We start from the raw sequence: 57,671 nt of genomic DNA, 5'->3' as shown, positions 1-57,671 counted from the left end.
GTCATGCCGAGCCAACCCATCCATGCATAATCCTTGGTACAGGCTTTGACATCGGGTTTCGACCAGGCCCAAATGCCGGGCACCAATTCTTTCATGCGTTTGACCGGCGCTTCTCCGCCATAAAAGCCATCGCCTTCTTTCAGGGGATCGCGGCCAGCGGACTTGAGGATCGCGTAGAGCTGGTCAGCTTCATCGGGGTTCTTACTTTTGAAGTTAAACAAAAATGGTCTGTAGGTCTCTGAGGCTAGCGCCTCTTCTACCGTTGGTATTTTCCCAACCCCTTTGCCGCGCAGAGGAAAGGTTTTTCCGCCATCGGATGAATAGCCATAGCCCACGTCCAGCGCCTGCAATTCAGCCAGCGTCAGGTCCCGCGTATTGCCTGTACCCTCGGTGCGACAATCAACGGTCCAGTCATGAAACAGCACCATTTTGCCGTCTTTGGTCGGGGCAACATCAACCTCCACCATATCCGCCTGCATCCCGACAGCTGCGCGGATCGAGTGGATTGTATTCTCGAAAATCTCCAGCTCTTCCTGCCCGGGGAGCATGCGAACCGCTGTGCAATCATCCCGGCCAATTCCCGTTGGGTCGTAGATATGATGCACACCGCGATGGGCGATCATTTTGAAGCGGCCATCGGGGTCCGGGGCCCATCGGGAACTGTTGAGCAAAAATATGATGAGGAACAACATCCAGAGGCCACCAAATCCCCACAATAGTGTCTTCTTCATCCAAGCAGGTCCTTGGCCCTGTCACAATCTTTTGCCATTTGCGCCATGAGCCCGTCAAGATCGTCAAATTTTTCCTCACCGCGCAGGAAATGGTGCAGCTCAACCTCGATGACCTGGCCGTAGAGATCTTCAGCAAAATCAAAGAAATAGGGTTCCAGCAACTCTTTCGGTGGATCGAAGGTCGGGCGGATGCCCAGATTGGCAGCACCCTTAACAACGCGGCCATCGGGCAAGCGGCCCTTTACAGCATATATGCCATATTTGGGGCGCAGATAGTGATCGATATCGATATTGGCGGTGGGATAGCCAAGCTTACGGCCATTTTTGTCGCCGTGGATGACCGGACCTTCAATCGCGAAGGGCCGGGTGAGCAGCGCGGCCGCCGTTTCACAATCACCGGCTTTCAAGGCATCGCGGATGCGACTGGAGGAGATAACTTGCGCCTCACCATTTTGGCCATCGCTAACCGCGCCAACTGCCTTGGTGGACAGGCCGAGTGGCGCGCCCAACTGTTTCATGACTTCGACATTGCCTACGCGGCCTTTGCCAAAGGTGAAATCTTCACCGGTGACAATGCCTGCTGCGCCAAAGCGTTCGACCAGCAGTTTTTCGACAAAATCCTCGGCGGTCGTGCCTGCCAATTCTGCACCAAATTCGAATATCAGCATCGCATCAGCGCCGGCGGCGGTGAACAGACGTTCGCGCTGGTCCAAGGTCGTTAGGCGAAAAGGCGGTGCGTCGGGCTGAAAATGGCGGACGGGATGCGGATCAAAGGTTGCGATGATCGCCGGACGGCCCTCTGCCGCGGCCCAGTCGATCGCTGTTTGCGCGACAACCTGATGGCCCTTGTGAAAGCCATCAAAATTGCCCAGCGCAATAATCGCACCGCGCAATTCTTTCGCTATTCTGTTTTGCCCGCTTAGCCGCATGATATTTCGGCTATTGGCCAGTTTCGCTGGTTTGTTCAACCGCTTGTTTCGGTAAATCTTTTAGTGGGATCAGACCTTGCTGCAAAACCCGCAGGGCATTTTCGCCCATCACCGCACGAATCTCTGTTTCGGTAAAGCCCGCTTCCATCAACGCTTGTGTGATATGGACGATGCCGCTGGTGTCGAAACGGGTGGTTACTGCCCCGTCAAAATCCCCGCCCAGCGCGATATGCTGGATGCCGACCAGATCGCGGATATGTTTGGCCGCCTTTGCGACACTTTTCGGGTCGGTGTCGCACATGGCGCCGTCCCAATAGCCAAGACCAATCAAGCCGCCGGTCGCCGCAACGCCCTTAATCTCTTCGTCCGTCAGATTGCGATTCACACCACAAACGGCTTGCACTCCGCCATGGCTGGACACGACCGGGCGACGCGCTATTTTCAGGATATCGGCCACAGTCTCGTGACTGCTGTGCGCGATATCGACGATCATGCCCTTGTCTTCCATGTCGCGGACAATCTGCCTCCCAAAATCGGTGAGACCGCCTTTTTCTTCTCCATGCATCGACCCGGCCAGTTCGTTATCGAAAAAATGCACAAGGCCAGCCATGCGCATGCCGGAATCATAAAGCGTGTCGAGATTTTCACGCTTGCCTTCCAGCGTTTGCAAGCCTTCGGCGGAGAACATCACGCCAATCGGTTTTTCAGGTCTGGTACGCGCCATGGCCAATCCATCCACATGGGACGGTGTGCTGATTGCAACCATCGCGCCATCGGAAGCAGCGACGGCCCGGTCCAATTTGGTCGCATGCCATAATTGACGTTCCAATAGAGAATTCCATGTCCGGATGGGCTGTAGCTGAGCGATAGCGAGCATTGTGATATTATCGGTTTCGGCGCTATTGCTGTCGTAATTCTGGTTTTTGGGCGTTTTGGTGACGCTGGAGAAAATTTGTAATCCGACATTGCCTTGCTGCATGCGCTGCAGGTCGACATGCCCATAATCGACACTATCCGTAATTTTGCGTTTCCACAGCAACGTATCACTATGGAGGTCAACGATCATCAGGCTGTCATGCAGCGTTTGGGCCTCGGCGGTAATTTCCGGCAATGGCTTGCCATCAATCATGTTGGTCTGCTTTTCGAATATGCTGGGTGCAAAAATGAAGAAACCGATGGCCAGGACCATTACCAATAAGAATGTGGCCGCCAGGAATTTCTTCATCCCTCTTTCCTTTTCAGGGTAACAAAAGAGAAAGCGGGCCGTCCTTGCGCGGCATCATGATGCTCTCTTTCACTTTCCTGCCAAATATCAGGATCAAAGCTTTCCATAACTGTATCGCCATCCACATCCATATGCACTTCGGTGAGTGCAATGCGATCGGCCTTTGGAAGAAAGAGCCGATAAATCTCCGCGCCGCCGATAATCGCGATATGTGGCGCATTGGCGATTTTCAAAGCCTCTTCGACATTACCCGCAGCTTCGGCGCCTTCGGCTTCCCATTCTTTGTCGCGGGTCAGCACGATATGACGACGACCCGGCAATAGTCCCGGCAAACTGTCAAAGGTTTTACGCCCCATGATCATCGGTTTACCCTGTGTCACGGATTTGAAGTGGCGCAAGTCGGCTGGCAAATGCCACGGCAAAGCGCCGTCTTTGCCGATTACGCCATTGTCGGCGCGCGCGAGGATCAGGATGATTTCAGGATGATTCATGCTATGCGCCTAGCTCAGATCAAACCATGTGCAAATCAGAAAAACAATTTCGTGACATGGCCCATTTTTCGGCCCGGGCGGCTCTCGCCTTTTCCGTAAAGATGAAGCTGGTTGGCGGAGTCTGTTAGCAGCGCCTGCCATTCACCAGCACTACCACCAATAAGATTTGTCATTTCGACTCTGTCCGCGACCAATCCGGTATCGCCCAGCGGTAATCCGCAAATCGCTCTTATGTGATTTTCAAACTGGCTGGTGATCGCGCCCTCGATGGTCCAGTGCCCGCTATTATGAACACGTGGGGCCATCTCGTTAAACACCGGTCCGTTATCCGTAGCGAAAAATTCGCAGGTCAGCACACCGACATAATCCATTGCATCTGCCATTTTGGCCGCCAGCGCCCGTGCGGCTTCTTCTTGCCTGGCAATTTCAGCGGGAGCAGGAACCAGAGACTGTGCCAAGATGCCGTCTTCATGAATATTATGCGGCGTATCCCAATAGCGGATGGCACCATCTTGTCCGCGCACAAGGATTACCGAAAATTCATGGGAGAAGGTCACAAAGCCCTCTGCAACACACGGTTGATGGGCCACGCTATCCCAATGTTTGCCCAAATCATCCCCCGGTTTTATGCGGGCTTGCCCCTTGCCATCATAGCCCATCCGGATGGTTTTCAGAATGGCGGGGGCGCCTATGTCCGCTATCGCCTTGTCCAGAGACGCGGCGTCCGTGACTTCAGCAAACGGAGCGGTCTTGCCGCCATGAGTGCGCGCATAATTTTTCTCGGCGATCCGGTTTTGCGCAATATCGAGTGCAGCTACCGGCGGATAGAGCGGGGCGCGGTCTGCTATCGCGGTAAGCGGCGCGACGGGAACATTTTCAAATTCAAAGGTGATGACGTCACAGGCATCGGCAAATTTTTCCAGCGCCGGAATATCGTCGTCCTGTGCGCAGGTAAATTCCGCCGCGACATCAGCCGCGACACTGGCTTCATCTGGCGCATAGATATGACAGCGATAGCCAAGCTGCGCAGCTGCAACCCCAAGCATCCGGCCCAATTGACCGCCGCCCAAAATGCCAATGGTCGAACCGGGAGGAAGCGGGGTCATCGCAGCCGACTATTCCGGTTGCTCGGCAACGGCGTCGCTTTGCGCGGCGCGCCATGCATCCAACCGGTCCGCCAGCGCATCGTCTTCGTTGGCGATGATTGCTGCGGCCAGTAAGGCGGCATTTTTCGCGCCAGCATCACCAATTGCCAATGTTCCTACCGGAATACCGGCGGGCATCTGCGCGATGGACAGCAAGCTATCGACGCCGTTTAAGCTACGCGACTGGATCGGCACGCCCAATACCGGTATCCGTGTCATCGCGGCGGCCATACCAGGCAAATGTGCGGCACCGCCGGCACCGGCTATGATCACTTTCAATTTTCGCGATGCGGCGGATTTGGCATAATCATATAAGCGGTCGGGTGTACGGTGCGCCGAAACAATTTTGACTTCATGCGCAATATCAAGCTGTTCCAGAATATCGGCGGCAAGACGCATGGTGGCCCAGTCGGACTGACTGCCCATGATGATTCCAATTTTCGGTCCAATTTTCTGATTGGCTTCGGTCATGCTTGCACCTGAATAGTGTCGCGGAAGCAAAACCGTTTAGCCATGAAATGGTGGTCACGCAATGCGCCAATGACGTTCTGCCATCTTTTATCACGGTACATTTGCGATAAGGCAGTTTTGTTGGTCCCGTTGGATCAATCCTATTGACTAAACAGCATTCCGTAAATTAAGAGACAGTAAAAAAACAGTAATAGTGATAAATAATATAACATCCGGGATAAGAACTTGGTTGCTGAACTTGTTGGTGAAGGGGAAATTGAAGAAAAATGCCCGCATTGTATTGTTTTTCAACTGGAAAATGCCCGATTGAAAGAAGCATTGTCTGAAATGGAACAGCGCGCCAATCATGATCCCCTGACCGAGCTTCCCAATCGCCGCTATTTTATAGAAAGTCTGGAAAAACGTATCCGGCGGTGCCAGCGCTATGGCGATAATACGGCGCTGTTGTTTCTTGATGTCGATGACTTGAAGTCGATCAACGACACCCATGGCCATGCGGCCGGGGATGCATTGCTGATCCATCTTGCCAAAATATTGAAAGACAATATCCGGGCCTGTGACATGGTCGCGCGGATCGGCGGCGATGAATTTGCGTTGCTGCTCGACAATCTGGATGCTGATCAAGTGGAGCACAAGATCCTGTCTTTGATCGATCGAATCAAGACAGCCAATCTGGTTCACGACGATCGGGTTTTAAAATTTGGGGCGGCTATTGGTTATAGCTTTGTCGGACCTGCAGACACCGTATCCGCGCTGATGTCACGGGCCGATGAAGCCATGTATCAATCGAAAAATGATAATGTCTGAGCGTGCGGCTTTTTAACGCTCCGACAAATAATAGCGTTCTTTTTCATTCAGATCATCATCCAGATCATAGATAATCGGCTGGCCCGTCGGGATTTCCAGACCGGTTATCTCATCATCCGAAATACCGGACAAATGCTTGACCAGCGCACGCAGGCTGTTGCCATGGGCAGAGATCAGAACGCGCTTGCCAGATTGCAATTCGGGCGCGATGCGGGTTTTCCAATAAGGCAATACGCGGGCAATCGTGTCTTTCAAACTCTCGGTCGCGGGGACTTCGATTCCGGCATAGCGGGGATCGGATGTCATCTGATACTCGCTATCGGCGGCCATGGGCGGCGGCGGGGTATCAAAGCTGCGGCGCCAGATATGCACCTGCTCGTCGCCATGCTTGTCGCGGGTTTCCTGTTTGTTGAGACCGGTGAGCCCGCCATAATGACGCTCGTTCAGACGGTAGTTTTTCTCCACCGGTAGCCAGAGCCGGTCCATTTCTTCCAGTGCCAGATTGAGCGTCTTGATGGCCCGGCTTTGCAGGCTGGTGAAGCACAGGTCCGACTCAATGCCTTTCGCTTTCATCAGGCGCCCAGCCTCGCGTGCTTCTTCAATGCCTTTTTCGGTGACATCCACATCCCACCAGCCGGTGAAGCGGTTTTCGAGATTCCATTGTGACTGGCCGTGACGAAGAAGGATGAGCTGAGGCATAGAATGTCCTTAATTTTGCTGTTGAGGCCTCTGTAGCGGTGAAGGCAGGGTCCGCCAAGCCAGATATTCATTCATATTGGGGCAGAAAAAGCTGAACTATTTATACAATTTCTACGCAAAATGGGGGTCAAATTGCGACGAACCGAGTGGAAAATTAGCAGCTGCGCGATCCGTCTGGCGGCGATTGCGAACGGGTGCAAATGGTCAGGTTGAGATGATGGAATCATGACCCGTAAAGCCTATGAAAAATCGGCCGTGTAGGAAAGCCTGTTTCACCAATATGGCGGCCTGGCGATCACAAGATTCGGCTAAGCGTATAGAAGGCGCCAAGCCCGCCGACCAGATAGGCAGCTGGTATCTCTGCCCACTTACGCTGATCAACTGGGGATCTGCCGATCAGCCAGAGCATCGCCAATATGAGCGCTACGAAAAGGATCTGACCGATCTCGACACCGAGATTGAACAAGAGCAGCGCCCATATTTCTTGTCCTTTAGGCAGACCGATATCAGCCAGCGCGCCAGCAAAGCCGAGACCGTGAAGCAACCCAAAGCCGAGCGCGATCAGCCAGGGCCTTCGGATGGTCAGGCTGGTCTTGCCATTCCATTTCCGCACCACTTCAACAGCGAGGAAAAATATCGAGAGCGCGATCAGCAATTCCACCGGCTCGCTCGGCAAGGTGAACAGGCCGAGCGCGGTGATCGCCAGCGTGACACTATGGCCCAGTGTGAAGGCCGAGATTACCCAGAGCAATTGGCGTGTCGGCGTCAACAGCACCAAGCCAAGCACGAACAGAAGGTGATCCCAGCCGAAAAGCATATGCTCCGCGCCGATTTGCAGATAAGCGCTGGCCGGGGATCCGCCGGGGTCGCCCAAGGCAAAAGACGCGCTGGCCGGGCGCAGGATATGAGTGGTTTCAGCGCCGTCGGCGGTGCGCAGGCGGACAAACACATCGGTGAGGGTGCGGTCTAGGCCTTCGATCGCAACGCGGCCCGAGTTGAGCTGACATGAAACCTGCCAGCTCTCGACAATCGCGTCGCCGGAAATGACTTGCCGGGTGGTTTCTGGTTGTGGGCATTGCTCGGGTAGAACGGGGCGCATCTTGAGCTTGCGGCCAGACAGGATCGGCTGTTTCCAGACCACCGTGACAATGCCATCCGATTGTGCGGTCAGTTCGAGAGCGGCTGGCCGAATTTCATGAGCGCTGGCAGGGGAGGCGAGGAGAAAGGTGCAAAGGAAGACGATGCAAAAGAAAAAGCGCTCAGGCTGAGCTTGTCGAAGCCGGTCTATAGATTTGCAGACAGCGCTCACCAGATCCTTCGACAGGCTCAGGATGAGCGCGGTGCTTGTTTTTGAAGCAGGGCCGGTCTGGATCACCGTTCGGAGTCCTCAATCACCACATCATAACCGCGCATCAGATCTTGCAGCGCCGCCTGCTTGGCCTTGCTGCTCTGGTCTTCTTTCCACGCGGCGGCGACCTCTGCCTTGATCGGTTCAAAACTGGCTTCGGCAGCGCCATCGATGGTTTCGATCCGCACCAGATGCAGCCCGAAAGCCGAACCAATGGGCTGGCTCCATTGTCCGGTTTTCAGCTTAAAGATTGCGCTGGCGAAATCCGGTCCGAACAATCGGGTGACTTCGCTTTGCGGTATCGCGGCATAGCTGCGTTTCTGGATGAAAGGATCGCCGAGGCTTCTCCATGCCGTTCCCGATTGCGCGCGCTTCAGGGTGCTGACCGCTACGCCATTAATCGCATCGCCATGTTTCTCCGGGCTGAGATATATATGCACAAATGTGCGCCGTTCTGGTGCGGCAAATTGATCGCGGTTCTGGTCAAACCATGACTCTAACTCGGCATCAGAAGGAGTGTCGGCCGTGCTTTCGCCGCTGACCAGAAAATCCATCTTCTGGGCCAGTCGGCGCTTGATAATGGTGTCGTCATCGCCGAGACCAAGCCGCTCGGCTTCGCGCACCAGCACTTCCTGTTGCACATATTGGTCGATAATCTGCTGCTTGTCCTCACCGGTCGGCAAGCGGCCAGCCGTATTGGCCCATAGCACGCTCAGCCGGTCTATCTCGGCAGCGCTAACCGTGATCGTCCGGCCCTGCTCGCCCTGATAGCTGCTCCAGACATGATTTATCGCGACCAGCGCTAGCCCGATCAGAACAAAATGCGTGATCGGATCTCGGAGGGCTTTTTTCAATATGCTCATGGCTTTGCTATGATCTCAAACTGCGCTCTCCCTGAGCTTGTCGAAGGGCCTTGAGACCGGCTTCGACAGGCTCAGCCTGAGCGCCAATGGATATTTAGGGCTGCGATCAGGCCTTGGTCGGCACATACCAGATGGGTGATGACCAGGCGCGTTCCTGAATGGTTTTCTGCAACGCCGGGTTAGGCGGTACGCCTGCGCGTATGGCATCCCATGTCGACCAGCGGCAAACCGGATTTTCGAGCACGCGGACATAATAGGAAGCGCGTTGCCCCGCCTTATGGTCCGGGTCACGCCAGAAGGTCTTCAATTCCGGTGCGCCTTTGTCGGTGGAGATGGAGCAATCCATCAGATTGACCGTTGCGCCGTTATCGGGACAGCGGGCCGTGGCCGGATCAACCGTGCCGCCGTCGGAACAGGCCACATCGAACACTTTCTCATTGGTCTTACCGCCGTCCGTCCAGACTTTGACAATCTGTAATCTTTGCAACGGCGCGCTCATCGCATCACGCATGGCCCAGACGATAAAGCCGGGGGCCTGTCCCTGACCAACCAGGTCTCCGCCCATGGTCACGCCATTTTTATAGGCTTTGGACACCATGTCGGGATCATCCAGCATCGCGGCATCAAAACCAAAACCGCCGAAGAAGCGCAATTTGATGCGTGTGCCGGTGGTGGCATAAGTTTCCTTGCGGCGCATGGCGTCAAATATAGCCTCGCGGGTATTTTCTTCCGCCCAGACCGCCGCATAGCCAGACGCGCCCCAGCGGGAGAACCAGTTCGCGGCGCGGGGATCAACCGTCACGCCCTCCCAGCTTTTCTTGCCCCCCGGGGGAACCGAGCCGCGTGCTTCCGGCGTGCCGTCAACGACGCCAACTTTTGACCAGAAATTTTTCTCGTCAAACGAACCGCCAGCAACATGGGTATCAGTGGACCCGATCAGGCCGAATTGGAAAGGATTGCCGCCAATTTTGTCCTCCAGCATCAGGCCATTGGCATAAGCCTGCCGGACGTAATCGCCGCTGCTTGTCTTGGACTTGATCTGTGAGGACAGCAGATATTCGTAGATACCGAAATCGGCCCATTCATCATTGGGGGAAAGCGACGGATGGGTTTCCGATGTGCCTTTAACCTGGGTGATCTCGACAATCGGCTCGTTGCGCATGCGCTGATCAGCATAGGCTTTGGTCAGCGGCTGGCCATTATAGGTTTCCAGCTTGAACATCTCGCCGTCAGACACATTGCTGTTATGCGGGATCGAAAGCCCGTCATTCCCGGCGGCGCGCTGCTCGTCCATCCAGTTCCACAAATCTTCGGGATTGGTCGAATCCAGCGTTCCGAAAGGCATGTCGGGGGCCGATCCGCGGAACACGACATTGCGGTGGAGATTGCCGCCTGCAAAACCACCGCCTTCACCCTGTGTCACTCTGGTGGCCGTATATTCATAGGCGGAAAAGGTCGTGAACTTGCCCGGCTGATAATATTTGTCTGCTGCGTCGACAGTGGCTTTCCAAACGTCGCCGACAATTTTCGGATCATAGACACCGTCCATCTTGCGGCCATCGCGCACGGCGCCGCCGATCAATTGAAACGCGGCGATGATCTTGTCCGGGTCGGCGCTGAACATATCCTTCGCCATCTCAAGCTTGGAAATTTCAGTGCCTTCGTTATCCATCGCGGGCAGGTGGCCCAGATAGGCCGCGTGATCGGTCACCGCCATGAAATCCAGCGCCGGGCCTTCAAGTTTCAGGTCATAGCCGGACGGATGCGTAATGCCTTCGCCCATGCCGAATTTATACGCGTCTTCCGGTGTCGTGCGGACATTGAAAATATAGGCGTCAAAGCTGTTGCGCGTATGGATATGCAAGTCGCCGAAATAGACATTGCGGTCGGGATTGGGTTGCTCGGCCGTTTCGCCCGGTGCCAAAGCCACATCGCCTTGCGCGATAGAATCACTATCACTGGCATCACTATTGGTGGAACAGCCAACCATCAGCGCGCCAATCGCGGTTAAGCTCAAAAGATTGCGTGTCATATCTTTCCCCTCCGGTGCGTCTCATTGATCGGACACATCCTTCTCATACCCCTTTTTACACCATTCTACCATATGGCTTTACAGTGACGAGAAACCCCTGTTTCTCTAATACCACAGCGCTCTTTAATCTACGCGAGATTGCACTTCAGCGGTTGATTTAATGGCCCAGTTAAATGACTGATGCAAGCGTAGCCGCGGCAAATAAGACCATTCCCCACCCATCCCCACGAAAATGGCATGCTGTGGTTACGTTCAACTGGAGAGAATGATTATGAAGAGTATGAATCGCGTCCTCATGGCTGCCCTTTGCAGCACGGCCCCCATCGCATCAATCACCCCCGCCTATGCACAAGATCAACAAGATCAAAGCGCGGAAGAAACGGTGGATGATAATATCATCATCGTGACCGCTACCCGTCGCGCCCAGGATGTGCAGGATATTCCCGTGGCAGTGACGGCGGTCAGCCCGGTGCAACTGGAACGGCAGGGCGTGGTCAATGTTCAGGATATCACGCAGGTCTCACCCAGCTTCTCAACCTCCAATGCGCAAGCCGCCTCAGGCACGGTGGTGCTGCAAATCAGAGGCATTGGCACAACCTCCAATAATATCGGTTTTGAAAGCGCCGTCGGGATATTTGTTGACGGTGTTTATCAGTCCCGTCCCGGCATTGCCCTTTCCGAATTTGTTGACGTGGAACGGGTCGAAGTTCTGCGCGGACCCCAGGGCACGCTATTTGGACGCAATACCTCAGCCGGGGCGTTGACGATCACCAACGTGCGGCCGGATGTCAGTGAATTTGGCGGTTTTGTTAATGCGACCTATGGCAATCATGATCTGATAAATGTGCAAGGCGCCATCAATGTTCCGATCGTGCAGGACACACTGGCGCTGCGTTTGACGGGTGCCTATCGGGAGCGCGACGGCTTTATCGATGTGGTCGATGAAACCGGCAAAATCGGGGAGTCCAACGAACAAGACCAGTATCTTATTCGTGGCCAGCTTGGCTATGAAGGCGATAGCGGCCTGACGGTCCGTGTAATCGGGGATTTTCAGAAAAGCACAGCCAATTGCTGTTCTGCGGTAGAATTGCTGGCATCGCCTCTGGAAACATCAGGCTTGTTTGAGGCGGTGGGTCTTGGCCCGCGCGGCGGACAGTTTCAACCCAATACCGGGCAAGAGGCAGCGGATGACCGGATTGCTTCCGCCAATTTCGCGCCGCGCGGCAATCTGGAACAATGGGGTGTGACCGGAGAGATTGAGTTCCCGATTAGCGACAATGCCGACATTATCTATATTGGCTCCTATCGCGAATTTGACAGCCGGGAATCTTACGACTCTGATTTTACGGCCCTGGATATATTCGATGTTGATCTGGCGCGGGCCAACATCAACACCATGACCCACGAACTCAGGGTGCAGGGCGAGGCCTTTGACGGCAAGCTGAACTGGCTGGTTGGCGGTTATTATTCGGATGAAGATATCGAGCAGGATGTCAGCTTTTCTTTGGGCGATGATTATGACGCATTGGTCGGCGCGCTTTTTCAGGGCGCCTTGGGTGCCAATCCGCTTGAACAATTATCCGGCGGGATCGATCCCACGGTCGTGACAGCGACCAACAGCTATGCCCAGAGCAGCAAAAGCTGGTCCTTGTTTACGCATAATACATTGGAAATTGTCGACGGTTTGGAACTGACGGTGGGCCTGCGCTATTCTGACGAGAGCAAGGATGGCAGTTTTGAGCAAACAGCCATTAATAACCCGCTTTGCACCAATATTCGGGCGGCTTTTCAAGCTAATCCTACTGCCGTTCCTCGAGACGCGGTAGCATTGGGGTGTTTTGCCTTTCTTGCTCCGGCAGTAGGGTCCGATACGACCGATACGGAAATTCCCTTTGCATTTTTGCCGCGACCCTTTGCCGGTGAGTTTAATGACAGCGAACTCATCTATACCGGTAAAATTGCTTATGAATTTGCAGCGCCGATCAATATCTATGCCAGCTTTACGCATGGTTATAAGTCCGGCGGGTTCAACCTCGATTCAACTGCTGCGGCGGGCGGCGGCGATCCGCGCTTTGATTCCGAAGAAGTCGATGCCTATGAAGTCGGTTTGAAGGCCAAGTTTCTCGACAACCGAGTGACTTTGAATGTTGCCGGCTTCCATGAAGAATTTACGAATTTTCAAATTCTCGAATTTACCGGCACTCAGTTCCAGACATTCAATGTACCGAAAGCGAAAACCACGGGCGTTGAAATTGAAACGGTCATTCGTCCTGATGATAATTTCACGATGAATGCTGGCCTTACCTATACGGACGCGAGATATCCCAATGACTGTGCCGGTGATTTGACCGATCTTCAGGTTCAGAATCTATGCGGTGCTTCTCTCACCAATGCTCCGGACATTGTCGCCATCGCAGGAGCCACTTATGAACGGGATATTGGAAGCAATCTCGACTTTTTCCTCAACGGTCAAATTCGCATGGAAAGCGATCGGCGGACATCTACCCAGCCGTCTAATCCTGGGAATCTAGACGACCAGACGCCACTCGCTTTCGATATTCAGGATGGCAATACCAAGATTAACCTGCGCGCCGGTATCGGCAGCCAGGATGATCTGTGGGGGATCGAAGCGTGGGTCAACAATCTGACCAATGAAGTGACACGCGGTGTGACCTTCAACACCGTCCTGCGCTCGGGATCGCGCTCGGCCTATATTCAGGAACCACGCACATTTGGTGTCACGTTGCGCGGAAAATTCTAATAGTTTAGCCGTTTAGGGGGCATTTCGTCAGCATGATTGGGGCCGGTATTCCGGCCCCTTTTTTGCGTGCTCAGCCTGTTCGTAACCGCCAGATGGTATGATAATAGCATCATATATACCACAGATTGTGTGTTGATGGGCTTGTCGCGCCGGAAATCCTGCTATTTCGCATTGTATCATTTTTACCACGGCCCGCCATTTTCTGCACAATAATGTGCATATCGTCTTGATTTAATAGCCCGACTAAACGACCTATGCTCGTGAAACCAATGCAATGAGATCATGCTCCTTCCCCAAAATACAGGGACAAATGGCAAGCGGCGGTGAGTTTAACGGGAGAGAATAGTTATGAAAAGTTTGAATCGCGTCCTCATGGCAGCATTGTGCACAAGCGCTATGACAGCGCCAGCTTACGCACAAGATCAAGGCGCTGAAGAAACAGTTGATGATAATGTCATCATCGTGACCGCGACCCGCCGTGCAGAAGATGTGCAGGACATTCCTATTGCTGTGACCGCGGTTAGCCCCGTCCAGCTGGAACAGCAGGGCGTTGTCAACGTTCAAAATATCGGCAGCGTATCTCCAAGCTTCTCAACCTCCAATGCGCAGATCGCATCTGGTTCGGTGGTTTTGCGCATCAGAGGCGTTGGTACCACCTCCAACAATATTGGCTTTGAATCCGCCGTCGGTATTTTTGTCGATGGTGTATATCAGTCGCGCCCCGGTGTCGCACTTTCCGAATTTGTCGACGTGGAACGGGTGGAAGTTCTGCGCGGACCGCAAGGCACGTTGTTCGGACGTAATACTTCGGCTGGTGCACTGAATATCACCAACAAACGCCCCGATGTTTCGGAATTTGGCGGTTTTGTGAACGCTAGCTACGGCAATTATGATCTGGTCAGTGTGCAAGGCGCTGTTAACGTACCGGTTGTTGAAGACACATTGGCCGTTCGTTTGACTGGCGCTTATCGTCAGCGCGATGGCTATATCGATGTGGTCGATGGCGCGGGCAATGACATTGGCGATACCAATGATATCGATCAATATCTGATCCGCGGCCAAATCGGCTATGAAGGCGATAGCGGTCTGACCGTTCGTTTGATCGGTGACTATTCCAAGAGTACATCCAGCTGCTGTGGTGCGGTAGAGCTTTTGGCATCGCCGCTGGCCATTGGCGGCATGGCTGCTCCTAATGTTGCGACGACACCATTTGATCAGACAGCTGCTGAACAGGCGTTGGATGACCGGGTTGCAACGATGAGCTTTCTGCCGCAAGCGGACGTTGATCAATGGGGCGTGAGTGCAGAAGTCGAATTCCCACTCGGCGACAATGCAGATGTGATCTATATTGGTTCCTATCGTGATTTTGAATCGGTTGAATCCTATGACTCCGACTTTTCCGGTTTGAGTGTATTCGACATTGACCGGCTGAACACCGAAATCACCACAATGACCCACGAGCTGCGCTTTCAGGGTGAATTGTTTGATGGCCGGTTAAGCTGGTTGGTTGGTGCTTATTATTCTGACGAAGAAATTCGCCAGCAGACCGATTTCTCGCTGGGCGCAGAATATGACGCGCTTGTTGGCGCGATCTTCGGCGGTGCGGCAGGACCAGCACCGTTGACGCTATTCTCTGGGGTTAGCCCAGCGACGGTGACAGCGACCAATGCTTATGCGCAGGATAGTGAGAGCTTCTCTTTCTTTACGCATAACACGCTTGAAATTACCGACAGTTTGGATCTCACCGTCGGCCTGCGTTATTCGGATGAAAGCAAGACCGGCAGTTTCAGCCAGCCTGCTTCCAATAATGGCGTTTGCCCGGCAATCGTCAGCAACCTTGGCGGCGTAACACCTCCAGGTGCGGCACCAATTCCGCCATCCTCTCCAGCAACGGACGGATTGCGTAACGGTTTGTTCGGCCTGGGTTGTTTTGCCTTTGTTGCTCCTGCCGATTTGCCAGGATCTGCAACGGCACCCGGCAACGGGCTTCCCTTGCCACGGACCTATTCGGATGAGTTTAACGACAGCGAGTTGATCTACACGGTCAAGGCTTCTTACCAATTTGCTGATCCGATCAACATTTATGCCAGCTTCACCCATGGTTATAAATCGGGTGGTTTCAACCTGGACTCAACGGCAGCGGTTAACGGAGCCGATCCGAGCTTCCTTTCCGAAGAAGTCGATGCCTATGAAATCGGGCTGAAAGGCAAATTCCTTGATAATGCTGTGACGTTAAACGTCGCGGCTTTCTATCAGGAATTCTCGAACTTCCAGGTTCTGGAATTCACCGGTGCTCAGTTCCAGACGTTCAACGTGCCAAAAGCGGAAACGCAAGGCGTTGAAATCGAAGCGGTTATCCGGCCTGACGATAATTTCACCGTCAACGCTGGTGTCACTTATACCGACGCCAACTATCCTAATGACTGTGCGGGAACGCAAACGTCAAACAATGTGCTTTCGCTATGCGGAAACTCATTGACCAACGCGCCTCAGATTGTTGCCATCACCGGCGCAACCTATGAGCGTGATCTTGGCGACAGTCTCGATTTCTTCCTGAACGGCCAGGTCCGTTTTGAAAGCGATCGCCGGACATCGACGCAAGCGTTTGATCCATCCGATCTGACAACGCGGACTCCGGTTCCATTTGATGTTCAGGACGGTAACGTCAAAATCAACTTGCGCGCCGGTATCGGTAGCCAGGATGATAGCTGGGGCATCGAAGCCTGGGTACAGAACCTGACCAACGAAACCACACGCGGTGTTACGTTCAACACCGTGCTGCGCGGCGGTTCACGCTCTGCATTCCCGCAAGAGCCACGGACATTTGGTGTGACCCTTCGCGGCGCATTCTAAGGTTTTAAACAATTCGGGGGCATTTCGTCACCACAAGGAGGGGCCGGTTTTTCCGGCCCCTTTTTATTGTTGCTATGGTCAATGCCGGTTGCGTGAGATGATCATCGGTGCAAAAGTCATCCCGATGAGCAGCTATAGTTTTCAAACCGTGCCGGTCCTGCATTTTGGCGAGGGCTGTCTTTCGCTTTTGGCCAATCAGATTGCGGCACTTGGGGCTAACCGCCCGCTGATCGTGACTGACAAAGGCATTATTGGTGCCGGCCTGATCACGCCGGTGGAAAAGGCACTGAGTGACGCTGGATTGACCGCGCAAATATTTGACGCTGTGATTGCTGATCCGCCGGAAGCCATAGTCGAGCAAGCCATTGATATGGCGAAGACCGCAGAGGCCGACATTGTCATCGGTCTGGGCGGCGGCAGTTCGCTGGATACGGCTAAGGTGGTTGCTGCGCTGGCCGTTGAGGGCGCGCAAAGTCTTTCCGAAATCTATGGTGTTGCCCAATTGGCGCGCAAGGGGCTCCCCACCATATTGATCCCAACAACATCGGGCACCGGTTCTGAAGTGACTGCTATCTCTATCCTGACCACTGGCGAAACGACCAAGGCGGGTATCGTCTCACCGCATCTGTTTGCCGATGCTGCAATCCTGGACCCTTCGCTGACACTTGACCTTCCTGCTGACGTCACCGCAGCGACCGGCATTGATGCCATGGTCCATGCGATTGAAGCCTTTACGGGCCGGCACGCAAAAAACCCGGTCTCCGATATGCTGGCGATTGAGGCGCTTAAGCTTCTTACCGCCCACATAGAATCCGCCTGTTCGGACGGGTCTAATATGGTTGCCCGTGAAGCGATGCTGCGCGGGTCCATGCTGGCGGGACAGGCTTTTGCAAACTCGCCGGTCGGCGCGATCCATGCGCTCGCTTATCCGCTCGGCGGGATTTATCATATCCCGCACGGGCTCTCCAACGCGCTCGTCATGCCGCATATCATGCAGTTCAATCTGGAGGCTGCGGCCCCGCTCTACGCGGAATTGGCCGATGCGCTGGACGTGCCGAAAGCGGGTCCGAACAGTGCGGAAGCCCGGGCGCAGGAATTGATCGATTATCTCGAAGGCTTGGCCGTAAAGGTGAACGCGCCCCGTCGCTTGCGTGAAGTCGGCATCACTCAAGACGCGGTGGACGAGCTGGCAGAGGCCGCCATGTTGCAGACAAGGCTACTCGTCAACAATCCCAAAGAATTGGATCTCGCCGATGCCAAGCGGATCTACGCCGATGCCTGGTAAAGAGCGCACCCCACCGCCCGTGTGGGATGATTATCGCGATGGCTCATCCATCACCACCCGCTGGAATGACAATGATCCCTATGGTCATGTCAACAATGCGGTCTATTATTTCTGGTTTGATAGCGCGGTGAATCGCTATCTTATCGAGCAAAGCGCGCTCGACATTGAAAAGAGCGATGTCATCGGGTTGGTCGTGCAGACCTCGTGCGAATATTTTGCACCTATCGCCTTTCCCGATCTGGTCGAGGCACGCATCCGCGTCGAGAAGCTTGGCCGGACCAGCGTGACCTATGGGGTCGGCTTGTTTCGCGGCGATGAGAAGACCGCATCGGCGGCAGGCAGCTTCACCCATGTCTATGTGGACCGGGAGAACAGGCGGCCAACGCCGCTGTCCGCACCCTTGCGTTCTGCGCTGGAATTGATAACCCTTTAACTGAGCAGTTAAAGGACCAGGATCATGCGCCACGCCGCCGATACCGAAGAACGCCAGCAATTTCGGGAAATGACCCGGCGTTTTATCGAAACCGAGTTGCAGCCTCATGCCAATGCGTGGGACGAAGCGGGAGAAATCCCGTGGGAGGTCCATCAAAAGGTGGGCGCACTGGGCACCTGGGGTTTCGGCGTGGCCGAGCAATATGGCGGGCTTGGCTTTGACGATATGTATATGCGCTGCATCTGGGGCGAAGAGGCGGCCCGGGCCCACAATGGCGGCACGTTGGCGGCGCTGGGCGGGCGCAGTATCTCCATCGGCCCGATTGAGAAACTGGCCTCTCAGGAGATTAAGGACCGCATATTAAAAGATATCGTCCAAGGGCGCGTCGGCTCCAGTCTTGGCGTGACAGAACCGGGCGGCGGTTCTGATGTCGCCAATATGAAAACGACCGCGCGGCAGGACGGCAATCACTGGATCATTAACGGGTCAAAGACGTTCATAACCGGTGGGATGACATCCGATTATTTCGTGGTCGGCGCGCGGACAGGCGGTGAGGGGCTCAACGGCATTTCCCTCTTTCTGGTCGAGAAAGATATGGAGGGTTTTTCCCGTACCGCGCTCGACAAGAAAATGGGCTGGTGGGCGTCGGATCAGGCGACGCTCTATTTCGATGATGTCCGCGTTCCGGCAGGCAATATGTTGGGTGATGAAGGGCGCGGCTTCATTCAGATCATGCATAATTTTAACTATGAACGGTTGGGTATGGTCGCGCAGTGCCTTGGCATGATGCGGGTCTTACTGGAGGAATCCATCGCCTATGCACAGCAGCGTGAGACCTTTGGCAAACCGCTCAGCCAGCATCAGGTGATCCGTCACAAGATCGCGGAAATGTCGGCCCGCGTCGATGCGACCGAAGCGTGGGTGAACCAGATATGCTTTCTGGCCGAAAATGATAAAATGCCGGTGGATCAAATCTGCAAAGCGAAGTTTTTCAGCACCAAAAGTCTTGAATATTGTGCAAGTGAAGCCATGCAAATCTGGGGCGGAGCCGGCTATCTTCGAGGGAATGTTGTCGAGCGTTTTTACCGCGAGGTCAAAGTTATGGCGATTGGCGGCGGGTCAGAAGAAATCATGCGCGACTTGGCGGTGAAGCAGATGGGGCTTTAACTATCTCTGCAATCAGTTTAACCCCATCCCGTTAACCCTGAGCTTGTCGAAGGGTGTTGCAAGATCGATAGACGTCCTTCGACAGGCTCAGGACTAACGGGAATTGGCTATGACCTCACCGGGTTCTAACCCAAATAGTGCCAATCCAGACGGTGATACTGCGGGCTCAGCTATATTCCCAATCGGGTCGGTGATGACCGGCCTGGCCTTTTTCTGCCTGATGGACGTGACGATGAAAAGCCTCAGCATATCGCTGGGTGCATATAATGCGATATTCTGGCGGGTGCTGCTGGCGCTATGTCTGGTAAGCTTATTATATTTCGCGCGCCGTCCCAAAATGCCCGCTGGTTCGACGCTGAAAATCCATTTGCAGCGCGGAATCATAACAGTTTTCATGGCCTTCCTGTTTTTCTGGGCACTGGTCCGCGTGCCGATTGCCGAAGCCGTTGCGCTGTCATTCATTGCACCGATTATCGCTCTCTATCTGGCAGCAGTATTTCTGGGAGAGACCATCCACCGCAACGCGATTTTTGCGTCGGTTCTTGGCATAGCCGGGGTCGTAGTAATTGGTTGGGGCAAGATGAGCGGAGAATATACCAATGACGAATTGCTGGGTTTCGGAGCGGTTCTGTTATCCGCTCTGCTCTACGCCGCCAATCTGGTGATCCAGCGCAGTCAGGCTTTGGTCGCGGACCCCATTGAGATCAGCTTTTTCCAGAACCTGATTGTCGGGGTCAGCTATGCATTGGTCGCGCCGTTTTTGGCCGTTGTTCCGGATACGCAATATGCACCGGAATTTCTGGCAGCGGCTTTATTGTCTATAATCTCAGCGCTGTTCATCGCGTGGGGCTATGCCCGGGCACAGGCGCAGGTGCTGATCAATTTGGAATATAGCGCCTTTGTCTGGGCCGCGATTTTCGGTTGGATATTCTTTTCAGAACCCGTCACGCTGCCGACGATATTCGGTACCGTGCTGATCGTCGCGGGTTGCATATTGGCGTCACGCCGCGGCCGCCGTCCGGTCGCGCATATCGAAACCACCGCCATTTGATATGGTGCTCAGGATTAAAAACCGGGATGCACGCCGCTTGTGGCTGGATCGCACCGGTCTGGCAGACACGCCAACCGGCTCGCACGATCTATTGCAGATCATCAAAGATTTAGGATTTGTCCAGCTCGACACCATTCGCAACGTTACGCGCGCCCATCATCATATTTTGTGGAGCCGCAACCAGAATTATCGTGAGCCGATGCTGAACAAATTATTGGCCAACGACCGGTCGGTATTTGAGCATTTTACCCATGACGCATCGGTTTTGCCGATGGATTTCTATCCGCTCTGGCAACGTCAGTTTCGACGTCTGGGTGCACGAGCGGCTAAACACAAGGCCATGGATGCAGCTGACATAGCAGCAATCAAGGCGCGCATTTCAAGGGAAGGGCCGCTGTCGACCCATGCATTCGACACGAAAATTGTCGGTAAGAAAGAAATGTGGGCCCGGCCGCCGCATAAGCGGGCTTTGGATCAGCTATGGTATGCTGGCGAACTGGCGACGTCGCACCGCGAGAAATTTGTCAAATATTATGACCTCGCCGAGCGGGTGATACCCGCTGGCCACCGGGAAGTGGATCATAGCGACGACCATCAGGTGGACTGGCTGTGCAGGGCTGCGCTCGATCGGTTGGGATTTGGGACTTTGGGAGATATTCAAAGATTTTGGGCGGCGATGGACGCGCCAGAAGTTAAGACTTGGGCGGGCAAAGCATCGGATCATCTGGTACCGATTGAGCTGGAAACTGTCGATGGTGACTGGGTCAGCATGGTCGCCCCCGCCAATATTGGATCGCTGCTTGTCAATATGCGGTCCCCGACATCACGGCTGCGGATATTAAGCCCCTTTGATCCCGCCATCAGGGATCGCACGCGGCTGTCGCGCCTCTTCGGCTTTGATTATCGCATTGAGATTTTTGTGCCCGCTGCCAAGCGGCGCTGGGGCTATTATGTCTATCCGCTGCTAGAGCGCGACCGCTTTGTTGGCCGTATCGAGCTGAAAGCAGACCGTAAGGCGGGGATCGTAAAGGTGGTTCAGATATGGCCTGAATCGGGTGTTAAATGGACGGCTGATCGGGCGGAAAAGCTTGATGCCGAACTCAGTCGCCTGGCGCGTTTTATTGGTGCAGATACGGTTGAATGGCAGTGCGGCCGCATTGGCCGCTAAATCCAAATTCTATTTTGCCCAATTTTATTTTACCCAATATTATTTTACGATGCCGCTAAAACGCAGTTCACCAGAACCGCTTGCTTCAATCGCTTTGTCAAACATCCAGCGGATATGCGTGACGTCGCGCGGCTGTGCTGCGCGGGTAATATTCACGCTTTCTGTTTCTGCATTTGCCTCTGTAATATCAGAGACCGTAAGCTCGGTCAGACGGGCAAAATGCTTGCCGCCATCAACGGATACGGTTGCCCAATCCTCTCTGACGCCTGCAAAAGCAACGGCAGAATGAACGGGATTATTGACGACAAAACCGGTTACGGCTGTGCTGCCTGTATTGTTGTAGCTGTTAATGAATATAAGCTTGTCGCCAGGGATAACTTTCACGTCGCTTGGGGGATATAATTTGGTGACGGCTTGGCCCGCTGCGTCCTCTTCGGTGCGTTCCACCAGGATTTTGCTTTCGATTTTTACATTGGCACGCGGGTCACCTGCCTGAATGGCGGCTTGCAGCGGAGCAGTATGAGCGGCCTGCGCTGTCGCAATTCCAGCAGTCAATATACCAGCAATCAATGCCGCCTCGATCAATTTGGCCCATTTACCAGACATTTTTACATTCCCACATTGTTTTCAGGCCCGATAAGCAAGGCCGTTCACACGATCAGACAAATATGAGCGATTTTGGTTAACAATAAGTTAAAATAGTCGCGAGAGGCCTGTCTCAAGCGTCACCGCCAACGCGTCTGAGATTGTGATTTTCGGCAGATAGTCGGGTTAATTGAGACATCCACCCGAAACCCCGCCTATTTCATTGGCTTCCGCCAATGGGACGGTCTAAAGAACCGGAATGGGCCTGATCGCGTATCGTTACCGCCTGTTGATGTTGCGGTTTGTAATAGTCTTTGCGGCTTTCTCGCTAAATACAGCGCAGCCGCTTCTCGCCCGGAATATCGCCCAGAATATCGACAGTGAAAGTGCCGCTGATCAGTTGGATCAAGCCATATCCGGCGATATGGACACTGTTCAGGAACCGCTGGACCCCGATCAACCGCTGACTGATTTTCCTGACTTCGGCGTCGATTGGCCGGATCTCAATGCGCCTTCACCCGACAATAAGGAACCGCAAGACCCCGCCGAAGCAACCGAGCGCGACTTGGAAATGGATCGCCGCCTCGCTGAGGATGATAGCACTCAAAGCGAGGATGGCGCGCTGCGAAGAGAGCCCGGTCAGCAAGAAGTTGGTCAAAGACAGGTTGGAACACGATTGCAGGACGGTGGTTTTGTTAATTTTCAGCCACTCGATGCAATGGCGGAACGCGCCTATGAAATAAGTTTTTCCGGACTGCCTGACAATCTCGGCAGCCAGTTCAGCGAGCGCTTTCAATCTCTATCAGCACTGGAAGAATATAAGGACGCCGAAGCCAATTTCGCACAGATTAAACGGCGGGCCGAGACAGACCGTGAACTGGTCGAACGGTTGCTAAGGATTGAAGGCTATTATGATGCGATTGTGCGCAATCGGTTTGCAGCGGGGCAGGGCACCGACATTGCGGTGACGATAGCGGTGACGGCCGGACCGCAATACCGTCTGGATACCATTGTCCTGGACGGCATAGACCAGGCGCAGGAAGATGATCCGCAGCAATTCAGAGAGCAATTTGGCCTACAATCGGGGGACGTCGTTAACAGCGACGCGATCGCCGATGCGCGGACCAGGTTGGATCAGGCTATGGCCGAAAATGGTTATCCCTTTGCGGCAACAGACCAGCCTGCATTGGTCATTGATCATGCCGAGCGGCAAGGGGATCTGGATATTGTCGTGACGCCTGGCGAGAAATATGTCTTTGGCTCCATCCTGATGACGAATACCGAATTGTTCGGGCCAGAGCATGCCGAGCTCATTGCCCGTTTTGACGAGGGCGATCTTTACAAACAGTCCGACATTGAAGATCTTCGACGCGCGCTTGTTGCAACAGGTCTGGTATCAACGGCGGCGTTGCAACCAGTAGCGTCCGAGGAAAAGCCAGGCGTTGTTGATATTTCGGCCACCGTCACGCCTGCGCCGCTGCGCACCATATCGGGGGCGTTGGGCTATGGCACCGGTGAAGGGTTGCGATCCGAGATCAACTGGGAACACCGGAATTTTTTTCCGCCGGAAGGGCTCATCAGACTGACCGGTGTTCTGGCGACGCAGGAACAGTCAGGCAGTATCACCTACCGCCGCAATAATTTCCGCCGCCGTGACAATGTCTTGAACGGGCAAGTCGCGCTCAGCAATATCGACAATTCTGCTTTTGAAGCACGGACGTTTTCGGTTTCCGGCAGTCTCGAACGTCAAAGCAATCTTATCTTCCAAAAGAAGTGGAACTGGTCAGCCGGCTTCGAACTTCTCGCGTCCCAAGAACGTGATATCGATGGTGACAACCAAACCACTTCGCGCGACACATTTTTCATCGGTGCTTTGCCTGCTACGCTTTCCTATGACGCGAGTGATGATCTGCTTGACCCGACAACAGGATTTCGTCTGAGTGCGCGCTTGTCCCCCGAGGCTTCTTTGCAGTCGGGCAGCTTCTTTTATGTTCGCAGTCAGCTCGATGGCAGTGCCTATTTCCCCGTGTCAGAAAAAATTGTGCTGGCCGGGCGCGCGCGTTTTGGTTCCATCGTCGGGGCGGGCAGCAACCGGATAGCGCCATCACGCCGCCTCTACTCCGGCGGCGGTGGTTCGGTTCGCGGCTACGGTTTTCAGCGAATTGGGCCCCGCGATGTAAATAATGATCCCGCAGGCGGACGTTCGCTGGTGGAGTTTTCGTTAGAGGCGCGGGTGCGGCTCGATATTTTTGGCGGAAATTTTGGCGTCGTGCCGTTTATCGATGCCGGTAATGTCTATACTGAATCGCTGCCTGATTTTTCCGGGATACGGTACGGAACCGGGCTGGGTATCCGCTATTATAGCGCCTTTGGCCCCATTCGCGTGGATGTTGGCACACCGATTAATCCGCAACCGGGCGACTCTCGGATCGCGGTCTATGTCTCGCTCGGGCAGGCCTTTTGATGAGCGGCGCTGAACCAGACGTTGATGATGGTCAATCGATAAAAACGCGTCGCCGTGTGCGCCGGACAATCGTCGTCTTTCTCGGAAGCGTGCTGTTGCTGGCCGTTGTTGTTTTGACGGGCGGTGCTTATTGGCTGGACAGTGAAGGCGGCCATAAATTTATCATCAGCGAAATCGAAGCACTGGAACCCGGTGATGGCCTGCGTATCCGGATAGGCGATATCGAGGGATCAATTTACGACCAAATGGAGATTGTCGACCTTAGGCTGGCCGACCCTGAAGGACAATTTTTCGAAGCCGGCCGCGTCGCATTGGATTGGAACCCGTTGGCTTGGATTTTCAACGAACTGAGCGTTGCAAACGCTGTTGTGTCGCAAGCACGGCTGGAGCGATTGCCCGCGCTTGTCGATACGCAGGAAGACAAACCCCTGCTCCCTGATTTTGATATCTATCTCGGTGCTTTTCGGGCTGAAAATCTGTTGCTGGGGGAGGCGGTCATCGGCGAGGAACAGCGCGCTGATTTGGCGGGTGCGGCAGATATTCGATCCGGCCGTGTCATGATCAATCTTGACGCCGCAACAACGCGCAGTGGCGACAAGATCATCCTGAGCCTCAATGCCGAACCGGAGCGCGAAAAACTCGACCTTAATGCCGAAATCATAGCGCCAGCACAGGGCGTGATAGCGCGCCAACTTGGCTTTAAGCGCGATTATGCGATCACCATTGCAGGTGAAGGCGACTGGACCAAATGGGACGGCAACCTGTCGATGGAAAGCGCGGACCAGCAGCTTGCGGAGTTAACGCTGGAGGCACGTGAAGGCCTATTTGGTTATGATGGAAATATTGAATCGGATCTTCTGCCCAAAGGGTTGGCCGCGAAAATTGCCGCTCCGCGCTTGGTTATCAATGGCAATGCGTCTGTCGAAGACAGGTTAGTCGGGCTGGATCTGGCGGCGCGTTCCCCTGCCGTCAGACTAACCGCGACAGGCGGGATTGACCTTGCCCGCAACAGTGTTGATGCGCTGCGGATTGAATTTGATGTACGCGATCCATCGGCTTTAGCGAGAAATCTCAAAGCACAGGATCTGGAATTCAAAGCGCTGCTCAATGGAAAATTTTCACAGTTACGCTATCAATATCTGCTGACAGCGCCGCAATTGGCCATTGGTAAGACGTTGCTGACGGGCGTTAGGGCATCGGGTGAGGGCCGGCGTGACTCCGCAGGTTTTGATATTCCCGTGGAGCTTGCTGTTGAGTCTTTGATTGGCAACGGAGAGCTACTCAAACAACTCTTGTCCGGTTTCAACGGCAAAGCCTTTTTGCGGTTAGAGCAGGGCCGCCTATTTGCTGAAAACGCCGTGGTCAGAACAGATAATGTCAGGGGCACTGCTGATATTGAGGCGCGGCTTGCGACTGGCGAATTTCGAATTGACCTTGATGCACAAGCGCCGGGTTTTGCTTTGCGGCGCGTTGGTATTGCCGACATCATAGCGGGTCTGGAAATCGGACCAGGCGCTGCGGGTCTGGCCATTGACGGAGCGGTCACGGCGAAGTTTCGGCGGTTTGACAATGTGTTCCTGCGCGAACTGGGTGGCGGTCTTCCTGTGGTTAAAACCGGGCTTGTCCTGGGGGCTGACCGGAAGCTGCGCTTCCCTGGGCTGAATGTAGAAGCACCGAAGCTCAGCTTTAACGGCAACGGCGTGCAACAGAGCGCCACCATATTCGAATTTACCGGACGCGGTGAGCATGATCAATATGGCCCCTTCGATCTTGATCTTAACGGTCCATTGGCTCGCCCCAAAATTGCCGTTTTGCTCGACAACCCTTTGCCCGCGGCCGGTCTTTCCGCCGTGCAGCTTGATCTCGACCCGGCGGAAAATGGCTTTGCCTTTACAGCGGCGGGCGGCTCAACCCTTGGGCCGTTTACTGGCAATGGCGCAATCATCACCATTGCTGGACAAGAGGCCCGGGTGCGCGTCGACCGGTTGAAACTGTCGGACACGCTGGCCACTGGGGTCATTCGCCCCACTGCTCTCGGGCTGGCGGGCAATCTTGCGATTAGCGGCGGGGGTGTCAGCGGCAATGTTTTGTTTGAGCCCAGCCAGAACCGCCAGTTAATCCGCGCCGATCTCACCGCCCGAAATGCCCGCTTTGATGGCGCGCCGCCGACGCTTATTCGGACCGGGAAGCTGGATGCGGATATTGTGCTTGTCGAAGGCCAATCCGACATTGATGTCACCGTGCGCGCGCAGGGGATCAGCCGCGGCGACCTGATGGTTGGCCGGATCGCCGGGAATGCCAAGCTGGTAAACGGCACCGGAGATGCCAATTTCTCGATTGCAGGGACCAGAGGCAGCACTTTTAATTTTCAGGCAAAGGCGGAGATCACGCCGGACCGCTATGTGATGACAGGCAATGGCCTGTTCGAAGGCCAAACCTTGCGGTTCGTGCGGCCGCTCGAACTGCGCCGCGTCAGTGGCGGTTGGGCGGCCTCACCGACAACTTTACGCTATGGCAACGGCAGCACACGCTTTTCCGGCCAATGGGGTAGCGGGACGTCACGGCTGAACATGACCTTGTCAAAAATGCCACTAACCCTTGTTGACATTGTGGCCGATGACTTGGGACTTGGCGGAGAAGCGGATGGCACCGTTAATTTGACCCAGACAGGCTCACAAATGCCGACCGGTGAAGCGAAGCTCAACATCAAAGGCCTGACCAGATCCGGACTGATCCTCACATCAACCCCGATTGACCTCGGCCTGAACATTGCTATTTCCGGTCGTAACGCGGCGGCGCGTGGGATCATCCAGTCGCAAGCAAAGACTATCGGTCGTTTTCAGGGCCGGATTACCGGCTTTGGTAACGGTAACTGGCGGGATGAATTGCAGCGCAGCCCGCTGTTTGCCCAAGCACGGTTTAATGGCGCGGCCGATGCGTTGTGGCGGCTCACCGGCGTGGAAACATTTGATCTTACCGGCCCGTTAAACCTCAGTGCAGATGTTCGGGGCACACTTGCCAACCCGCAAATAAACGGACAATTGCGTACCACCAACGCGCGACTGGAAAGCGGTCTTACCGGGACCGTGATTTCTGGAATCAAGGCGCAGGGCCAGTTCGATGGATCACGTCTGGTACTGCCGAATATTACCGGTTCAACCCGGGGTGGCGGCTCTGTCAGCGGCAGCGGCAGTTTTAACTTTGCGGTGGCGCCCGGTGAGGGTATCGGCATCATGCTGGATATGAAGGCGCAACAGGCGCGTTTGATAGCGCGAGATGATTTCGCTGCAACGGTTACCGGACCGATTCAGATTCGCAGTTCCGCCGACGGTGGTTTGATATCCGGTGATCTGACATTGAACCGCAGCTTTTTCCAATTTGGCAAGGCGAGCGAATCTGTCGCACTGCCGCAGATAAAAGTGACGGAAATTAACCGCCGGGCCGATGAACGCGCACCCGTCATTCGCAGCCGCCCCTGGCGTTTTGCGCTTGACGCCAAGGCGCCCAATCGCCTGCAGGTCAAAGGATTGGGACTCGATAGTGAATGGCGTGCCAGCCTGAAAGTCTCTGGTCCTGTCGACGATTTCGCAATGACGGGCAGTGCCGATCTGATCCGCGGCAACTATACTTTTGCTGGCCGCCGCTTTCAGCTGGAACGCGGACGGATTCGCTTTGTGGGGAACCAGCCGCCCAACCCGATATTGGATATTGAGGCTGAGGCAAACCTGACGGGCCTGAATGCCACGATCAGTGTGACCGGCCGCGGTAATAGCCCGGAGATCGCGTTTAATAGTGTTCCTGCCTTGCCAGAGGATGAGCTGCTATCACGCGTCCTGTTCGGGGCATCGATATCCGACCTATCAGCGCCCGAAGCGGTGCAATTGGCCGCTGCCGTCGCTTCGCTGAACAGCGGCGGCGGTCTTGATCCGATTAACCAGCTGCGCAAAGCGGTCGGCCTGGACCGGCTGCGCATCCTCCCCTCCGATGTTGACAGCGGTCAGGGAACCTCCATCGCTGCCGGGAAATATATTACCCGCCGCGCTTATGTAGAGCTGATCACGGACGGCAAGGGCTATAGCGCGACAACGCTGGAATTCCAGATTACCCGCTGGCTTTCGATATTGTCGAGCATCTCGACGATCGGCCGCCAGAATGTGAATGTGCAGGTGTCGAAGGACTATTGATTTCCCCGGCACAGTGATCGCTATGTGGATAGCGTCAACAAAGGCTAATCGGATAGCGCTTGGTCGATCTGCTGCATCAACATGTCCCGGGCATGGGGATTGTGAAGAAGAACTTGTGGCATGATCCTAGGCCCGCAGCGGAAGAGCAGCATTTGTCCATCTTCTTTCATCTCGCCATTCACCTTCATCGGCTTTTGCTTTGAAGAATAGCGGGACAGACCCCGAGATGCATCGGTGTTGATATCGAGATCGTACCGTTCACCCATCTTGTCCATGAACTTTGCACAATCAGGAATACTGGGGCTCATCGAAGGTGCATCGTTGGAATATAAACGCGCCGAAACGACAACGAGCCGGTCGACAAACGGCATGAATTTGACCCGCAAATTGCCCCGCTCGGTTTCGTAGCGCAGCTCGCTGGTTAGAGTATAGCCTTTGAACCGTTTTGGATCCTCCCGTTTTACAGAAACCAGATCTTGGAAGCTCGACTTGTATTTTAACCGGTCGTCTTTTTCTTCCCGGGCTATGGGATTGCCTTTGGCTTGCATGGCCGCTCGAACTTGGTCGGCGGTCATTTCCAGTTTGACTCCTTCAAGGTCTAGAAATTCCGGTTGTTTTGCCGCGGCAAGGTTGCCGGACAATAACAGCGCCATAGCGGTGAAAAAGAACGTCAGGTTTTGTCGCATCACAGCATACTCCCCTTTTCTCATGTGCATGCGGAGCCTGTCGGAGTGCTGAACAAAAAAACCCGGAGCAATTGCTTGCCCCGGGTTTCTGAATATTGTTATCGTCTGGCTTAGGACGAATAATACATATCAAATTCAACCGGGCTTGGCGTGGTTTCCAGACGGCTGACTTCTTCCCATTTCAACTCGGCATAAGCGTCGATCTGGTCTTTGGTGAACACATCACCTTTCAACAGAAACTCGTGATCAGCTTCCAATGCTTCCAAAGCTTCGCGCAACGAACCACAAACGGTTGGAACTTCGGCCAGTTCTGCTGGCGGCAAGTCATAGAGATTCTTGTCCATCGCATCGCCAGGATGGATTTTATTCTCGATACCGTCGAGGCCCGCCATCAACAGCGCTGATGCGGACAGATATGGGTTAGCCAATGCGTCCGGGAAGCGGAATTCCACACGCTTGGCTTTGTCGCCTGCGCCATAAGGAATACGGCAGGATGCAGAGCGGTTACGGCTGGAATAGGCCAGCAGCACCGGTGCTTCAAAGCCGGGGACCAGACGTTTGTAGCTGTTGGTCGTGGCATTGGTGAACGCGTTACAGGCCTTGGCATGTTTGATCACGCCGCCGATATAATGCAGGCACATTTCCGACAGGCCGGCATATTCATTGCCTGCAAAAAGCGGCTTGCCGTCTTTCCAGATGGACATGTGGGTGTGCATACCCGAACCGTTGTCGTCCTTGATCGGTTTGGGCATGAAGGTCGCGGTTTTGCCATAAGCGTGAGCAACCTGCTGCACGACATATTTATAAACCTGCGTGCGGTCAGCGGTTTCGACCAGCGTCCCAAAAGTGATGCCCAATTCGTGCTGCGCCGCGGCCACCTCGTGATGATGCTTGTCCATCGGCAGGCCCATTTCCATCATGGTCGCAACCATTTCGCCGCGAATATCCATGGCGCTGTCCACCGGTGCTACTGGGAAGTAGCCGCCCTTGGCGCGGGGACGATGGCCCATATTGCCGATTTCATAGTCACGGCCGGTATTGGTCGGCAGCTCAACGTCATCAATTTTGAAGCCGCTGCGGTCATAGCCATCTTCGAATTTCACATCGTCAAACATGAAAAATTCCGGTTCCGGACCAACATAGACCGTGTCGCCAATGCCGGTGGACTTGAGATAAGCCTCAGCGCGTACGGCAGTAGAGCGTGGGTCACGGTTATAAAGCGAACCATCGCCTGGCTCGACAATGTTGCAAACTAGGACCATCATCGGCGTTGCTGAAAACGGATCCATATAAACCGCATCCAGATCGGGACGCAGGATCATGTCGGATTCGTTAATCGCTTTCCAACCCTCGATCGAAGACCCGTCAAACATAAAGCCTTCTTCAAGGACGTCTTCGTCGACAACGTCCGCACACATGGACAGATGCTGCCATTTGCCGCGGGGATCGGTGAAACGCACATCGACCCACTCAATCTCATGTTCCTTGATCATTTTCATGACGTCTGCAGCTGTATTGCCCATTATTTTGTCCCTTGGTTTGTTATGTGGTTTGAAATGATTGAAAATTAAATGGCGTCGTTGTCGCGTTCGCCTGTACGGATGCGCAACGCGGACTCGACTGGAATAACAAAGATTTTACCGTCGCCGATACGGCCGGTTTGCGCGGCAGAGGAAATGGCTTCGACCACCCGCTCGGCCAGATTGTCTTCGACAACAACTTCAAGTTTCACTTTCGGCAGAAAGTCCACGACATATTCAGCGCCGCGATATAATTCGGTATGGCCCTTTTGCCGGCCAAAACCCTTCGCTTCTGTAACCGTGATGCCCGATACCCCGACCTCGTGAAGCGCCTCTTTCACTTCGTCGAGTTTGAAAGGCTTGATGATCGCTTCGATCTTTTTCATTTTTGTCGTTCCATCCCTGTATTTTGGCCGCGTTGACTCTTGCTATGGCGTGCTTATGCAGCACCAAAACCGGGCGCACTTGCCCGCTACAATTCAATTACCGTGCCAGATTGGAATCGGGAAAAGAATCGCCAGTAATCTGCTAAAGCCAAACGATGACAGTTTCAATGCCGCCCAAAAAACAGGCATTTGTGAACCTGACTGCCTAATTTTTAGGCAGTAAATAAGCGCTCGATCTAGCGTGCGATAGGCGCGGTATCCTCAGCCACATTGGCCTTTGTCCAGTTGGACCGGTCAATAACATAGTGGCGCAAGGCTTCGACCTGATCGGCCTTTAACTGCGAGGCAAAGCTGACCATGCCATGCTGTTTCAACGCGCCGCCTGTTATGATCGAGGCCCATGCTTCTTCGCTGCCCAAGGTGCCCGACACGCGCAGATCAGGCGTGAAGCCATTGCCCACGGCACTATCGCCATGACAGACCAAGCAGTTGCGACCATAGAGCGCCTTACCGGCGGCAACCTGTTCCGGCGTTCCGGTTGGTTCTGGCGGATTCCAGACGACTTCGCTTGTCTTAGGCAAGGCGGGCAGGGTGGTTTTTCCGCCCAGCTTCATAACCACAAGCCGCGGGATATTGGGAACTTTGCGCGAAGCGCCGCCAGCAACGCCAGCGACGAGCGGAAAGGCGCCGCCTTTGCTGGTCAGGAACGCGACATATTGTTCGCCGTCTATCATGAATGTCGAAGGCGCCGCGACAATGCCGGACTGCATATCCAGGCTCAAAAGCTCTTCACCGCTGTCAGCGCCAAAGGCTTTGAACTGACCCACGCTGGTGCCTTGAAAGACAAGATTACCGGCGGTTGTCATGGTGCCGCCATTCCAGGCAGCGGGATGATCGACTGACCATTCAGTTTTGCCCGTTTTGGGGTTGAAGGCGACCAGCTTACCTGTCGTCGCAGCGATAGCAGCCTTATAGACAGCCGGATCATCTGGAAGTTGGCCAATTGCCCATGAAATGCCGACATTAAAACCAAGCCGCTCGCGCTTCTTGTCGAGATCAGAGGTCGGAACATCATAGCCCTGCGGGATTTGCTGGGCGGGTATATAAACCAGTCCGGTGCTTGGATTATAGCTCATCGGATGCCAGTTATGCGCCCCCAGTGCGCCCGGTATCGAAACAAATGGCTTGCCCGTCTTATAGAAACGCGCGTCCGGATTTTCGATCGGGCGGCCGGTTTCCAGGTCATAGCCTTCGGCCCAATTGATATTCTCGACAAAGGGTTCTGCGCTCATCAGGCGGCCGTTGGTGCGGTCGATGACAAAGAAAAACCCGTTTTTCGGCGCATGGAACAGCACCTTGCGCTTTTCGGTCAGGGCGGTGGTCTCGCCCTCTTCGGTCTCCTTGGGCCAGTCAATCTCGGCGATGATGATAGGCTGGGTGGCGGTATAGTCCCAGGTTTCTGCCGGGGTTTCCTGATAATGCCAGAGATATTTTCCGGTATCGGGGTCAACCGCAACAATGGAAGACAGGAACAGGTTGTCACCTTCGCCGCCGGACCGCAGGCCGTGATTCCACGGATTGCCATTGCCGACGCCGAAATAAAGCTGATCGAGTTCGGCGTCATAGACGATGCTGTCCCAAACCGTTCCGCCACCGCCGGATTCTTTCCATTCGCCATCGCCCCAAGTCTTGTTCGCGGCTTTTGCGAAAATCTCGTCGCTCGCTGCGCCGTCCGCTTTGCCCTCCGGATTGGGAACCGTGTAAAAGCGCCATTTCTGGGAACCGTCGGACACGTTATAGGCGGTGACATAGCCACGCACGCCAAATTCTGCGCCACCATTGCCGATGATCACCATATTTTTGACGACGCGCGGGGCGCCGGTAATCGTATAGGGTTTGCTGTTATCGGTGGTTTGCGTTTCCCAGAGCCGCGCGCCGGTATTAGCATCAACCGCGATCAACCGACCATCGATGGTGCCGAAAAACACTTTGCCACGGGATATCGCAATGCCGCGATTAACAACGTCACAGCAAGCATCGACCGCTTTTTCGCCCGGCACTTCGGGATCATAAGACCATAATTCTTCACCCGTTTTCGCATCATAAGCAAAAACTTTGGACCAGGCCGTGGAGATATAAAGCTTTCCATCAACCACTACCGGGGTGGCTTCTTGCCCGCGCGCGTCGGGCAAATCCTTGAACCAGGCTATGCCCAATTCGCCCACATTGCTCTCATTAATCTGGTCGAGGGGACTGTGTCGCTGTTCCTTGGCGTTGAAACCAATATTGCTCCATCCAACATCGACTGGCGTGACTGCTCCACTATCGTCATCCGTCGTCTGATTCTGGCATGCCGCCAGCAGACATATTGCAAAAAATAATCCCAAACGACGCATCGTCAATTCTCCCGAGCAGGCGAAACCTTCATGGGTCTAACCCCTTTTAACTGACTAGCTAAATTTAAGCGCCGCGGTCAAGGCTGATGCGTGTTTATGTGTAAGGCGGGCAGTCAAGACCAGCAGGGCTTTTGGTAAAAATCTCGCAACCGGTTTCGGTGATGCCGATGCTGTGCTCAAACTGTGCTGACAGCGATCGATCGCGCGTCACGGCGGTCCAGCCATCTTCCAGCATTTTCACGGCATATTTGCCGATATTGATCATCGGCTCGATGGTGAAGAACATGCCGGGACGCAGTTCGGGGCCGGTACCGGGGCGTCCGGCGTGCACAACTTCGGGTGCGTCGTGAAACATTTGCCCAAGGCCATGCCCGCAAAAATCGCGGACGACGCTATAACGGTTTCCTTCGGCATGCGTCTGGATCGCATGCGCGACATCACCCATCCGGTTTCCGGGTTTCGCCTGTTCGATGCCCAGCATCAAACATTCATAGGTATTTTGCACCAGTTTGGTGGCCTTGACCGGTGTTTTGCCGATTGTGAACATGCGGCTGGTATCGCCATGCCAGCCATCGACAATAACCGTCACGTCAATATTGACGATATCGCCTTCTTTGAGCTTTTTATCGCCGGGGATACCGTGGCAAACAACATGGTTGATCGAGGTGCAACAGCTATGTGTGAACCCGCGATAACCCAGTGTCGCTGGCACAGCGCCTTCGCGAAAGGCATGCTGGCGAACCATGTCATCCAGAAAGCCCGTTGTTACGCCGGGCTCGACATGCGGCACCAAGCTATCAAGAATTTCTGCAGCCAATCGTCCGGCTTTGCGCATGCCCTCAAAACCTTCCGGGCCATGGAGTTTAATCGCGCCAGTCCGGCTTTGCGGCGTGGCTTCTTCTACGGTCAAATAATCGGTCATAGGCGCTATATAGCGGTTCCGGTTTGATTTGGCGATACCCGAAATATAGCCGTTCTTCGGTCAAAATTAACCCGATTTATCTATGAACAAATCCCGATATTTGAATATTTTCGGGACTTTGATGCGCAACCAGTTGAAACTCTTGCTGATCCTGTCATCGGTGCTGCTGGGCGGCATCGAGGTGGTGCGCCGGGTTGAGACATTGACTAACCCAGATATCCAGATTCCGGGATTGGCGGCTTATGGATTGTTGTTCCTGCTCTGTGTCATCAGTGTTGTCGGGACCGGTTTCTTTGTGCGCGCGTGGTTGCGCTGGCCTCTGGCCATAGCATTTGCCGGTGCGTCATGGCTTGTCGATGGCTATCAATGGGTTGTCGGGGACTTTATGACTTATGATGGCTTTGTCACCATGACCCAAAGCACTGGCGATCTGGGCAGTGCGTTTGATCAACAGACCGCGATCATGCTGATGGCCGCAGGGAAATCGGCGTTCCTTCTGTTTGGCATTGGTCTGCGGCCGACATCGCCAATTCCATGGGCGGGGCGCATTGCCAAACTGGTTGCCTTTCCGTTTTTAGCGCTTTTGGTCACATTGCTGTATTTTCGCGGGGGCGAAGGCGCGAGTGGATTGCCGTCTGGCCATAGTGGGCTCAGCTTCAGCATATTACAGGGTTATGAGCTGATCCGATATCCCGATGGTGAACGCAAGGCGGTGACTCTCCCCAAGGGCACCGCAAAACCATCCGGTGATGTTGTCCTGATCATCGATGAAAGCATTGCCGGTGCCTATCTCGACATCAATGATCCCAATGGCGTTTATTCTGGGCTAAACCGCTCCGCTTCCCCGGTTCCCATTCATAATTTCGGTCTGGCAGCTTCAATTGCGCATTGCAGTGTCGGGTCCAATATGTCGCTGCGCTATGGCGGCACGCGTGCCAATTATCTGGATATGGCACGCTCGGGGCCTGCGATCTGGTCCTATGCCCGAACGGCGGGCCTGGAGACCATCTATATCGACGCGCAGCGGACTGGCGGCATCTATCAGAATCAAATGAATGATGCCGAACGCCAAGAGATAGATCATTGGGATCAATTTGATAATGTCCCTGTCATTGATCGTGATCAGGCGGTTGCCGACCGGCTGACGCGCTATCTGGGGGACGGCAAGGCGCAGTTTATTCTGATCAATAAAGTCGGCGCGCATTTTCCGGTGAATGACAAATTCCCGGACAGCCACGCCCGTTACAAACCCATGCTGGAGCGCCGCCAATATGCAGACGTCACGGACATGGCTGCTCCCGACGCGCTTTACGGCCGTGATGGAAACTGGGTTCTTTATCGCAATAGCTACCGGAATACATTGACCTGGAATGTCGGTGGCTTTTTCGATCGCCTGTTTGATCAGGCCAAACTGACAGGCGCGACGATCATCTATACGGCGGACCATGGTCAGCATTTGCATGAACAGCCAGATAGCGGAGCCGCGACCCATTGCACCCCGAACCCGGAAATAGAAGAGGGGGTCGTACCGCTTGTGGTTATCGGCGGATCAGGGATTGGAGATAAAAGCTGGGAACAGGCGGCCAAGGCGCGCCATGACGGAATGAGCCATTATCGGATATTCCCGACCTTGTTGTCTCTAATGGGATATGAGCAGCAAGCCATAAAAGCCGTTTATGGTCCCGATCTGCTGTCACCAGAAGCAGACCCGTTCACCTTCAACATCCGCTATAATGCGCGTTTGGGCAGCAGCCCGATCTGGAAGCATATTCCGGTAGAGGATGTCGCGCGGCCGCCGGTATCCGACCATGTTGATGGAGCGCGCTCCACCGAATAAAATCCTGCCCTGCTGAGTGGGTGCTATTATTAGTGACCGCGCGATCATGAAATCGTTGATGATTCCCGCAACTGCTCTATATCCAGACGCTATGAGCCAATCCCGTATTTACACTGCCGCCCTCATCGTTATTGGTGACGAAATTCTCTCTGGCCGTACACAGGATAAAAACATCGCACAGGTCGCCAAATGGCTGAATGTGCAGGGTATCAGACTGGGCGAGGTCCGGGTGATAGCCGATGATATGGATGCGATTGCCGAGGCGGTGAATATCCTGCGCGCGCGCAACGATTATCTCTTCACCACTGGCGGGATTGGCCCCACTCATGATGATATTACGGTCGACGCGATTGCCAAAGCGCTGGGTGTCGATGTAATCATTCACCCGACGGCGCGTGCGATTTTGGAGAAATATTATGCGGATAAGGGCGGCATCAATGAAGGCCGCCTGCGCATGGCGCGGGTTCCCGATGGCGCGGAGCTGATCGAAAACCGCATGTCCGGTGCGCCGGGTATCATGATCGACAATCTTTTCCTGATGGCAGGCGTTCCGCATATTACCGCAGGCATGCTGGATGCGCTGACAGGGACGCTGGAAGGCGGAGCGCCGCTCTTGTCGGCAACGCTCGGCGCATGGGCGCCTGAAAGTGAGATTGCCGATGTCCTGAGCGCAGCTGAAAACGCGCACGAAGGTTGCCAGATTGGCAGCTATCCGTTTTTCCGTAACGGTACGGTAGGTGCTAATTTCGTGGTACGTTCTACCGACGCAGCGGATTTGGCGACCTGTACGGCGGTATTGAAAACCGGTCTGGAAGCGGCGGGTTACGAGGTCACGGACGGCGGGATTTAGGTTATTCCCGTACCGCTCGCAGAGCAGCCCCGGCTGCAAAAGGTGTAATTGCGACGAGCAGCAGCGACACAGCGCTGAGGAACAATAGTGCGCTGCCACTTTGATCGGCCAAGCTGCCCGCTCCGAATATCAGCAAGGGAATGGCAAGCGGCACCAACAGCAATCCGCCCAAGGCCCCTGCGCCTTTCAGGCCAGCGGTCAAGGCTGCGATCATTACCGCTAGTCCGGCAAGCGCTGGTGTCGCGATGGCAAGGCTGGCGAGTAAAGTGATCAGCGGCGGCCCTTCCAGACCCATTAATCCGCTGGCGAGCAAGGCCGCGAACAATAGGGGTGGCCCAAAGGCTAGCCAGTGCGAGATCAGCCGGGCAAAAGCGATCAGCTCATCGGTGATACCGCGCACCAGCAATTGATCGTAGAGGCCGTTGTCGAGATCGGGTTGCACCAGACGATCAAGCGGAAGCAGGGTCGCTAACAACGCTGCGATCCACAATATCCCGCCGCCGGTCTGCAGCAGCAAATCGCGATCTGGCCCGACCGCGAACGGGAACAAAGTCGCCGCCGAAAGATAGAAGATCACCGGCAGCCATGTCCCGCCGCTGGCATAGCTTTGCCGGACATCGCGCCAGATGAGGGTGCCGAGCGCACCAATCATAATAGCGTCTCCATCTGCTCCAGCGCTGCCAATTCCAGTGTGAGGTCAAAGGCAATGGGCAGCGTGATATGGCTCGCCGCCAAAATCATTCCGCCGCGATCCAGATGGGTTTGCAGAGTCCGGCCCAATAAATCGGCGGATGCGGTATCGAGACCATTGGCGGGCTCATCCAGCAACCACAATTTGGCATCCGACAAAAAAGTACGCGCAAGCCGGGCGCGCTGGCGCTGGCCGGTCGAGAAATAGCGGATGGGGACTTCCGCCAAATGGTCCATGCCGGCGGCAGCAATCGCGTTGGTGCATTGATTATCTGTCCTGCCATCCAGCTTGGCCCAAAACCGGAGAGCGGTTGCAAGCGGCAGGTTTTCGTCGAGCGCCATCCGGTCATCACATAAGGCTATGGATGTTGGAGCATCGATCACCCCCGAAAACGGGTGCAGCAATCCGGCGATGAGTCTCAGCAGGCTAGATTTGCCAACCCCATTGGGACCAATGACCAGGCCCGACTGTCCGGGTTCCAGCGCAAAACTCAGATCACGGAACAGCAATTTGTCTCCGCGTACGCAGGACAGCGCTTCGGCGCGCAGGTTTTCGCTCCCCTGATCCCGCATTTTGGTTGACGCCCCTTCGCTCATGAGGAAGACTTAAGCCATGAAACGGCCTCAAAGCCAAGCAAGGAGTATCGAAATATGGTTGCAGCACTTAATGATGCCCAGCGAGAAGCCGCGCTGGCCGCGCTATCGGAGTGGGAATATGATAGCGAACGCGATGCGATTAGCCGCAAGTTCAAATTTGCCGATTTCACCGAAGCCTTCGCGTTCATGACCCGGGTGGCATTGCATGCGGAGAAAGCCGATCATCATCCCGAATGGTTCAACGTTTATAACAAAGTCGATATAACGTTGACCACGCACGATGCGGGCGAAAATGGAGGACTGTCCGAACGCGATGTGGATCTGGCGAAAAAAATTGAGAGTTTTCTCTAATTTTTGGGCTCAGCTCCGGCGAGGACGTTGCCGAGATCGGCCAATTCGACCGATTGTTTGCGTAACCGGCCGGGCATCCAGCGCGCCGCGAAAGCCAGTTGCTTGGCCATTTTGTTCACAGGGGTATGGATCTTTTTACCGTGCACAGCTTCCCAGGCTGCTGGACCGATAATCGATACCGGGCTCACCAGTACACCGCTTTCTTCGAGCCGCTCTTTGCCGGTTTGATTGGTTCCCTCCACCACGTCCGAGATGATGTTGGTATCCACAAAGCCGGGCATCAGCGAGCGGGACTTGATGCCATATTTATTGAATTCCAGATCATGTGATTCTGCCAGTCCGCGCACCGCAAATTTGGTGGCGCTATAGACGCTCAGATCAGCCACGCCGTATATACCGGCCGCCGACGCGGTGTAGAGCACGCAGCTATCCGGCGTGTTTTTCAACATTTCGAAACAAGCCCGCGTACCGCTGATACAACCAGTGAAATTGATCGCGATCATCAGGTCGATATCTTCGTCGGTCATCTCCTGAATCGGGCCGCCTTCACCAATGCCGGCATTGTTGAACAATACATTCATGGTGCCGCCGGTAATATCGCCAAATTCCGAGACGGCGGACTTCCAGTTGGCGCGGTCGGTCACGTCCAGCCTGTGGATCGAACTTTGGCCTTCGGGAAGCAGTTTTGCTGTTTCGGCCATTCCCGCATCGTTGATATCGGCAATACCGATAAACCAACCCTTGCCAGCAAAGTAACGTGCAACCTCGCGCCCCAATCCCGAAGCACCGCCGGTAATGAATATGGATTTCTGTCCGCTTTGATATGCCATTTTCTTTTCCTCGCCATCCCATCATTGTCTTATTGACATTAATGTTCATCGGAGCGGTTTTTCCGCGTCAGGTCAAGAGCGATTGGACATATGGGGCAAAGCTCGCAATAGTATCGCTAATGCATTCTACCCCCTCTGCCTCCGGTCCGGCCATCAGCCTTGAAAATCTCAGCCGCCACTATGGCGCGATCAAAGCGGTGGATAATGTCTCGCTGGAAATTGCTGCGGGCAGCTTTGTTGCCCTTGTCGGCCTGTCCGGGTCGGGCAAATCCACTTTGCTCAAAATGATCAACCGGCTCGTCGACCCAACGGCGGGAGAGGTGTCGATTGCAGGCGAAAATATCGAGGCGACAGACTCCCATATTTTGCGGCGGCGGATCGGCTATGTGTTTCAGAATATCGGTCTGTTCCCGCATATGACCATATCGCGCAATATCGCCATCGGCCTGGAGCTGGCGGGTGAGAAGGACGGGCGACAAGAGCGGGTGGCGGAATTGCTCGAACTGGTCGAATTGCCGCAAGACATGGCCAGCCGGATGCCGCCGCAATTAAGCGGCGGTCAACAGCAGCGGGTCGGGGTCGCGCGCGCCCTTGCAACCCGGCCGGGGTTGATGCTGATGGACGAACCTTTCGGCGCGCTCGACCCGGTGACGCGCGATAGTCTGGCGGGGCAATATAAGGCGCTGCATGAAAAGCTGGGGCTGACGACGATCATCGTCACCCACGATATGGCAGAAGCGCTCTATCTCGCTGATCGGATATTGGTCATGGAAGATGGTCAGATAAAAGCCGATGCAACGCCAGCGGAGCTTTTGTCCGGCAAGGTGGGCGGCGAAGCCGAAGCCCTGGTCGCCATTCCTCGAGCGCAGGCGGCGCACCTTATCGCGCTGAGCAAAAAGGCATGACCGAGGCGTGGCAACAGGCGTTCGCGCGCGTACCGGAATTGCTCGCGGCCCATGTGCAGCTGAGTTTTTCGGCCCTGTTGCTCGCCATGGCTTTGTGTTTGCCGCTTGCCATCTGGGCTGCGCGAGCACCCAAGGTGGCAACGATCATTCTCGGCTTTGCAAGTCTGATCCAGACGATTCCCGCGCTGGCCTTGCTGGCGCTCTTCTATCCCGTTCTTCTGGGCTTATCAGTTTTGCTGGGCGGCGGAATATCCGCGCTGGGTTTCCTGCCAGCGTTGCTGGCGCTGACCTTATATGCCTTGCTCCCGATCCTGCGCAATGCGGTCACTGGGCTGACCGGTGTCGATCCAGCGGCGAAACAGGCAGCCGACGGTCTGGGTATGACGGCGGCGCAAAAGCTGCGGCTGGTCGAAGCGCCGCTGGCTGCGCCCACGATCATGGCCGGGATCCGGACGGCCGCCGTCTGGACCATCGGCGCGGCGACGCTCTCGACAACCGTGGGCCAGGCCAGTCTTGGTGATTTGATCTTTGCCGGCCTGCAAACCCAAAACTGGACATTGGTGCTCACCGGCTGTTTTGCCTCTGCGGGGTTAGCGATTATCGTCGACCTGCTGCTGGGCTTGATTGAACGCGCCATCCGCGAGCGGCGCAAGATTCTGGCCTGGGGCGCGACGGCAGTGATCGGTATCGGTCTGGCCATTGCGGTGTTGCCGACGCTGGGTGGACGCGATGATGTCGTCGTGATCGGCGCGAAGGGCTTTTCCGAACAATTTATATTGGCGCGCCTGATCGGTTCGCGGCTGGAGGAAGCCGGTTATGAGGTTCGCTATCAGGACGGGCTTGGCTCGGCAGTGGTGTTCCAGGCCGTCGCTGCCAATGATATTGATATCTACGTCGATTATTCCGGCACCATCTGGACCAATCAGATGAAACGCACCGATACGGTACCCGCCGATGAAATGGTGGAGGAAATCGCGAAATGGAGCGCGTCCGAATATGACGTGACGATGCTCGGCGCCTTGGGGTTTGAAAATACCTATGCCTTTGCTGTGCGTCCTGAAGACGCGGACAGCAAAAAGCTTAAGACGCTGGATGACCTCGCCCGCGTGTCGTCTGATTTTGCGTTCGGCACGGATCTCGAATTTCTCGAACGGCCGGAATGGGCGATGGTCAAGGCCGAGTATCCCATTCAGTTCAAAGAAGCGCGATCGTTTAATCCGACCTTCATGTATCCCGCGCTATCGAGTGGGGAAGTCGATGTGATTTCAGCCTTTTCTTCCGATGGCCGGATTGCCGCCAACGGTTTTGTTGTGCTGGAAGACGGAAAAGGCGCGGTGCCTGCCTATGAAGCGATGCTGTTGGTCGCCCCGCGGCGCGGTGATGAGGCAAAATTTATCGATGCGATCAAACCGCTGGTGGGTACGATCACGGTGGAAAACATGCGAGAGGCCAATTATAAGGTCGATCGCGAAGCGGACAAGAAATCGCCCAAACAGGCAGCCCGCTGGCTGGATGAGCAGATCAAGAACGGGAAAGACCAGTAAGTGACAAGACAGTTTTTTGTAATGTTTCGGTTGCGTTTTCTGGCCGTTCTTGTCCCCCTGTTCTTATTGGCGATGCCAGCGCAAGCGCAAGTCGCGGTGACCTTCTATTCTCATGATTTTGGCAAGAATTTCCCGCACGCTTTCTTTGTGTTGAAGGGCAAGCTGGAGAATGGCGAAACCGTCGACAGCAGTTTCGGATTTACCGCGGTCAATGTCTCTCCGGGTATTTTATGGGGATCGGTCAAAGGCAAGGTCGAGACGCCCAAGGCCAAATATATTGCCAATAGCAACCCGCATTTCACCGTGACGGTGGGGGACAGCAAATATCGCGAGCTGATGGCTCTGGTCGCCAAGTGGCGCAATATGCCGCAGAAAAGCTATAGCCTCAACAAACGCAATTGCGTGCATTTCGCTAGCGAGGCCGTGGCGATATTGGGTTACCGGTTTAACCTGAAGACCAAATTCTGGAAAAAGCCGCGATCCTTTATGGAGGAAGTGATGGCGCTCAACCCGGGGCTGAAAAAATAGCATCGATCTTTTGACCCGTTCTGAGCCTGTTGAACGACCCTGTTAACGAACGTGATCCTGGGGATGTCCTTGCGCGACTATTCGCCACCCGTTCACATCACCATCGTGTTGTAATGATGCCAGATAAAAATTGCGATTGATCCGCGATGGGGTGACCAGGGCAAGGCAATTTCCCTGAGATCCTGTTCCGATGGCCGCGTGGCATGGCCCAATATGTCACCGACACCGGCCTGTATCGCCAGATCACCGGCCGGCCAGATATCGGGGCGACCCAAAGCAAAGAGCAGGTAGATTTCCGCCGACCATCGGCCGATGCCCTTGACCTGGGTGAGCAGCGCAATCGCTTCTTCGTCATCATCCGGCAAATTGTTGAGGTCCAGCCCGCCGGACAAGATCAACTCTGCCAGACTGCGCGCATAGCCCTGTTTCTGGCGCGACAGGCCACAAGCCCGCAGCTCGTCAAATTCGGTCGCGATCAGCGCCTCGGCCGGGCAACCTGCACCCAAAAGCGCCTCCAGCTTGTTCCAAACCGACGCTGCCGAAGCCACGCTGACCTGCTGCCCGACAATCGTGCGGAGCAGGGTCTGATAGCCCTCGGGATTGATCCGCGGTTCCGGATAACCGGCCGCTGTTATGGCCTCGCTTAATGTCGGCTCGACTTTGCTGATCGCGTCGAGGCTGGTCTTTATCGTCTCTTTTGATAGGCCCATTGCGGCTTCGCCTCAGGTTACTGGCCTTTTGGCCTCTTGATTCTTTTTGGTCGAGCGGACATAGCGTGCCGGATTTTGAATGAAAACAGCTTAAGGGGTTTATATGCCAACCATCCACGTCACCGGTCGTACCGGAGAAGAAAAAGCCGTTACTGTCGACAGCGGCATGAACGTTATGGAAGCGATCCGCGACAATGGTTTCGACGAACTGCTGGCGCTGTGCGGTGGATGCTGTTCATGCGCGACTTGCCATGTGCATGTCGCTGCCGACTGGAAAGACAAATTGCCGACGATGAGCGAAGACGAAGATGATCTGCTGGAAAGCAGCGACCATCGCAATGAGTTTTCGCGGCTCAGCTGCCAGATCGAATTGAACGATGATCTGGATGGCCTGAAAGTGAAAATCGCCGAAGAAGACTAAACCCTTCGACAGATGATATAAAAAAAGGGGAGCGGCAAAGCTCCCCTTTTTTATGCGTATCAAATGTTGATCAGAATCTGATCAGCGCGCGCGGACCTTCTTCGGTCGCAGCACTTTTGCCGATTTTCCAGCTCATCACTTTGCGGCCGTCTTTTTCGGTAAAGCCATCGACGCTGTTATTGGTCGCCACCGTGCCATTGGTTTCCACCGTCAAAACACCGTCAATTTCAGAAATTTTCGGGGCTTTTCCACCGCTTTCTTTCATCATCATCATGTTGAACATGCTACCTTGACCAGCAATGCCGGGTGTCAGCAACTCCACGGCTCCATCGCTGCGGCGAATGATCTGGAAGAACGGATATTGCATCTGTGCATCCGGCAGCACGGGGAAGCTGAAATAATTGCCGATGGGGCCGGTTTCGCTATATTCGACATCAAAGATGTTGCCGCCTGCATGCTCGACCTTGTTCCAGCCGCGGTATTTTTCCAGCTTTTTGGCAAACGCAACCATGGTCTCGTCATCACCGGGAATCGGTCCACCAAAGAACGCACCGGCCATTGCGGATTCTTCCTCATAGCGCTTTTTCTTGCGCTCTTGACTGCGGACATATTGGTCTTTTCTTTGCGTGATTTCTTCTTCGGTACATTCCCGGTCCACTACGTCATAGGAACGGTTGCTATTGTCGGCGTCCGGGTTGGCATCTTTTCCGTAACGATCATATTCATCACCATAAACAGGGTTTACAGCATTGACCTCTCCGCTGCTTTTATACACGCGGTCCCGGCATTTAAGCTTGGCTGGGTCAAACGGCTCATCGCTCGGTTTTTTCAATTTTCCGTCGTCCGGCATAGTCATTTGAATTTGGCCGGTATAACCGAATTCATACCGATCGCCGTCGAGGATTTTCAGGTTCGCGTTGAATTTGCCGGGCAATAAAAAGCAACCCGACAGCAAAAGCGGTGCCGATATGGCGGCTACAAGTTTGAACATCTGTTTCATTTAATTTTCCCTGTCTCTTGTATATTCTGCGTAAAGCGCGATTGCAGCGGCATTGGACACATTCAGGCTTTCCATTTGCGAGGCCATGGGCAGGCGCGCCAGTGCGTCACAATGGGCTGCAACATTCTGCCGCAGACCTTCGCCTTCCGCGCCCATTACCAGGGCCAATTTGCTTTGTCCCATCAGGTTGCCGAGCGTTTGGTCTGCTTCGCCATCCATGCCGATGCGCCAATAGCCCGCTTCGGCAATTTCATCGAGCGCCCGCGCCAGGTTGACCACCCGGACCCAAGGCACAATTTCCAAAGCGCCAGAGGCTGACTTTGCCAGCGTACCGGACTCGGGCGGCGCGTGCCGGTCCTGCGTCACGATCGCGGCGGCATCAAACGCGGCAGCCGAGCGCAATATCGCACCTACATTATGGGGGTCGGTGACCTGATCCAGCACTAAAATCGGCCGGCCCTTTTCAGCGGCCTTGTCGAGCAAATCGCCCAGCCAGATTTCCGGCAGCGGGTCCACATCCAGCACCATGCCCTGATGCGGCGCCTCGCGGGGTATGACCCGGCCGAGGTCAGCGACGTCGCTATACACGACCGCCAAATCTTCGGGCACGTCGAGCGTTGCGAGCGCTTCGCGTGTCCCTGAAATTTTCTTGACGAACCGGTGGGGATTGGCGAGCGCGGCTTCTACCGCATGCCGGCCCCAGAATTTCAAACCGCCGCCGGTTTTTTTCACAGATCTATTTTTACGTGCCATAAGGCTCCTTAGCGGTTCGTCCGCAATGGGACACCTTTTTTTGGACCTTTTTCGCGGGAAATTTGCGATTTTGAAGGGGCAGGCATTGACACTGGGCGATGCTTTCGTCATTGAGCCGCATCTTGCCGAAAAACGGTCAAGATAGGCAACCAAATGGACAGGTGGCCGAGTGGTTAAAGGCAGCAGACTGTAAATCTGCCCGCGCAAGCGTACATAGGTTCGAATCCTATCCTGTCCACCATTTTTGCCGAGCAGAGCCGATCCGGGGGATCGGCGTCGGCAAAAATCCCGCAGCGCAAGCAAGGGTGGCCTGACGGGCCGAAAACGTCTTCCAAAAAACGGTAATATTTCTCGTGATCGATCCGGTGGATCGGCGTCGGCAAAAATCCCGCAGCGCAAGCAAGGGTGGCCTGACGGGCCGAAAACGTCTTCCGAAAAACGGTAATATTTCTCGTGATCGATCCGGTGGATCGGCGTCGGCAAAAATCCCGCAGCGCAAGCAAGGGTGGCCTGACGGGCCGAAAACACCTCTTCAAAATAGCGGTATCTCTTATACCCCGTAAGGGCAGGGCACGGCAAAAAGCGCAGGCTTACAATCGCTGTCTGGCCCGACCCTGCCGGTGCAACATATCTCTCTCGTCCGTGGACAAGCGCGTCGCGCTGTGTGATGGCAGCTTGATCCAAAAATAGAGGAGAGCATATGAAAAACCTGTTTGATGTCAGCGGTAAAGTAGCGGTCGTTTCCGGAGGCTCCAGCGGTATTGGCGCGATGATGGCGCGCGGTCTCGTGGAGAATGGGGCGAAAGTCTATATTACCGCGCGCAAGGAAGATCGTCTGATGGCGATGGCGGACGAGCTTTCCAAGCTGGGTGAATGTATCGCCATACCCGCTGATCTGTCGAACGTGGAAGGCATTGAAAGCTTTGTTGCAGCGATTAGCGAGCGGGAGAGCAAGGTCGATATCCTGATCAACAATGCGGGCGCCAACTGGGCCGCCCCGATTGAGGACTTTCCCGAAAAAGGTTGGGACAAGGTGATGGATATCAACATCAAGGCGATATTCTTTGCGACCCAGAAATTCCTGCCGCTGCTCAAGGCATCGGGCAACGCGGATGATCCGGCCCGGGTCATCAATATCGCGTCGATCAATGGCATCAGAAATTCGGGCATGCCGACCTATGCTTACTCCGCGAGTAAATCCGGTGTGATCCATTTGACCGAGCATCTGGCCACCGATCTTGCGTCCTACCATATCAACGTCAACGCGATTGCGCCCGGCTTTTTCCCGAGCAATATGACGAAGCAGATTGTCGAGAATGACGGGATGACCAAAATGGCGCTGTCACAAATCCCACGCGGGCGGATGGGCGCACCGGAAGATATAGCCGGAACCGCTCTGTATCTCTGCTCCAGAGCTTCATCCTGGTTGGTCGGGCAGACGATTGCGCTCGATGGCGGAATGATTTCGCGGCCCTAGTGAAGTTTTGGCGAGATCTTTACAGACGTAAAAAAGGCGGCCATTTTCACGGCCGCCTTTCCTTTTTGATCTGTGAGTGCTTTTAGAAAGTCAGCTTCGCACCGATAGTGTACCGGCGTCCCAGTGCGTCATAGGTCGACGGATAGGTATTGCCGCTGTTGAATGCGGTTGAGCCGATGGTATTGCCTACAATTGGTGGCTTTTTGTCAAACAGATTGTCAACGACGAACGTGACATCGAGGGTTTCCATTACCTGTGCTTTTAATGCGACATCAAAAATATTATAGGACGGAATACTCTCATAATCGTCAAAAATATCAGCCAGATCTGCAGCTGCAGGTTCAAAATCCTGACCTGATATATGTCGCCAGCCTAGTGAAATTGAACCTTCATCACGGCTTAGTGAAATCCGACTGTTCAACTGGAACTCCGGTTGAATGCTAGTACAGTTTACACTGTAGAAGCCGGCACACTCACGGTTCAGGCTGGTGGGGAGTGACTGAAACTTATTCTCGAATGTGAAGTTACCATTTACCTGTAGGGCAAGGGTAGCGAAGTCGATATCCCGTTGATAGCCAACCGTGAAATCCAGACCTGACGTTTCCAGACGTCCTGCATTAGACGTATTCAGGATTGCTCCTGGCGTATCCACGGCACCGCCATTCAGGCTGCCATTTAGAGGGTTCCGAACAATTTGCTGGCATTGCGCACTATTTGGATCAAGAGATTCAAAGCATGGCCCGAAAATATCGCCTACTGTTTCAGTTGTAATAGCGTCGGTGACTAGAATATCGTAATAGTCTACCGACACAGTCAAACCTGGAACGACTGCTGGCTGGATGATTGCACCGAGCGTAATTGTTCGCGCTTTTTCGACATCCAAATTTTCATTTCCGCCGAAAGTTGCGTTAATCTGGCCAGCGGAAGGCACAGGGATGGATCCGATCCTCGCTGCAGGAGCGCCTTGAGCGATACATACTGCGGTCAGAGCCGCATTCCCCACAGGATTGGTGCCAGCGCAAGGATCATTTGCAAAGTTATCGAGCCCGGTAACCGTAGGAGCAAAAAGCTCTTCAATGTTGGGCGAGCGGACCGCGCGTTGGTAAATGCCGCGCAGTTTCAACCCTTCTACCGGTTCCCAACTGCCGCCTGCTTTCCAGGTGAAGTTTCCGCCAGTATTTGAGTAATCCGAATAACGGCCGCCGATTTCAAGCGTCAGGCTATGGAAAAATGGCTTATCCTCGACCAACGGTGCAACGAGCTCGCCAAATACTTCTACGACGTCATATTGACCACTCTGCGGGAGCAGCGCTTCGCCATTGCCGAGAACCTCGTCAAGCGTCCCTGACGCGATGTCGGGAACAATTGAAGCCACATTATCTCTGTATTCTGCACCGATGGCGAAGTTGACCGGCGTACTTGCCCACGGGATGGAGAAGCCCGCATCGCCGGAAATTGAACCAGTAACAACCGTTAGCTCTGTCTTGGTGGTGGCAGACACAGGTTGGTTAAAGAAAGCAACAGCTTCCGTAGAAATGTCCTGACCAGAGCCGAAGAGATTGATTGGCACACAACCGTTCGACGCGTCTATGCAAGTGTCGGCATCGACAGCGAACAAGGCTTGTTGGACACGGGAGTTTAAACCACTATTATTTTGACTGCGAACGCGCGTTGATTGACCGTGTGTTGCATGAACGTCAAACTCAATCGAGTCGGTGATGTCGCCGCGAACGCCTGCTTCCAGTTGGAAGACATCAAATTCCAAGGTCTGTTGGCGTTGACCCTGCTCGACCAATCGACGGTTGATGGTAACTGCTGGTGCACGAAAGTTCGGGTCACTTGGGTCCGTGACACCTGCGGCAGCGTCGCATTCTGCTTGACTGATACCCACGCTTGCTTGCGCACATATTTGGTTGCGCAGCGCATCGGTCAGAAACGGATTGCTAAGTGGCAAATTATAAGTCGTGCCGAACAATCCCGACGGTGCAAGCTGCGTTTCCACCGTATTCTTGGAATATAGGCCCTGTCCGTAGACCTCAATACCTTCGGCCACTTCATAGTTGGCCGCTCCGAAGACGTTGAAACGCTCGAAAGGTGTTTGATAGTAGTTGAATGGATTGAAGTTGAACGTGTCGGTATCGTCTGAAAGCAAGCCAGTATCCGGATCATATTGTAGTCCGTTGATAGCAGTTGGGACCGATGTTCCCGATCCTTGTGGTTCTCCACTGCCAGAACTTAGAGACTCGAAACCGAATGATCGGTCGCCTTGCAGCACAGGGTCAGATGTGCGGTAACCAACGCTGAACACTGCATTGCCTCGGTCATCGGCAAAGTTTCCGCCGAGCGTCAGATCGGCCCGAAATACTGCTCCGTCGGATTCTTCTGTTACTCCATAGCTGGTTGAAATTTCAGCCCCTTGGAAATCTTTTTTCAAGACAAAGTTGACAACGCCTGAAATGGCATCGGCACCATATACAGTCCCGCCGCCGCCTGTCACAATATCGACGCGCTCAATCAACGCCAATGGTATTAAGTTGGTGTCAGTTACACCGGTCAGGCCGGCCGGGACAAGCCTTCTGTTGTCTAACAATACGAGGTTGCGATTTGCGCCAAGACCACGCAAATTGATTTCTGCTGTACCTTCACTACCATTGTTCACAGAAGATCCGAGGTCGGCGACAACACCCGGTAATTCCCGAATTAATTCCTCTGCTGTGAGCGATGGCTGTAAATCAATCTCGTCGCGACCGACGACCGAAACCGGGCTGGATAGCTCGAGATTCGGATTGGTAATCCGCGACCCCGTAACAACAATAACGTCAGAAGCTTCTTCGCTATCTGCACCTTCCTGATTCTGCGCCTTGGCGCTTGTGGCGGAGATGGCCACAGCCATTATCGCCGCTGATGTAAAACATTTTCGTAAGGTTTTGGTTCTGAAATTCGGCCGCATTGCTGGCTCCCTTAGTTGATTACAGCGGCAACCAAATAAGGCGAAAGAGCGGTTCGGCAATCAAATATGACAGTATTTTGAACATTCCCCATTCGATGAAGTTTCAACGCAACGGTCGATTTACAACGTTGTAAAAAAACGATAAATCAATAGTCTATGGGCCCTACCATATTGACTATGAAAGAGAATTCATTCGATATCAGGTGATATAATAGCCATAACATCTTTCGCATATTTTCTGCCGACAGCGACTTCATCGCCGGTGCTCAAACGTAAGACGCGACCGCCATTGCTGCTGCGTTTTATGGCGACGATTCGCGCGACATTGACAGCTGCGGACCGGTGGACCCTTAAAAAACCAATAGTGTCGTTGCCGGCGACAAAGTCACCGATCATCTGCCGGTAGAGATAAGATGTTTGGTCGCAATAGAGGCGCACATATTCGCCTTCGGCTTTGATCCAATCGATACTGTCACAGTCCACCCGCACAACTTCGCCGTGGCGAGGAACCCAAAGATAATGATCATCATCTACCACCCGGGATCGCTCCTGCCTCAGCTGATCGAGGGTTTGACCGAGCAGTGCCAGGCGCTGCCGCGCTTCGCGATCGGCATAGGCGGAGCGTGCCCGGTCAATAGCTTCGACCAACCGCGTATAGCGCACGGGCTTGGGTATAAAATCCAATGCACCTGTTTCAAAAGCCCGCACCGCAAATTGCGGATAGGCCGTGATGAAGATGACCAGAGGCATGGGGCCAGCTGATTCATCAAGGGAAGCAGACAGATGTTCGATCACGTCAAATCCATCAAGAATAGGCATTTCTATATCGAGCAAGACGACGTCGGGGTTTAGCGTTTCAATAAGCTCCAGTGTTTCCTGGCCATCTGACGCTTCACCTACCAGTGTCACATCATCCATGCGCAGGACGAGTTCGGCCAGACGCGATACGGCCAGCGGTTCATCATCGCTGATCAGCAACGTGATAGGGGGCATGGCCTGGACCTGAGGGAAAGTGCAATCCACGAGAACCGAAGAGATAGTTGAGGCGATATTACATCGTCCTGAACAACATATCTTCGACGAACGAGGACACAATGATGGGGCCTGGGATGGGGCCTGGTGCGATTATTGCAACACGGGAAGCCGAAGCGCGTAACTATAGTCAAACCTGCAAGCAGGATGAAGTGGAGGAAGGATGGCCTCCCCCTCATGGCTCTGCAGCTTATGCCCATGACAACGTTATGCAGCTGTTTTTCCGTAAGTGAAACTGCCGCATCGGGTCGTTCATTTGGTTCCGAATGTCGTTTATTGCTCCTTGGGCATTTTTGTCGGTTCTTGGGGTTCGTTCGTAGAATAGCCCGAGAAATTTTACATGATTTTACGTAAACTCACTCGTGCACTTTAGAGGCCGACCCCCCGGCCGATAGTGATACAGGAGCGTAAAATGGTAACCCGAGTACAGACAAGAAATCCGAAGAATGATGCCAATGCAGAAGGGTCCGCATGGCGACCCGCATCCTCTCGTCGGTTGATTTTGGACGCAGCGCGGCGAAAGCTGCGGGCGGAAAGTTTTAACGAATTTGCGATGGAAGCGGTCGCTGCGGAAGCAGGTGTATCGCGGCGTACAGTTTATAACCAGTTCGCCAATCGTGAGGAGCTTTACTGTGCATCCCGCCTGGAACTTTTTGAGAAAATTGATTTGGCGATGGCGGAAATCAAGTTTGATCTGGATCAGCCGGTGGAAAAAATGCTTCACCGCTTCTGCAAGGCTGGCATAGCGATCTTATTGTCGCCGGAAAGCTTTGAACTGCGGGCATCGCGGGCAAGAGACCGGCGCGCATTCCGATGGATTGAAGAACAATATGATCACCGGATTGACGAACCGCTGCGTTTGAAGATCGAACATTTTCTGCAGAGCCTAATGCTGAAAGGTGATATCGAAAATACCGATCCTGCGCCGTTGGCTGACTCGCTATTGATGGCAATTAACGCCTGTGTAGGCGACGATGGTCAGGCGGAATCAAATTTGAAACAGCCGCCGGTTTTCACCCCCAGTGAAATCGCCGACATCTATCTGAAACGATTGCCCCTAAGAAGCCACGCTCCTGCGGAGTGAGGCCTGGTAGAGGCATCTGTAAACCAAAGTACAGATCCTTATCGGCTCGTGTTTAGGGTTTTTCGGGCGTGCCGCTGTTATTAATGGCGGCACGCTCATCAAATGGCTCGACAATGGCTGTTTGTAATTTATGTCCTGCTAGATGGATTCGTTGGTGCCACCTTCGCAACTGCAAGCGGACATAACGCTGTCGCCTGAGGCATTGTTCGTGCAGTCGGTTGATTTGTCGAGCCGAAAAAAGCTCGGTCAGTTTTTCACACCGCCGGCTTACGCAAATATAATGATCGACTGGATTGCTGGCGTCTCACCGGAATCCGTACTTGATCCGGCAATAGGCACCGGGCTGCTCATAGACATGTGTGCAAAGCGGCATGTGGGTGAGCATTACACAGGTTTTGATATTGACCCAAAGCCGCTGGCAATCGCGAAGGCCAGAATGGTTGATGCCGCCTATTGCCAGATTGATCTACTGGAACGCGATTTTCTAGCGACAGATTGGAATGCTCGTTTCGATGCGATTATCGCCAATCCACCCTATATCATGCACCGAGACCATGATTTGAATGAGGCTGTGGCGGATGATATGGAACGGCGATCAGGGCAAAGATTAAGCCGGCAGTCTAACCTCTACATTTATTTCGTTATCAAAATTTGCGAGCAGCTTTCGCATGGTGGACGGGCGGCCATATTAATTCCGGCCGAGTGGATGGGCGCAAACTATGGCCAATCCCTCAAAGCCTATCTGCTGCAACGCGGGCTACTCAGTGGCTTGGTGACAATCGATCATGCGGGGCATGCATTTGAAGACAATATGTCCACCGCATCAATATTGCTGATCGAGAAAGCCGGCAAACCTCGTCATGCGGTGCAAAGCTATTATGTTCCGCAGGGTGCTGAACCGACTTCGCTGGCGGCGCTGGAACTAAATGTAGGGATTATCCGCCATGAACTGCCAAGCGACCTGCTGCAATCACGCAAAAAATGGGACATGTTGCTGCGGCAAGCTGACAAGCTACCCTCAGGACGTTGGATACGGCTTAGAGATTTGGTGATAACCAAGCGCGGGATTGCAACCGGCGCAAATCGTTATTTTCTTATGTCCCGAGAACAGGCCGAGGATCATGAACTGGATATCACGCGAATGGACCGCTGTGTGGGCAAGACAGCACAGGTCGCTGATATCACGTTTTCCCGGACTGATTTTGCACGCTTGGCTGATGCGGGGCAGGCTTGTTTCCTGTTCAATCCTTCTCGTGACCTCACCCCAGCGGAAAACGTCTATATCAAGCAAGGCGAAAAGATTGGAATTCCCCTCAAACATGGGCCCCGGACCAAGCCTGTTTGGTATAGAGCTGAAATGCGGCCGGTGGCGCCCATTTGGGCAAGCACCTTCGGTCGCGGCCGGATGCGTTTCATTCACAATGCGGCTGGCGTAAAAGCGCTTACCTGTTTCCATAACCTGTATGCCCCAACGCTTGATCCCATACAGCTCCGCGCGTTGGTGGCGCTGCTCAACAGTGATATGATGCAGGAGGCTATTAATGCTCAGGTTCGCGTTTTGGCTAGCGGTCTAATGAAGTTGGAGCCGCGCGACATATTAGACATACATGTCCCTGACATCAGGCTGATACCTCGCGATATCATTATGCGGTTTGCCGATTGGCTGGACGACCGGCCATCGGATACAAGCAGTCGCAATATGGCGGCTTTAGAAGAGCTAACCACGCAGGCTTTTCGGTCTTCCACCAAATGAACAGCTTTGATTTTCACCGCAAAGAAACCAACACTTGCTCTTGATTTTGCAAACATGTCTGCGCATGAGTCTCCGCCAAGCATAGATCAACAAAAGGCCTTTTATGTCGTCTGAGAAACAAGCGCGAACCGGAACGGATTCTGCGCTGCGAAATTTTCTGAAAAGCGAAGCCGCAGGCGGTATTTTGCTCATGATTGCGGCCGCGTTGGCCATGATCGTCGCAAACAGCCCATTTTATGACATGTACCATCATTTTCTGCATGAAGTGAAAGGGCCCGTGCTTTCTAAAAAGCTTGGACCAATGACTCCGCATTTGTGGATTAACGACGGTCTGATGGCGATATTCTTTCTGCTCGTCGGCCTTGAAATTAAGCGTGAATTTGTCGATGGGCGTTTGAATACATGGGAGCGGCGGCGCTTGCCGGTTCTCGCCGCTGCGGCTGGAATGGTGGTGCCGGCGTTGATCTATCTGGCGATTGTGAGGGATTTCCCGGCGCTATATAATGGTTGGGCAATCCCCGCAGCCACCGATATTGCTTTTGCAATTGGCGTGCTGGCCCTGCTTGGGCCGCGTGCTCCAACCTCATTAAAGCTTTTTTTGGTCACGGTTGCGATTGTCGATGACATGGGGGCCGTCGCGATTATCGCTTTGGTCTATACCGCCGAAATCAATGGTGCGGCGCTGCTCGCTTCGGCCGTTATCTTGGGCATAATGTATACGATGAACAAGGCCGGGGTGAAATCCTTGATCGCCTATTTGTTCTTTGCTTTGTTGCTCTGGTTTGCTGTGCTGCTGTCTGGCGTTCATGCCACAATAGCGGGTGTGCTCGCTGCGCTGGCCATTCCAATCGTGGTTACGCCCGGTTCTCCAGATGCAGTAGACTCACCGCTTCACCGGTTGGAGCATGGCATTGCACCTTGGAGCGCTTTTTTCATCGTGCCGGTATTCGGCTTTGCCAATGCTGGCGTGTCCCTGGAAGGGATCGGCATGGAACAGATTTTTGCGCCCCTGCCGATCGGCATTGCCGCGGGTCTGTTCCTCGGCAAACAGGTTGGCATTTTCGCAGCCGTTTGGTTGGCCGTTAAAACCGGCTTTGCAGGACGTTTGGGCGGGGCGAGCTGGCTGCAGGTTTACGGCGTATCCATGCTATGCGGCATTGGTTTTACCATGAGCTTGTTCATTGGTGCTCTCGCCTTTCCCGGAGAGGCATTGTTGATTGAAGAGGCCAAGATCGGCGTGCTCGGGGGGTCATTCCTGTCTGCTATTATAGGTTATTGCATCCTGCGTTTTGCACCCCAGGAAAAGCATCTGAAGTCGCTGGACAAGAAAGAGGCCCAGCAACTGAAAGAAGTGCTTTGAGAGCGCTCGTTGCTCTTGCAGCGGCACTCTTCCTGACCGGCTGCCCACCGCCCAACAACTATGTGCCTGAACCCGGAGCAGCAAGTTTTGCCCCGCTATCGCCACTGGATCAGATTGCCAATGATTATGTGCTGTTGACCCTGACCATGGGGGAGCAGGAAGAGGGCTATGTCGACGCCTATTATGGCCCAAAGATCTGGCAGGATCTGGCGAAAAAGGACGATCGCGGCCTGGTCTATCTGGGCAATGCCATTGTCGAACTGATGGAAAGGCTGGACGGGTTGCCGACAAGCGACGATCCACTGGTCGAGGCGCGCAAACGCTTCCTGTCAGCGCAGCTTGAGGCGGCGCATACACGGCACATGATGATCTCTGGCGAAACATTGCCTTTTGCGGTGGAAGCAAAGGGGCTGTTTGGCGTGACGCCTGAATTTGCACCCTTGGACAGTTATGACGCGGCGTTGGCAACAATCGAGACATTAGTGCCGGGCGAGGGGCCATTGCATGAGCGGGCGGAGGCTTATCAGGAGAAGTTCACGATCCCGACGGAGCGGTTGAAACCAGTGTTTGATGCGGCGATCGCGGAATGTAAGCGGCGGACGGCGGAACATATTACTTTACCATTGGACGAGAATTTCAGAATGGAATTTGTCACTGGCAAAAGCTGGAGCGGCTATAATTATTATCAGGGCAATTATCAGAGCCTGATCCAGATCAACACGGACCTTCCGATCCGGATTAGCCGCGCCGTCGATCTGGGTTGCCACGAAGGCTATCCCGGCCATCATGTCTATAATATGTTGCTCGAACAGCGTTTGACTAACGAGCGCGGCTGGCAGGAATTTTCGGTCTACCCGCTCTATTCGCCGCAATCGTTCATTGCCGAGGGGTCCGCCAATTATGGCATTGATCTCGCTTTTCCAGGCGAAGAGCGTTTGGCGTTTGAACGGGACGTGCTTTATCCGCTCGCGAGGCTCGATCCATCGACAGCGGCCGATTACTTCAAGCTACAACAGGCGCTGAGCGAGCTGAAGGGCGCACGCTTTGTGATTGCACAAGCCTATCTCGACAAGACCATCACAAAGGATGAAGCGCTGGCACTAATCCAGAAATATCAACTGGTCAGCCGCGAACGCGCAGAACAATCCCTGTCCTTCAACGATCAATATCGCAGCTATGTGATCAACTATGGCCTTGGTCAGGACATGGTGAAAGCCTGGGTCGAACGACAAGGTGATGGGCCGGTCTGGCGTTGGAAGGCGATGGAGAAGCTGCTCAGCGAGCCAATGTTGCCGGACGATTTGGTGGAGTGATTTGATTATTTATTAATTTTTTTTGCTATTATCAGGAAATGAGAATCCCCCGCTCATTTCTATTTTTTATTCCAGTTGTGTTGCTGTTTTTACTTCAGCTCGTTCCAGGCCTGCGCTTGATTTTGCTTTTTCTGTTGGTGCCAGTTTGGTCGATCTTTTTCATAAATGCTGCGTTTATCGGACTTTTAATTGAAGCCCGCTTGCGCCAAATCCACATGCTCTGGGTTCTGCTGACGGTGGTTTGGTTTGGGGGTTATTATGGCTGGATGCTTCACGAACACATCATACTCAACAAGGTTGCAAAAACAGTTGCAGCAAAGAATGTCGGGCAAAAGCTGTCATTCGATTCGAGCAAACAATCTTTGGTTTTTGCAAATGGATATGATGCAATCCGGTTTATTCGCCAATATGATGTTGAAGAAGTATATGAGTTTAACCAGAGCGGTGGAGAAAATCAGTACAGCGCTATTCGAGTGGTAGATAGCGTGGTCTGCAGTAAATTTCAGAGAGACAAGATAGCTATCGCCGCAGGCGTTCGAACTATAGATCTTGCGCCAAGTCATCGGGATCGTTCCTCGGGAAATGTCAACGGCGCAGCTTGTGCTATTCGGATTTATGAACGACCTACCAAAAAGCAGATAATTGCCTCTCTATCCCGCGTAGAGGATCAACTCGGGAATATTCCGATCATTAGGACCAAGGCATTGGTTCAAGCACAAGACGGCGATAGACTGATTTTATCGGGAGCGAATGCTGCCACCCTAGAAAAATTTCCCATGCCATTTGCTGGTTGCACCCCAACAGACAAATATATGGAAGAATGGAAATGTTGGATCGGCTTTGCTCGCGATGAAAATAAACCGCTTATAAAAGGATATGGTGATGACGACATTCTATCGAAATCGCTTGGTTTACAAGGCATTACAGCAAACAAACGGAAGCGTTACGATCAGCACCAAATTGTGAAATGGATTGATAACACAATCGAAAGCAGTACCGATGCGGAATTACAAATTTTGGATGGCATATTATCTGATCCATCCGCGAAGGCTGGAAGTGATCCTTTTCAAATATTGCCATATCG

The 57,671-nt window shown here is 54.1% G+C and carries 47 protein-coding genes, 1 tRNA gene and 1 pseudogene (2 of these 49 only partly in view); 25 read left to right on the top strand and 24 right to left on the bottom strand.

From position 1 onward, the window contains the following. The 6 genes in view from J4G78_RS09580 to purE are tightly spaced (at most 35 nt apart) and all read right to left on the bottom strand, a layout consistent with a single transcriptional unit that may run on beyond the window. Positions 1–731: the 5' portion of a glycerophosphodiester phosphodiesterase family protein gene (locus tag J4G78_RS09580; RefSeq protein WP_207986374.1), read on the bottom strand. The gene continues 253 nt to the left of window position 1, outside the view; the window shows 731 of its 984 coding nt (coding positions 1–731); the start codon lies at positions 729–731; its stop codon lies off the left edge, out of view. After that, complete coding sequence (locus tag J4G78_RS09575) at positions 728–1,663, bottom strand: bifunctional riboflavin kinase/FAD synthetase (RefSeq protein WP_375140365.1); 936 nt, start codon at positions 1,661–1,663, stop codon at positions 728–730. Before J4G78_RS09575 ends, J4G78_RS09580 begins: the two co-directional genes overlap by 4 nt. A 7-nt stretch (positions 1,664–1,670) precedes the next feature. Beyond that, entirely contained in the window at positions 1,671–2,885 is a 1,215-nt protein-coding gene (locus J4G78_RS09570) for a dipeptidase (RefSeq protein WP_207986373.1), read from the bottom strand. After that, positions 2,882–3,376: a dihydrofolate reductase gene (locus J4G78_RS09565; RefSeq protein ID WP_207986372.1), complete on the bottom strand. Its 495-nt coding sequence runs from the start codon at positions 3,374–3,376 to the stop codon at positions 2,882–2,884. The genes J4G78_RS09570 and J4G78_RS09565 overlap by 4 nt, the downstream gene beginning before the upstream one ends. A 35-nt stretch (positions 3,377–3,411) precedes the next feature. Continuing rightward, positions 3,412–4,482, bottom strand: a complete 1,071-nt coding sequence (locus J4G78_RS09560; protein WP_207986371.1) for a 5-(carboxyamino)imidazole ribonucleotide synthase — start codon at positions 4,480–4,482, stop codon at positions 3,412–3,414. Between the two features lie 9 nt (positions 4,483–4,491). Further along, positions 4,492–4,992: a 5-(carboxyamino)imidazole ribonucleotide mutase gene (gene purE, locus J4G78_RS09555; protein WP_207986370.1), complete on the bottom strand. Its 501-nt coding sequence runs from the start codon at positions 4,990–4,992 to the stop codon at positions 4,492–4,494. A gap of 225 nt (positions 4,993–5,217) precedes the next feature. Here purE and J4G78_RS09550 point away from each other — a divergent pair, with 225 nt between their 5' ends. Further along, positions 5,218–5,799, top strand: a complete 582-nt coding sequence (locus J4G78_RS09550) for a GGDEF domain-containing protein (RefSeq protein ID WP_207986369.1) — start codon at positions 5,218–5,220, stop codon at positions 5,797–5,799. 12 nt (positions 5,800–5,811) lie between these two features. Here J4G78_RS09550 and gpmA read toward each other — a convergent pair whose 3' ends face one another. The 4 genes from gpmA to J4G78_RS09530 all read right to left on the bottom strand — a co-directional run bounded on the left by gpmA (position 5,812) and on the right by J4G78_RS09530 (position 10,741). Next, entirely contained in the window at positions 5,812–6,498 is a 687-nt protein-coding gene (gene gpmA, locus J4G78_RS09545; RefSeq protein ID WP_207986368.1) for a 2,3-diphosphoglycerate-dependent phosphoglycerate mutase, read from the bottom strand. A gap of 295 nt (positions 6,499–6,793) precedes the next feature. After that, positions 6,794–7,873: a HupE/UreJ family protein gene (locus J4G78_RS09540; RefSeq protein ID WP_207986367.1), complete on the bottom strand. Its 1,080-nt coding sequence runs from the start codon at positions 7,871–7,873 to the stop codon at positions 6,794–6,796. Further along, complete coding sequence (locus tag J4G78_RS09535) at positions 7,870–8,709, bottom strand: peptidylprolyl isomerase (protein WP_207986366.1); 840 nt, start codon at positions 8,707–8,709, stop codon at positions 7,870–7,872. The genes J4G78_RS09540 and J4G78_RS09535 overlap by 4 nt, the downstream gene beginning before the upstream one ends. A 106-nt stretch (positions 8,710–8,815) precedes the next feature. Next, positions 8,816–10,741 (bottom strand): DUF3604 domain-containing protein, encoded by a 1,926-nt coding sequence (locus J4G78_RS09530; protein ID WP_207986365.1) that lies wholly within the window; start codon positions 10,739–10,741, stop codon positions 8,816–8,818. Positions 10,742–11,012: 271 nt separating this feature from the next. On the opposite strand from J4G78_RS09530, the gene J4G78_RS09525 reads away from it, so the two are divergent. The 7 genes from J4G78_RS09525 (at position 11,013) to J4G78_RS09495 (ending at position 21,459) form a co-directional block, all read left to right on the top strand. After that, complete coding sequence (locus tag J4G78_RS09525; protein WP_243457043.1) at positions 11,013–13,502, top strand: TonB-dependent receptor; 2,490 nt, start codon at positions 11,013–11,015, stop codon at positions 13,500–13,502. A gap of 348 nt (positions 13,503–13,850) precedes the next feature. Continuing rightward, positions 13,851–16,355 carry a TonB-dependent receptor gene (locus tag J4G78_RS09520; RefSeq protein ID WP_243457042.1) on the top strand — a complete coding sequence of 835 codons (2,505 nt, stop codon included), beginning with the start codon at positions 13,851–13,853 and terminating at the stop codon, positions 16,353–16,355. A 97-nt stretch (positions 16,356–16,452) separates the two neighbouring features. Beyond that, positions 16,453–17,640 (top strand): iron-containing alcohol dehydrogenase, encoded by a 1,188-nt coding sequence (locus tag J4G78_RS09515; RefSeq protein WP_243457312.1) that lies wholly within the window; start codon positions 16,453–16,455, stop codon positions 17,638–17,640. Continuing rightward, on the top strand, positions 17,630–18,073 hold the full coding sequence (locus J4G78_RS09510) for an acyl-CoA thioesterase (RefSeq protein WP_207986363.1): 444 nt from the start codon (positions 17,630–17,632) through the stop codon (positions 18,071–18,073). Before J4G78_RS09515 ends, J4G78_RS09510 begins: the two co-directional genes overlap by 11 nt. 24 nt (positions 18,074–18,097) lie before the next feature. Then, positions 18,098–19,240 (top strand): acyl-CoA dehydrogenase family protein, encoded by a 1,143-nt coding sequence (locus J4G78_RS09505; RefSeq protein ID WP_207986362.1) that lies wholly within the window; start codon positions 18,098–18,100, stop codon positions 19,238–19,240. Positions 19,241–19,349: 109 nt separating this feature from the next. After that, entirely contained in the window at positions 19,350–20,291 is a 942-nt protein-coding gene (locus J4G78_RS09500) for a DMT family transporter (RefSeq protein WP_207986361.1), read from the top strand. A gap of 1 nt (position 20,292) precedes the next feature. Then, positions 20,293–21,459: a winged helix-turn-helix domain-containing protein gene (locus J4G78_RS09495; RefSeq protein WP_207986360.1), complete on the top strand. Its 1,167-nt coding sequence runs from the start codon at positions 20,293–20,295 to the stop codon at positions 21,457–21,459. Positions 21,460–21,498: 39 nt separating this feature from the next. Here J4G78_RS09495 and J4G78_RS09490 read toward each other — a convergent pair whose 3' ends face one another. Next, positions 21,499–22,065, bottom strand: a complete 567-nt coding sequence (locus tag J4G78_RS09490; protein WP_207986359.1) for a hypothetical protein — start codon at positions 22,063–22,065, stop codon at positions 21,499–21,501. Between the two features lie 238 nt (positions 22,066–22,303). Here J4G78_RS09490 and J4G78_RS09485 point away from each other — a divergent pair, with 238 nt between their 5' ends. Together J4G78_RS09485 and J4G78_RS09480 are read left to right on the top strand one after the other, a co-directional pair. After that, entirely contained in the window at positions 22,304–24,508 is a 2,205-nt protein-coding gene (locus J4G78_RS09485; RefSeq protein WP_207986358.1) for an autotransporter assembly complex protein TamA, read from the top strand. Continuing rightward, a complete protein-coding gene (locus J4G78_RS09480; RefSeq protein ID WP_207986357.1) occupies positions 24,508–28,692 on the top strand; it encodes a translocation/assembly module TamB domain-containing protein in 4,185 nt (1,394 codons plus the stop codon). Before J4G78_RS09485 ends, J4G78_RS09480 begins: the two co-directional genes overlap by 1 nt. 44 nt (positions 28,693–28,736) lie before the next feature. On the opposite strand, the gene J4G78_RS09475 is transcribed toward J4G78_RS09480, so the two are convergent. The 5 genes from J4G78_RS09475 to map all read right to left on the bottom strand — a co-directional run bounded on the left by J4G78_RS09475 (position 28,737) and on the right by map (position 34,602). Beyond that, the gene (locus J4G78_RS09475) at positions 28,737–29,381 is read right to left on the bottom strand and encodes a hypothetical protein (RefSeq protein WP_207986356.1); all 645 of its coding nucleotides are present in this window, start codon (positions 29,379–29,381) and stop codon (positions 28,737–28,739) included. 107 nt (positions 29,382–29,488) lie between these two features. Continuing rightward, the gene (glnA, locus tag J4G78_RS09470; protein WP_207986355.1) at positions 29,489–30,901 is read right to left on the bottom strand and encodes a type I glutamate--ammonia ligase; all 1,413 of its coding nucleotides are present in this window, start codon (positions 30,899–30,901) and stop codon (positions 29,489–29,491) included. Positions 30,902–30,945: 44 nt separating this feature from the next. After that, a complete protein-coding gene (locus tag J4G78_RS09465) occupies positions 30,946–31,284 on the bottom strand; it encodes a P-II family nitrogen regulator (protein WP_207986354.1) in 339 nt (112 codons plus the stop codon). A gap of 236 nt (positions 31,285–31,520) precedes the next feature. Beyond that, positions 31,521–33,680 carry a PQQ-dependent dehydrogenase, methanol/ethanol family gene (locus J4G78_RS09460; RefSeq protein WP_207986353.1) on the bottom strand — a complete coding sequence of 720 codons (2,160 nt, stop codon included), beginning with the start codon at positions 33,678–33,680 and terminating at the stop codon, positions 31,521–31,523. A gap of 94 nt (positions 33,681–33,774) precedes the next feature. Further along, positions 33,775–34,602 (bottom strand): type I methionyl aminopeptidase, encoded by an 828-nt coding sequence (gene map, locus J4G78_RS09455; protein WP_207986352.1) that lies wholly within the window; start codon positions 34,600–34,602, stop codon positions 33,775–33,777. Between the two features lie 82 nt (positions 34,603–34,684). Between map and J4G78_RS09450 the strand changes: the two genes are divergently transcribed. Both J4G78_RS09450 and J4G78_RS09445 read left to right on the top strand, forming a co-directional pair. Then, on the top strand, positions 34,685–36,439 hold the full coding sequence (locus tag J4G78_RS09450) for a sulfatase-like hydrolase/transferase (protein ID WP_207986351.1): 1,755 nt from the start codon (positions 34,685–34,687) through the stop codon (positions 36,437–36,439). 91 nt (positions 36,440–36,530) lie between these two features. Continuing rightward, positions 36,531–37,289 carry a competence/damage-inducible protein A gene (locus J4G78_RS09445; protein ID WP_207986350.1) on the top strand — a complete coding sequence of 253 codons (759 nt, stop codon included), beginning with the start codon at positions 36,531–36,533 and terminating at the stop codon, positions 37,287–37,289. Between the two features lies 1 nt (position 37,290). Here the strand turns inward: J4G78_RS09445 and J4G78_RS09440 are convergent, their stop codons facing one another. After that, positions 37,291–37,938: a heme exporter protein CcmB gene (locus J4G78_RS09440; RefSeq protein WP_375140364.1), complete on the bottom strand. Its 648-nt coding sequence runs from the start codon at positions 37,936–37,938 to the stop codon at positions 37,291–37,293. Next, positions 37,938–38,552 carry a heme ABC exporter ATP-binding protein CcmA gene (ccmA, locus tag J4G78_RS09435; protein WP_207986348.1) on the bottom strand — a complete coding sequence of 205 codons (615 nt, stop codon included), beginning with the start codon at positions 38,550–38,552 and terminating at the stop codon, positions 37,938–37,940. The genes J4G78_RS09440 and ccmA overlap by 1 nt, the downstream gene beginning before the upstream one ends. Positions 38,553–38,627: 75 nt before the next feature. On the opposite strand from ccmA, the pseudogene J4G78_RS09430 reads away from it, so the two are divergent. Further along, a pseudogene (locus J4G78_RS09430) lies at positions 38,628–38,927 on the top strand (4a-hydroxytetrahydrobiopterin dehydratase); the annotation flags it as partial. Here J4G78_RS09430 and J4G78_RS09425 read toward each other — a convergent pair. Continuing rightward, positions 38,924–39,757, bottom strand: coding sequence for an SDR family oxidoreductase (locus tag J4G78_RS09425; RefSeq protein ID WP_207986346.1), 834 nt, complete (start codon positions 39,755–39,757; stop codon positions 38,924–38,926). The pseudogene J4G78_RS09430 and the gene J4G78_RS09425 overlap by 4 nt on opposite strands. Before the next feature lie 119 nt (positions 39,758–39,876). On the opposite strand from J4G78_RS09425, the gene J4G78_RS09420 reads away from it, so the two are divergent. From J4G78_RS09420 to J4G78_RS09410, 3 genes are read left to right on the top strand one after another with little or no spacing between them, the layout of a single operon-like run. Further along, positions 39,877–40,662 (top strand): ATP-binding cassette domain-containing protein, encoded by a 786-nt coding sequence (locus J4G78_RS09420; RefSeq protein WP_207986345.1) that lies wholly within the window; start codon positions 39,877–39,879, stop codon positions 40,660–40,662. Next, positions 40,659–42,206, top strand: coding sequence for an ABC transporter permease/substrate-binding protein (locus J4G78_RS09415; protein ID WP_207986344.1), 1,548 nt, complete (start codon positions 40,659–40,661; stop codon positions 42,204–42,206). The genes J4G78_RS09420 and J4G78_RS09415 overlap by 4 nt, the downstream gene beginning before the upstream one ends. Next, a complete protein-coding gene (locus J4G78_RS09410; protein ID WP_243457041.1) occupies positions 42,207–42,734 on the top strand; it encodes a hypothetical protein in 528 nt (175 codons plus the stop codon). A 92-nt stretch (positions 42,735–42,826) separates the two neighbouring features. Here J4G78_RS09410 and J4G78_RS09405 read toward each other — a convergent pair whose 3' ends face one another. Next, positions 42,827–43,444, bottom strand: a complete 618-nt coding sequence (locus tag J4G78_RS09405) for a DNA-3-methyladenine glycosylase family protein (protein WP_207986343.1) — start codon at positions 43,442–43,444, stop codon at positions 42,827–42,829. A 103-nt stretch (positions 43,445–43,547) separates the two neighbouring features. On the opposite strand from J4G78_RS09405, the gene J4G78_RS09400 reads away from it, so the two are divergent. Then, positions 43,548–43,865 (top strand): 2Fe-2S iron-sulfur cluster-binding protein, encoded by a 318-nt coding sequence (locus J4G78_RS09400; protein ID WP_207986342.1) that lies wholly within the window; start codon positions 43,548–43,550, stop codon positions 43,863–43,865. 70 nt (positions 43,866–43,935) lie between these two features. On the opposite strand, the gene J4G78_RS09395 is transcribed toward J4G78_RS09400, so the two are convergent. After that, positions 43,936–44,865, bottom strand: a complete 930-nt coding sequence (locus J4G78_RS09395) for a hypothetical protein (protein WP_207986341.1) — start codon at positions 44,863–44,865, stop codon at positions 43,936–43,938. Further along, on the bottom strand, positions 44,866–45,618 hold the full coding sequence (rlmB, locus tag J4G78_RS09390; RefSeq protein WP_207986340.1) for a 23S rRNA (guanosine(2251)-2'-O)-methyltransferase RlmB: 753 nt from the start codon (positions 45,616–45,618) through the stop codon (positions 44,866–44,868). Positions 45,619–45,773: 155 nt separating this feature from the next. Between rlmB and J4G78_RS09385 the strand changes: the two genes are divergently transcribed. Together J4G78_RS09385 and J4G78_RS09380 are read left to right on the top strand one after the other, a co-directional pair. After that, positions 45,774–45,859 (top strand) — tRNA-Tyr (locus J4G78_RS09385). A 459-nt stretch (positions 45,860–46,318) separates the two neighbouring features. Further along, positions 46,319–47,095, top strand: a complete 777-nt coding sequence (locus tag J4G78_RS09380) for a glucose 1-dehydrogenase (RefSeq protein WP_207986339.1) — start codon at positions 46,319–46,321, stop codon at positions 47,093–47,095. Positions 47,096–47,177: 82 nt separating this feature from the next. Here the strand turns inward: J4G78_RS09380 and J4G78_RS09375 are convergent, their stop codons facing one another. Together J4G78_RS09375 and J4G78_RS09370 are read right to left on the bottom strand one after the other, a co-directional pair. After that, positions 47,178–49,988, bottom strand: coding sequence for a TonB-dependent receptor plug domain-containing protein (locus J4G78_RS09375; RefSeq protein WP_243457040.1), 2,811 nt, complete (start codon positions 49,986–49,988; stop codon positions 47,178–47,180). A gap of 246 nt (positions 49,989–50,234) precedes the next feature. Further along, the gene (locus J4G78_RS09370; RefSeq protein ID WP_207986337.1) at positions 50,235–51,038 is read right to left on the bottom strand and encodes a LytR/AlgR family response regulator transcription factor; all 804 of its coding nucleotides are present in this window, start codon (positions 51,036–51,038) and stop codon (positions 50,235–50,237) included. A 101-nt stretch (positions 51,039–51,139) separates the two neighbouring features. Between J4G78_RS09370 and J4G78_RS09365 the strand changes: the two genes are divergently transcribed. The 6 genes from J4G78_RS09365 to J4G78_RS09340 form a co-directional block, all read left to right on the top strand. Beyond that, complete coding sequence (locus tag J4G78_RS09365; RefSeq protein ID WP_207986336.1) at positions 51,140–51,310, top strand: hypothetical protein; 171 nt, start codon at positions 51,140–51,142, stop codon at positions 51,308–51,310. A 179-nt stretch (positions 51,311–51,489) separates the two neighbouring features. Beyond that, positions 51,490–52,161 (top strand): TetR/AcrR family transcriptional regulator, encoded by a 672-nt coding sequence (locus tag J4G78_RS09360; RefSeq protein WP_207986335.1) that lies wholly within the window; start codon positions 51,490–51,492, stop codon positions 52,159–52,161. Between the two features lie 154 nt (positions 52,162–52,315). Further along, complete coding sequence (locus J4G78_RS09355) at positions 52,316–53,914, top strand: HsdM family class I SAM-dependent methyltransferase (protein WP_207986334.1); 1,599 nt, start codon at positions 52,316–52,318, stop codon at positions 53,912–53,914. 103 nt (positions 53,915–54,017) lie between these two features. Further along, positions 54,018–55,274 (top strand): Na+/H+ antiporter NhaA, encoded by a 1,257-nt coding sequence (gene nhaA, locus J4G78_RS09350; protein WP_207986333.1) that lies wholly within the window; start codon positions 54,018–54,020, stop codon positions 55,272–55,274. Further along, positions 55,271–56,587 (top strand): hypothetical protein, encoded by a 1,317-nt coding sequence (locus tag J4G78_RS09345; RefSeq protein ID WP_243457039.1) that lies wholly within the window; start codon positions 55,271–55,273, stop codon positions 56,585–56,587. Before nhaA ends, J4G78_RS09345 begins: the two co-directional genes overlap by 4 nt. Positions 56,588–56,625: 38 nt before the next feature. Further along, positions 56,626–57,671: the 5' portion of a hypothetical protein gene (locus J4G78_RS09340; protein ID WP_207986332.1), read on the top strand. Its footprint extends 172 nt past the window's final position; only the first 1,046 of its 1,218 coding nucleotides appear in the window; its start codon is at positions 56,626–56,628; its stop codon lies beyond the right edge, outside the window.

The sequence above is a fragment of the Parasphingorhabdus cellanae genome, assembly GCF_017498565.1.
In the GTDB taxonomy this organism is placed as follows: domain Bacteria; phylum Pseudomonadota; class Alphaproteobacteria; order Sphingomonadales; family Sphingomonadaceae; genus Parasphingorhabdus; species Parasphingorhabdus cellanae.
The sequence above is the reverse complement of the archived record's forward strand: the minus strand, read 5'-3'. Positions and strand labels throughout refer to the sequence as shown.

Coding starts and splice junctions, on each gene's coding strand:
- J4G78_RS09570 (WP_207986373.1), bottom strand. CDS start 2,885: ATGAAGAAATTCCTGGCGGCCACATTCTTATTGGTAATGGTCCTGGCC.
- J4G78_RS09565 (WP_207986372.1), bottom strand. CDS start 3,376: ATGAATCATCCTGAAATCATCCTGATCCTCGCGCGCGCCGACAATGGC.
- J4G78_RS09560 (WP_207986371.1), bottom strand. CDS start 4,482: ATGACCCCGCTTCCTCCCGGTTCGACCATTGGCATTTTGGGCGGCGGT.
- purE (WP_207986370.1), bottom strand. CDS start 4,992: ATGACCGAAGCCAATCAGAAAATTGGACCGAAAATTGGAATCATCATG.
- gpmA (WP_207986368.1), bottom strand. CDS start 6,498: ATGCCTCAGCTCATCCTTCTTCGTCACGGCCAGTCACAATGGAATCTC.
- J4G78_RS09535 (WP_207986366.1), bottom strand. CDS start 8,709: ATGAGCATATTGAAAAAAGCCCTCCGAGATCCGATCACGCATTTTGTT.
- J4G78_RS09530 (WP_207986365.1), bottom strand. CDS start 10,741: ATGACACGCAATCTTTTGAGCTTAACCGCGATTGGCGCGCTGATGGTT.
- J4G78_RS09525 (WP_243457043.1), top strand. CDS start 11,013: ATGAAGAGTATGAATCGCGTCCTCATGGCTGCCCTTTGCAGCACGGCC.
- J4G78_RS09520 (WP_243457042.1), top strand. CDS start 13,851: ATGAAAAGTTTGAATCGCGTCCTCATGGCAGCATTGTGCACAAGCGCT.
- J4G78_RS09515 (WP_243457312.1), top strand. CDS start 16,453: ATGATCATCGGTGCAAAAGTCATCCCGATGAGCAGCTATAGTTTTCAA.
- J4G78_RS09510 (WP_207986363.1), top strand. CDS start 17,630: ATGCCTGGTAAAGAGCGCACCCCACCGCCCGTGTGGGATGATTATCGC.
- J4G78_RS09505 (WP_207986362.1), top strand. CDS start 18,098: ATGCGCCACGCCGCCGATACCGAAGAACGCCAGCAATTTCGGGAAATG.
- J4G78_RS09500 (WP_207986361.1), top strand. CDS start 19,350: ATGACCTCACCGGGTTCTAACCCAAATAGTGCCAATCCAGACGGTGAT.
- J4G78_RS09495 (WP_207986360.1), top strand. CDS start 20,293: ATGGTGCTCAGGATTAAAAACCGGGATGCACGCCGCTTGTGGCTGGAT.
- J4G78_RS09490 (WP_207986359.1), bottom strand. CDS start 22,065: ATGTCTGGTAAATGGGCCAAATTGATCGAGGCGGCATTGATTGCTGGT.
- J4G78_RS09485 (WP_207986358.1), top strand. CDS start 22,304: ATGGGCCTGATCGCGTATCGTTACCGCCTGTTGATGTTGCGGTTTGTA.
- J4G78_RS09480 (WP_207986357.1), top strand. CDS start 24,508: ATGAGCGGCGCTGAACCAGACGTTGATGATGGTCAATCGATAAAAACG.
- glnA (WP_207986355.1), bottom strand. CDS start 30,901: ATGGGCAATACAGCTGCAGACGTCATGAAAATGATCAAGGAACATGAG.
- J4G78_RS09465 (WP_207986354.1), bottom strand. CDS start 31,284: ATGAAAAAGATCGAAGCGATCATCAAGCCTTTCAAACTCGACGAAGTG.
- J4G78_RS09460 (WP_207986353.1), bottom strand. CDS start 33,680: ATGCGTCGTTTGGGATTATTTTTTGCAATATGTCTGCTGGCGGCATGC.
- map (WP_207986352.1), bottom strand. CDS start 34,602: ATGACCGATTATTTGACCGTAGAAGAAGCCACGCCGCAAAGCCGGACT.
- J4G78_RS09450 (WP_207986351.1), top strand. CDS start 34,685: ATGAACAAATCCCGATATTTGAATATTTTCGGGACTTTGATGCGCAAC.
- J4G78_RS09445 (WP_207986350.1), top strand. CDS start 36,531: ATGAGCCAATCCCGTATTTACACTGCCGCCCTCATCGTTATTGGTGAC.
- ccmA (WP_207986348.1), bottom strand. CDS start 38,552: ATGCGGGATCAGGGGAGCGAAAACCTGCGCGCCGAAGCGCTGTCCTGC.
- J4G78_RS09425 (WP_207986346.1), bottom strand. CDS start 39,757: ATGGCATATCAAAGCGGACAGAAATCCATATTCATTACCGGCGGTGCT.
- J4G78_RS09420 (WP_207986345.1), top strand. CDS start 39,877: ATGCATTCTACCCCCTCTGCCTCCGGTCCGGCCATCAGCCTTGAAAAT.
- J4G78_RS09415 (WP_207986344.1), top strand. CDS start 40,659: ATGACCGAGGCGTGGCAACAGGCGTTCGCGCGCGTACCGGAATTGCTC.
- J4G78_RS09405 (WP_207986343.1), bottom strand. CDS start 43,444: ATGGGCCTATCAAAAGAGACGATAAAGACCAGCCTCGACGCGATCAGC.
- J4G78_RS09400 (WP_207986342.1), top strand. CDS start 43,548: ATGCCAACCATCCACGTCACCGGTCGTACCGGAGAAGAAAAAGCCGTT.
- J4G78_RS09395 (WP_207986341.1), bottom strand. CDS start 44,865: ATGAAACAGATGTTCAAACTTGTAGCCGCCATATCGGCACCGCTTTTG.
- rlmB (WP_207986340.1), bottom strand. CDS start 45,618: ATGGCACGTAAAAATAGATCTGTGAAAAAAACCGGCGGCGGTTTGAAA.
- J4G78_RS09380 (WP_207986339.1), top strand. CDS start 46,319: ATGAAAAACCTGTTTGATGTCAGCGGTAAAGTAGCGGTCGTTTCCGGA.
- J4G78_RS09375 (WP_243457040.1), bottom strand. CDS start 49,988: ATGGCTGTGGCCATCTCCGCCACAAGCGCCAAGGCGCAGAATCAGGAA.
- J4G78_RS09370 (WP_207986337.1), bottom strand. CDS start 51,038: ATGCCCCCTATCACGTTGCTGATCAGCGATGATGAACCGCTGGCCGTA.
- J4G78_RS09365 (WP_207986336.1), top strand. CDS start 51,140: ATGATGGGGCCTGGGATGGGGCCTGGTGCGATTATTGCAACACGGGAA.
- J4G78_RS09360 (WP_207986335.1), top strand. CDS start 51,490: ATGGTAACCCGAGTACAGACAAGAAATCCGAAGAATGATGCCAATGCA.
- nhaA (WP_207986333.1), top strand. CDS start 54,018: ATGTCGTCTGAGAAACAAGCGCGAACCGGAACGGATTCTGCGCTGCGA.